Consider the following 41,052-nt stretch of genomic DNA (forward strand, 5'->3'; position numbering starts at 1 on the left):
CACGGAAGGGGGAGCATCAAAGCCCCTCCAAATAAAAAATATTATTCCGCTTCCCTCTCCTTGTAGGAGAGGGCTAGGGAGAGGTTCGGGGAGGGGGAAAGGGGAGGGGTCAGACCCCTCAGTTAATGACCAGCAGTATCCCTACAAGAGGGGGGAGGACAGAGAATGTTTCACTTTTTTTGCACGGGAGAAGGGGAACCGGACTCTCTTGCTCCCCTCTTGCTCCCCTCTTGCTCCCCTCTTGCTCCCCTCTCCCAAGCTTGGGAGAGGGGCTGGGGGTGAGGGCTGGCGTGGGAGAGGGGGCTGTAGCTTAAATTGACACAGATGAGGACTCATCTACCCTAATTAATTGACCAACCGCTCTATTAAAAATACTCTTAAAAAGAGAGGCAAACTATGTTTATAAATCAGGTATCGCATTTACTCAAAACCAACCCCTCAGCCATCAAAAGAATTAGCCGATGGATAGCCGCCATTGCTCTATTCACACCCTTTAGCAGTCCATGGGTGCAAGCTCAATCAATTACAGCAGAAACCGACGGAACTGCGACAACGATTACCATTGATGGCAATCAATTTAATATAGAAGGCAACACGCTTTCGGAAGATGGAGCAAATTTATTCCATAGTTTCCAGGACTTTGGATTAGATGCGGGTCAGATTGCCAACTTTTTATCCAATCCTGACATTCGCAATATTTTCGGGCGGGTGATGGGCGGTAATGCTTCCATTATTAATGGTCTAATTCAAGTAACTGGCGGCAATTCTAATTTATTTCTGATGAATCCGGCGGGGATTGTGTTTGGCGCAAATGCTCAATTGAATGTCCCAGCAGATTTTACAGCAACGACAGCCACAGGGATTGGTTTTGGCGAGGGGAATTGGTTTAATGCCTTTGGTGGGAATGAGTATCAGGATTTAGTCGGAAATCCCAGTGGTTTTGCCTTTGATTTAGCGCAACCGGGAAGCGTGATTAATGCGGGGAATTTGGCGGTAACAGAAGGGCATAATTTAACCTTACTGGGAGGTACTGTTATCAGCACCGGGGAATTAGCTGCACCAGGAGGAAATATTACAGTTGCGGCGGTTTCGGGGGAAAGTTTGGTCAGGATTAGTCAACCGGGACAATTATTAAGTTTGGAAATAGAACCGCCACGGGATAGTGAGGGGATGTTGCTTCCGGTTGCGCCATTTGATTTGGCAACCTTGCTGACGGGAAGTGGTGAAACGGGGGAGACAGGGTTAACAGTTTCCGAGGAAACAGTACAGGTAACCGATACAGAATTCAGCGTCGGAAATGGAGACGCGATCGCAAACAGTATAACAGCCCAAACCGCAACATTATCGGCGTCTAACAATTTAATGTTAGTCCCCGTAGGGGCGCACCGACGTGCGCCCTTTTTGGTAACAACAGGAGATTTAACTCTTTTAGGGAAAAATACGCTGTTTGCGAGGGATAGTGTGGCGCATCCGTTTATCGCCCAAGCTGGCGGAAATTTGTATATTCAGGGGAATCAAGGGATTGACATTTGGGCGCTGAATCATCAAGAAACGCCGTTTGTCAGTGGCGGAAATCTCAGCTTAGTCAGTAATGGGATTATTTCCGGAGATGCTCATTTTGCCAGTGGCGGAAGTTTGGCGATGCTGAATTTATCGGGGGAACCAGGTAATTTTGTCAGTTTGTATGATCCGATTATTAAAAGTAATGGAGATGTAACCATTGGAAAGTACATCGGTGCATCTCTAAAGATAGAAGCAGTAGGGAATATTACAACTGGAATAATCGAAATCGATAATCCGGAAACAGGGGCAGCCGTAGCAGGTGATCCTGATGCAGATATTCTGACAAGTGGGAGAGCATTAATCCTGCGAGCTGGTGTTACTATTCCTCCGGGTAATATTCAAGAACCGGGAAATATAGATGATACTTATTCATCACCAGCTTCACCAGATGGTAGTATCACCGTAGGAGAGATCACTTCAAACTACGATAATCTAGAGCCACTCACAGTAATTTTAGAAGCAAAAGGTAACATTGATACCCAAAGGATAGACGCTGGAGGAGATATTAATATTACTAGCTGGAATGGAGCAATTACAAGCAACGGACAGGATATAGAAGCTTCTCTAGGATCGCTCAATTCAGAAGATGTCGATTACACAGGGAGCATTGATATTTCTGCTGCCGGAGACATCGCCATACAACGTCTATCTACATCTTATATTTCTACTTCAAGCGACGCTAGTGATGCTGACTCGATTACGGTGACTTCCACGAATGGCAATATAATCGCTGATGAAATAACAGCCGTCTCTTTATCGCATTTTAACAGTTCAAGTAATGGCGGTGCGATTGAAATTCGTGCTGACAACGGTAGTATTACTATCAACGATAGGCTTTGGTCTTATTCTAGTGCAGCATCCAAGGGCGGCTCTGGCAATGCTGGTAACGGCGGTGAAATTAGATTGACAGCCAGAAATGACATAACTATGCCATCTACATCGGTAGGTATACAAGCCCAATCGGATAGTAACTCTGGCAGTGCTGGTAATGGTGGCAGCATTAGTATCACTAGCAATGAGGGCAATATCAAAATTTTTACAACAGCTCCCAACTATATTGGCTTACAAACCCGATCTGATTTTCAGGGTTCTGGGACTTCTGGAAATGGAGGCAACATTCAAATCATTGCGCCACAAGGTAATATTGAGATAGATCGCATCAATTCCAGTTCGAGTCAAAAGGGTGGCTCAATTACTATCATAAGTGGTGGTATTATAAATATCAAGAATGGTGCTTTAAATGCTGCGGGTGGCAGTAATGGGGGCAATATCAGTTTCATGGCTCCTGGTAATATTTTCACGGGTGAAATTACTTCCTTCTCAAGTGGCTTTAATGGAAATAGCGGAAATATTACAATTACTAGCAGCAATGGAAATATCGATACCAGTGCGGGTTCACTAATTACTTCTGCTGCTCAGGGAACTGGTGGAAATATAATCCTTGATGCTGCTGGCAGTATTACTGTAGATGCAGTCAACGCTTTATCTTTCTCAAACACAGGTGGCACAGGTGGCAAAATCAATCTCACTGCCCCTAACACTATTGCACTTAGCGGAGATATCGAAACTAATGCAAACAACATTATCTTTGATGGTTCAGTAACGCTAATTGACAATGCTTCTGTGAGCATTTCTGACATCGGCAACGTCATCTTTAAAGACACCATTGATGGGACTCAAAATCTCAGCCTCGACACCGATATCGGTATTGTTTTGTTTGAAGATGTCGTCGGCGGTTCCATACCGCTAAACAATTTGAATGTTGAAAGTGAAATCAAGACCAATAATTTAGCAGGTGTAGATATCACCACAGTCAATAATCTTGAAACCGAGAACATCATCTCACCCAGAGGTATTACTCTTACCAGTACCAACGGAGACATCTCTACTGATATTCTTAACTCCTCTGCCTTTGGCAATGGTGGCAATATTACACTTGATGCTCGTGAGAATATTACCGTCAGCCAAATTAATGCTCAAAGTTTCGGAAATGGCACAGGAGGAAATGTTGATATTACAGCGAGCAACTTCTTCCGGGCGACTGACTCTTTCTTAGACCAGAATGGTATAGATGCCAGTATTTCTACTGCTGGAGTTGTAGATGGTGGTACTATTATTCTGCGCCACGCGGGAGAAGGCATCACTCCATTTATTGTTGGCAATGCGGATACTAATGGTACTGAAGGCGCGATAACCAGGGGAAATGCCACACCTGAGAATACAATGTTGCCAACTCAAGCCTATTATTCCACTCATAAACAGGATGCAGATCAGATTCAAATTATATCCATTCCTAAATCACCGCCACCCTCACCTGATCTCAATCCTATAACTGCTCCTCGCACTCCCAGTCCAAATCCCAATTCTGGTTCAAATCCTGGTTCTGAAACAAATCCCAATTCTGGTTCACAGACTAATCCACTAGAATCGCTTGCCCTTTTAGTTGGAGATATTTTAGGAGCTGAAACTAAAATCAATCAAGATCCGGTAACCGGAGATTATAGTTTCAATTGGACAATTCCACAAAACCCAGCCCATACTCTATCCCTAAATGTCAACAATTCTCTCCCCATACTACAACAACAAGATGATATTGTTGCCGAAATTGACCAACTCTTTGAAGACCAATATGAAGACTACTTCGGCGAAAATATCACCGATAAAGAAATCACCGCCGAAAACCTGCGCGAAACCCTAAAAACCATCGAAAGTCAAACCGGACAACGAGCCGTGGTTATCTATGTTCGCGCCTTTCCCGACCAACTGCAACTCGTTTTAGTCACCCCTGACACCCCACCCATCCCCAAAACCATCCCCAATATCAACCGCCAACAACTAGAGCAAGAATTAAAGAAATTCAACCACGCGATTAACAATAACACCAGCCATGCCTACTTACCCACCGCTCAAACCCTCTACAAATGGCTAATTGCTCCCCTAGAAAATGAAATCGAAAACCTAGAAATCGATACCCTTATCTTCTCCATGGATGCCGGATTACGCCTAATTCCCCTCGCCGCCCTCCATGACGGACAACAGTTTCTAGTTGAAAACTATAGTATCGGGTTTGTTCCCAGCTTCAGCCTCACCGATACCAGTTATCAAACCCTAAAAGACGCTCAAGTTTTAGCAATGGGAAGGGACGACTTTTCCAATTCCACCCAAGACGATTTACCCTCTGTTCCCCTAGAACTATCCACCATTGTCGGCAACTTATGGACAGGTGACTCCTTCCAAAACCAAGACTTTACCCTGGATAACCTCCGCACTCAACGCCGCCAAAACCCCTACAGCATCGTTCACCTCGCCACCCACGCCGACTTTCCCCCAGACGGCGGGAAAGGTGCTTACATCCAACTGTGGAACCAGAAACTCGGATTAGAGGAACTCAGACTCGTCGAATGGTACGCCCCGCCCACCGTCGAACTCTTAACCCTCAGCGCCTGTAAAACCGCTGTCGGCGATGAAAATGCCGAGATGGGATTTGCAGGTTTAGCCGTACAAGCCGGGGTCAAATCCGCCCTCGCCAGTCTCTGGAAAGTCAATGATGCTGGCACATTAGCCCTAATGACAGGATTTTATTCCCAACTGAGCAAAGACGAAATTACCATCAAAGCCAAAGCCCTGCAACAAGCCCAAATTGCCATGCTGCGGGGAGAGGTGCGGATTGAATCGGGTCAACTGGTGGGAACAGATATAACCGTCAGCCTACCGCAACAGTTAAAAAACCTGAATGATTCTCAACTATCCCATCCCTATTATTGGGCAGGATTCACCATGGTTGGTATTCCTTGGTAATTTCCACGATTTTTTAGCTCCCTCAAATCGTACCCATGTATATTTAAGATTTTCTGGGTCTTCCGCAGCTATTACAGCACAAAAGTGAAATTTACCGATTATTGACCCTGAGTGTTGATATAATCGCTACTCGAACCACTACCAGGGTTGAGGTAAAAAAATCATGTCAGACTGGCAGGAAATTACAGGTGGCGTCACAGCACCTAGAGGATATCGTGCATCTGGAATAGTAGCTGGACTTAAGCCTTCAGGACTGCCAGATTTAGCATTGATTGTATCGGATATTGAGGCGATCGCAGCCGGAGTCTTTACCCAGAATCAGGTTTGTGCTGCACCTGTTACCTATTGTCGCCAGCGTTTGCAAAAAAAAGCCAGCGCCCGTGCTATTTTAGTCAACGCTGGTCAAGCGAATGCGGCAACCGGGGAAGCCGGGTGGCAAGATGCTTTGGACTCGGCGAAGGCATTGGCACAAGCCTTGAATATTGCTCCAGAGTCTATTTTATTAGGCTCCACGGGTGTGATTGGACAGCGTATTCGCATGGATGCCCTCCTCGCCGGAATTCCTCAATTGGTGGAAGGCTTATCAGAACTGGGTTCCAATGCTGCTTCCCAAGCGATTATTACGACAGATTTGGTGACAAAATCCATTGCCTTGGAAACCACGATTGACGATCGCCCGGTACGAATTGGCGGAATTGCCAAGGGTTCAGGGATGATTCACCCGAATATGGCAACACTGCTGGCGTTTGTTACCTGTGATGCGGTAGTTGCTACACCGTTATGGCAAAAAATGTTAAGTCGGGCGGCGGATAAAAGCTTTAATCAAATTACTGTCGATGGCGATACCAGTACCAACGATACCCTGATTGCCTTGGCGAATGGTCAATCCCGCACCTCAGCGATTACAGAAATGGGACCCCATGCTGAAAAGCTAGAGGCGATGCTGACGGCGGTATGCCAACATTTAGCCAAGGCGATCGCACGAGATGGCGAAGGGGCGACGTGTTTGATGGAAGTACACGTCACAGGCGCACCCAATGATCAAGCCGCGCGCCAAATTGCCCGAACGATTGCGGGTTCATCCCTAGTGAAATCTGCCATATTTGGTCGTGATCCCAACTGGGGAAGAATAGCGGGCGCTGCGGGGCGTGCAGGTGCCCCCTTTTCCCAAGAAGCCTTGCGGATTCAGATGGGGGATTTTGTGCTAATGGATAAGGGTCAACCTTTACCCTTTGACCGAGATGCGGCGAGTGCTTATTTGAAAAATGCCGCGACTGGGGCGTATTTGAAAGAGGATACCGTTTTAATTTCGGTCAGTATTGGCAATGAACCAGGTACGGGTAAGGCGTGGGGCTGTGATTTGAGTTATGACTATGTGAAAATTAATGCCGAGTATACGACGTGAGGGCGATGGTTCGGTTCAGGGGGTGATGGTTCGGTTCAGGGGGTGATGGTTCGGTTCAGGGGGCGATGGTTCGGTTCAGGGGGTGATGGTTCGGTTCAGGGGGTGATGGTTCGGTTCAGGGGGCGATTGAAATCGCGGCTACACAAACGAAGTCCGCCTTCGCGGACTAGGTTATATATCAGGTCCCGACCAAAGGACGGGTTCAAGAAATATGAGGTCTAATTTTACCCAGTTGTATCTTCATTGTGTTTGGGCAACTTGGGATAGATTGCCTTTGCTTACAAGCGATATCCAGGAGGCAGTTTATGCAGCAATTATTGGGGAATGCCAACAGCTAAAATGTACAGTTATTGCTTTGGGCGGTATTGAAGATCATGTACATCTATTAATCAGTTTTCTCCCTACTATAGCGGTTTCCGACTTGATAAAACAAGTTAAAGGAAGTTCTTCTCATTTAGTTACCCATGAAATCAAGCCAGGGGAATTCTTCAAATGGCAAGGCAGCTACGGCGCATTCACTGTTAGCCATAATAATCTTGACCAGGTAGCTAATTACATCAGAAATCAGCCGATTCATCATCGACATAAATCAATAATTCCTACTTGGGAATTAATGGCTAACTGATTAATTCAATTATTCATAGTGTTTATAAATCGTGTTTATATGTAAAAACCTGCTTCTAAGCTGTTATTCATTTAAACCTTAATGTCAGAAACTGCAAAACCCTTGTAATGCGAGCATCTTGCTCGCTACCCATTCCCAATTTAAATGCGTGACAGCTTATTGGTTTCCAATAAAGTACAAGTTGTAAGTCCGCGAAGGCGGACTTTGTTTGTGTAGCTGCGAATTCCATTCGCCCAGCTTGTGTAATTGTTTCTCGACGCCCTTCACTGGGAAGCCAATTGGACAGAAGCCCCCACTGACATTTTCCGCCAACGGGTGGAACAATCTCTTAAGCGCGATCGCTCTACCACCACCCCTCAATTATCATGCTCAAGAAAATCGGCATCATTCATTGGGGTCAGGTCAGGGCGGGTTTTGCACAAACGTTATTATCCATAGCCTGCGCGAAAGTCCCTAAACCCGCCCCTACAAACCCTGCTTTTACTGCTCACTTTTTTGCCTGAATCACCTGCAAACTTCCCCCCGCATGGAGACGCTGTTCACAGGATGCAAACCCTGTCTGCTTCAGCAATCTCACCAAATCCGTCTCCAATAATTGCCACGCCGTTTCCGTTTCAAATAACCAGAGAAACAGGGCGACTCCCGGCATAAATAAGACATTCGTCGGCTTGTGAAAATCCACCAGCGCGAACACACCACCGGGTTTGATCACCCGATACACTTCTCGAAGAATTTGCTGCAACACTGACGGCGGCATCTCATGGAGTGCTACACTGGTATGCACCAGGTCAAACTGATTCTCCGAAAACGGCATATTCTCGGCAAAGGCTTCTACATACTTTGCTTGAGGCACGTTCTTTTCGGCGCGTTGCAGCGATAAGGGTGAAACATCCAGTCCTGTGACATTCTGGGAATACTCCACCAGAAAGCGGGTAGCCTGACCCCCGCCACAGCAAAGGTCTAACACTTGGGTTTCTGAGTCAATTGTTAAGCCGTGCAAAGGCAGATGGTGGAATCGCCGTTCTCCACCCACACTGGTGGCGGCTAATCGAGAAATCGTGTCATATAGCCACTGATACTGATAACTCAACGGTCTTAATACGGTTGCCATAGTTCTGCTAGGATCAAGAATCTAGATTTTTTCCGGAAAACTCAGACCATTACCAGCATATATTGTTAAAATCAGTAACAAATATGAAATATTTGGAATGCCGTGGTTGCTATGGGTCGTGTTGGGGTATTATTACTTAATTTAGGTGGACCGGATAATTTAGAGGATGTCCGCCCCTTTCTTTTTAATCTATTTGCCGATCCCGAAATTATTCGCCTGCCATTTTCGTGGATGCAAAAGCCCCTTGCTTGGTTCATCTCGACAATGCGGGCAAAGAAGTCGCAAGAGAATTACCGCCAAATTGGTGGAGGTTCACCGCTGCGGCACATTACTGAAGCCCAAGCCCAAGCTTTACAGGAGACGTTAAAGCAGCAGGGGCAAGAGGCGAATATCTATGTGGGTATGCGTTACTGGCATCCCTTCACCGAGGAAGCGATCGCCCATGTTAAACGCGATCGCATTGAACACCTGGTCATTTTACCCCTATACCCCCAATTTTCCATCAGTACCAGTGGTTCCAGTTTCCGGCTTCTGGAACAACTTTGGCAGGACGATGCTAAACTCAACCAACTGGAATACACGGTCATTCCCTCTTGGTATCAAGAACCGGGCTACCTGCAAGCCATGGCAGACTTAATTGATCAGGAACTGCAACGGTTTGATCATCCTGACGCTGTTCATATTTTCTTCAGCGCCCATGGTGTTCCCAGTAGCTATGTCACAGAAGCTGGAGACCCCTACCAACAAGAGATTGAGCATTGCACAGATCTAATTATGCAGACGCTCAATCGCCCCAACCCTCATACCCTGGCGTATCAAAGTCGGGTAGGTCCTGTGGAGTGGCTGCAACCCTACACTGAAGATGCACTGAAAGAGTTAGGGAATCAAGGAGTCGAAGACTTGCTGGTTGTCCCGATTAGCTTTGTATCTGAACATATTGAAACGTTACAAGAAGTTGATATTGAATATCGGGAAATCGCAGAAGAAGCTGGAATTGACAACTTCCAGCGAGTTCCAGCACTCAATACCCATCCCGTTTTTATTGAATCCCTCGCCACCTTAGTCGTAGATGCCTTAAACACGCCGCCACGAACATTTGCCGAAGTTGTGCGCCCCAGCAAAAAAGTTAAAATGTATCCCCAAGAACGTTGGGAATGGGGTATGACAACGGCGGCTGAAGTCTGGAATGGTCGTTTGGCGATGATTGGCTTTCTAGCTTTAGTTTTGGAGTTAATTAGTGGTCAAGGACCACTTCATTTTGTGGGATTGTTATAAAACAGAGGTAAATGTTTTTACCTTGTCTCCCCCCTTCCTCCTTCCCGGCGAACCTTCTGCCTTGTCTTCACCAACGTGTAAGTATTCAACCAGACATGATATGAGTTTTGGTGGAAAAAAGGGATAAAATACTTCAATCAGCCGTCAGGACTAACTGGCGGCTGACAAACTATTCCTGTGGTTTTTGCGAATACACCACATGACATCCCGATTGGAATGTCTATTTGGATGAAAAGGTATTGAGAAATTGCTTAGCGGACTCGCCGCTTACGTCGTCTAGCTACTGCTTTGCGCTTTTTCTTTTCAATCGGCGTCTCAAAGTGGCGCAAGCGCTTCATATCTGCAAAAATTCCTGCTTTGGACACTTGCCGCTTAAATCGGCGCAGCGCTGACTCAATTCCTTCATTTTCGCCTACAACCACTTGGGTCATACTATATCCTCCTTCTAGCGTACAATAAGTAATGGATGATAATAATCATCCAACTCGATCTCTAACAAAATTAGCGTATTTAGACCAGCAGCGATACTGATCAATCGTGACTGTGCTTAGACTACACTCCCTGGACTAAACAGTAATTCAAAAGTAACTGAGACGGCTTCACTCATGAAAGTAGAGCAAACACCTAAACAGTTTTGACCATTACTAGCGTTGATTGAGTGACGCTCTAACGCTTCTCGCTTCGGGTAAGCCTAAGCTTCTGAATCCCTTAAATGGGCGCTCAGAGATGCTTTCAAGGTACTCGTAGTCTTTCCCTTTACGGCTTGTATAGTGAGGTCTGCGCTCACTCTTCCCCACTTGTACGGGGAACAGCTAGTGTGGCTTAACCGCTTCTAAAAACCTAGACAAACCTACCCATCAGTAATTCTGCCTTGGTATAAGTCCACGGTGTAACTTTTGGTCGATAACCCTACCGATACATCTCTATTTTACGTTTGGTTTTGCATTACTTTATCTGCCCATCAATGGCATCGTTGGACACATTTATCTGAAATATTTTAACGACTGTTGCCATAGTAGCGATTAATTCCCATGGGAACAAGCCTGTCCCCTTATCCGGTGAGACAGGACTGAACTTGGCTTGCCATCATGCCCAGATTACAACTTCGCGATCGCAGTGTCAATCAACGTCACCCCCTGTTTCACCGTTTCAATGCGACTTAGCTGATCTCGCAAGTCGCTGGCTCCCACAAAACCCTTAGTATACCACGCCAAATGTTTTCTGGCTTGCTGAACGCCGCGATCGCCTTTATACTCCCATAAAGCCTGTAAGTGTTCCTTGGCACAGATTAACCGTTCTACCGGAGTCGGTGGTGCTAACCGTTTCGCCGTTTTCAGAAAATGGTCAATTTCTCCCACCAAAAACGGATACCCCAATGTTCCTCGCGAACACATCACCCCATCCGCCCCCGTCTGTTCCAAGCATTTCACGGCTGACTCTACTGAAAAAATATCGCCATTGGCAATAACTGGAATCGACAGAACCTGCTTCACCTTACCAATCCACTCCCACTTTGCCTCACCCTTATACCCCTGGGCGCGGGTACGGGCGTGCAACGTTAGCATTTGCGCCCCCGCATCCTCCATCCGCTTGGCAAAATCGAGGATATTAATCTCGTCATCACTCCAACCAATCCGCGTCTTCACCGTAACCGGAACAGACACCGCCTCCACCACCGCCCGGACAATCGCCACCGCCGTTTCCGGTTCTCGCAGTAACGACGAACCCCCTCCCTTTTTGGTAATTTTATTCACCGGACATCCCATATTAATATCCACTGTATCCGCGCCTTCCGCTACAGCTTTCTGGGCGGCTTCTCCCAGAAAATCGGGGCGACAGTCAAATAACTGGATACTAATCGGCTTTTCATTAGGATCAACATCCATGATTTTGGATAAACCCTTGACATGATGCAATCCGGCTGCATGAACCATCTCCGTATACATCATCGACTCTGGCGCATAGCGGCGCACCAAACGACGGAATACCAAATCCGTAACACCAGACAGAGGAGACTGGAGAACCCGACTCTTAACTTCAAACGAACCAATTTTCAGAGGAGTCGCTAATCGCTGTTGTAATTGGGGAGACAAAAGAATCATTGTTCATCAAGATAAATTAGGTTATTTATGTTTCGATAACTACAGAAAAAATTCACATTTTTAGTATAAGAATAACACTCTTAATGTGTTGACAGGATGCGTAACTTATTCAAGTCAACACCTTGATGGCTCATGAAAGCTGAACAACCATTACGGATTAAGGCTTTTAAGTTGTATAATGAAAGAACTAGATTAAATAAAATTTCATTGACTTAAGCTGGATTCGTAGTAGGCTCTTTATTGCCAGAAACCTCAAAGGTTTTGGTTTAGATGCAGGTGAAATTGCTAACTTTTTGGCAAATTTGAACCTCAACAATATTTTCAGACGAGTGATGGGGGAAATCCCGCACTGATTAATGGTGCGTTTACTTTAGTTAGTAGGAAGTCCTTGGTAAGGGAGTTTTGAGCATGTAGGGGCGGGTTTCATTATTATCGTTTCTTACCTAACCCAGATGTAACTAAACCCGCCCCGACTAAGTGTAGTTGGGAATCTAGCGCCAGCAATCACTCCATCGTACCCGTAAACACTCGCTGCGCCGGTCCAGTCATGTAAATTCGTTGATCAACCTCTGACCATTCAATCTCCAAACAGCCACCAGGAAGTTCCACGGTGCAGGTGCGATCGCATTTTCCCGTCAATACCCCCGCGACTACCGAAGCACAAGCCCCCGTACCACAAGCTAAAGTAGCTCCAGCCCCCCGTTCCCAGACTCGCATTTTGATATAATCTGGGCGCACCACTTGAATAAATTCAGTATTGGTGCGTTTGGGGAAGGCTGAATGATGCTCGAATTGAGGTCCAATAAGTTCTAGGGGAATAGCACTCACGTCTTCTACAAACGTAATACAGTGAGGATTGCCCATGCTCACACAAGTGACCTGCCAACTCTTCCCGCCCACCTCTAAGGGAACATTAATCACCTTTTGCTCTCCTTGAATTAAGGTTGTCGGGATTTGAGAGGTTAAAAGCTGAGGCATACCCATATTCACCCTAACTTTGCCGTCTCCTTCCAGTTTCGGCGTAATCACCCCCGCTAAGGTATGAATCTGATACTCCCTTGAATCGGTGACTCCCTGCAAATCGGCGAGAAACTGCGCCAAACAGCGAATCCCATTGCCACACATTTCCGGTTCCGAGCCATCGGCGTTAAAAATCCGCATACTATAGTCAGTACCCTCTTGTCCAGGTAGGGCAAAAATCACCCCATCAGCACCGATGCCAAAGTTGCGATCGCACCATTGCACGGCTTGCTCTGAAGTGATTAGCGGGTCTGGCTTTGACCGATTATCAATCAGAATGAAGTCATTCCCCAAACCGTGGTACTTTGTAAATTCAAATTCCATTATTGTCTCCCGCTTAACCATCTAATTATGAGTGAATTGGCCACCAATCTACCCAGTGTTCGTCAACTACAAAGCTTGATTCGAGAAGCCCAAGAGGTTGAACTGAAACTCATCACCAATGAAATCTTTACAGGCAGAGTGCGCTGGCAAGACACATCCTGCTTATGTATTTTAGATGAACAGGAGCAGCCGATTATTATTTGGTATCATGCGATCGCCTATATTAAACCCAAAGGAGGCGGTGGCATGAATCGATCCTTACAAGTACGCCAAGAGTCTGCCGTGGCGAGTTCTGAAACAGCAGAGAGTTATGAAACAGTAGAAAGTTCAGAAACAGAGGAGAGTGCCGAAAATCCCTTTGAATTTGCCTAATTTGTCATTGGTCATTCGTCATTGGTCATTCGTCATTCATCCTGACTTTTCACGGTATGTGGCGTCTCTGTAGGGGCGGGTTTCACGACTATCTTTTCGGTTGCAACCAGATGTAACTAAACCCGCCCCGACTCAGGTGTCATTTGTCATTTGTCATTTGTCATTTGTCAGAGTTTGATGAAGCGGAACATCGGTGATACTACTATCAGGCAGGGGCGTTAACCACTCCTGTAATTGATTTAGGGGATAACTTCCGCCACACAATAGCAGGTGATCTTGCGCTCGAATTTCGGCATTCCCATCGGGAAAAGGGATAAACTTCCCTTCTCGACGGATTGCCTGCACCTGAATCCCATATTGACGCCGCCAATGGAGTTGGGACAGGTTTTTCCCGTGGGCTGGACTCTCTTGGGGTACCAACACCCATTGACAGGGACTGCTGGTGGCAGGATTTGTCATTTCCCCCTCTGCCAATTTCTTAAAGGCAGAGAGTTCATCGGGTTCACCCACCGCTAAAAGGCGATCGCCTTCTTCCAAACTCACCCCAGCATCGGGATAATCGATTTCCTCACCTTCAGTCCGCTGAATTGCCACCAAGCTAACCCCGGTTAAGCGGCGAATATCGGCTTGTTCTAACGTCATACCCGTCAGTGGAGAATCCTCTGGCAAATCATACCACTTACTATTCATCATCTCAGCCGCCGTCCGCAAATCGCGGGCAATCTGAGATTGGGGTTGTTGCGGGCGCAAATCCAGGTAATGGGAACTGCGAATTTTTTCCATTTCCTGCTGAATCACCCAATTGGGGACGCCAATTCCTGACATCAAATGCGTCGCTAACTCCAAAGATGCCTCAAACTCCGGTTGCACCACCTCTCGCGCCCCCAGTTGGTACAGCAGTTCGATCTCCCGATCCTTATTCGCCCGCACGACGATATCTAAATTGGGGTTTAATTCTAGCGATCGCTTTAAACATAACCGACTACTCATGGCATCAGCCAAGACAATCACCATGGATTTTGCCCGTTCTACCCCAGCTTTATCCAAAACGTGTAAACTCGCCGCATTGCCGTAAACATAGGGAATTCCCGCGTCACGTAATTGCCCAATTACCTGCTCTGACTGCTCAACCACTACGATAGGATAATCATGCTCTCGCATCAGTCGCACTAAATTGCTACCGCTGCTTCCATACCCACAAATCACCACATGGTCTTTTAGCTGTTGGCTATTAAGTGATACGGCTTTCGGAGTTTCCATCGGTTCAAAATACCGTTGTAAGGGCGGAAAATTCTCTAACCAGTTCAATGCCAAGGGTGTTAATCGTAAGAGAAACGGTGTCACAATTAACGTCACTGCCGTTGTTCCTAAAATCAATAGATACACCGGGCGAGGCACTAATCCCAATGTTTGTCCTTCACTGGCTAACACAAACGAGAATTCCCCAATTTGAGCTAACCCCAGACCTGCCAGAATTGCTGTTTTTAAGGGATAGCCAAATAGTTTGACAATTGGTGTTATAATTAAAGCTTTACCCACCGAAACCAGCAAAACCAATCCCAAAATCAATTCCAGGTTAGTCCATAGAAAAATAGGATCGATTAGCATCCCAATCGCGGCAAAAAAGAGGGCAGCAAAGACATCGCGCAAGGGTTCCACATAAGTTAGGGTTTGATCGGCATATTCCACCTCGGAAATCATTAACCCCGCCACAAACGCCCCCATTTCAATCGAAAGTCCTAACTGTTCTGTCAGCAGGGCAATTCCCATACATAAACCCACAACCCCGAGTAAAAATACCTCTCGGCTTTCAGTACGGGCAAGCAATCGTAATAACGACGGAATCAACCATATTCCTACAGCAATGGCACCCGCCGCAAATAGACCAATTTTCAATAGGGCAAGTCCCACGGCTATACCAATCACGTCAGTGGGTTGGTCTAAAGCCGGGAGTACTGCTAACATTAACCCCAATGCCAAGTCTTGCACCACCAAAATCCCCAGCATGACTTGCCCGTGGGAGGTTTCGGTTTCGTTGCGTTCCATCAGGCATTTGAGAACCACCGCCGTGGATGACAACGACAAAATTCCTCCCAAAAACACACCTTGGGCGGGAGACGTGACCCAACCCATGCCCAGAGAGACTAATGTGGTGACTAAGATAGTCAGGACGATCTGGAGTCCACCACCACCTAAGGCAATCTTTTGTACTTTTTTCAGTTCCGCCAGGGAAAATTCTACCCCTAGGGCAAAGAGCAAAAATGCCACACCAAACTGAGCCAGGGTTTCAATTTGGATCACCTCTTTAATTAGACCCAAACCCGCCGGACCGACAATCATCCCCCCGACGATATAGCCCAAGAGCGGGGGTTGACGGCATAAGGATGCCAAGAGTCCGCCAGCCGCTGCTGACGCCAGAACAGATACGAAGTCAATAATCAGTCGGAAGTCTTCTTGCACCGGTGCGTTATAAAAATTAAAGTGCTATATCCTTCTAGGATACAAATTTTCTTAAGATTTCCAACATTTTGTTAACTCCGGCAACATTCTGTGATAGCACACCTGGCTTGGAGTCAACGGGCGGATCGAGCCATTCCTCGTCACTCGGCGACCTTCCCCCTATTTAGGTTTTTGGTGATAGCTCTGTGAGATCCTCCCCCCGTAAATCGAAGATTACACAGGGGGCTTCCCAAGAATCACTTCTTACTCACCGTTCGCTCAAATAATTTTATTTTGTTGGGTTTCCTGCGTCAATCCAAGCGACAACCTAAACTTAAGGAGACAACCCGATAAATTGATATCCACCGCCACCCACCAATAATTCTCAGATAGAATCGATGTAGGGTGGGTTAGGCGAAATTAAATCCAGAAAACAACCATTTAATGGGATATCCGCCGTAACCCACCAATAATGAAAACCTTACACCATTAAAACCTTTAATTTTGTTGGGTTTCCTGCGTCAATTCAATCGACAACCTAAATTTAAGGAAACAAGCCAATAAATTGATATCCACCGCCACCCACCAATAATTCTCAGATAGAATCGATGTAGATGTAGGGTGGGTTAGGCGGAATTAAATCCAGAAAAAAACCATTTAATGGGATATCCGCCGTAACCCACCAATAATGAAAACCTTACACCATTAAAACCTTTAATTTTGTTGGGTTTCCTGCGTCAAACCAACCGACAACCTAAACTTAAGGAAACAAGCCAATAAATTGATATCCACCGCCACCCACCAATAATTCTCAGATAGCATCAATGTAGGGTGGGTTAGGCGGAATTAAATCCAGGAAACAACCCGATAATTTGATATCCGCCGTAACCCACCAATAATGCACACCTTACACCATTAAAACCTTTAATTTTGTTGGGTTTCCTGCGTCAACCCAACCAACAACCTAAACTTAAGGAAACAAACCAATAAATTGATATCCACCGCCACCCACCAATAATTCTCAGATAGAATCGATGTAGGGTGGGTTAGGCGGAATTAAATCCAGGAAATAACCCAATAAATTGATATCCGCCGTAACCCACCAATAATGAACACCTTACACCATTAAAGCTTGGCGAATAGAAGGGAGCAGCTACACAAACAAAGTCCGCCTACGCGGACTTTTATTAAACTTGGATAAGTAGACATTCTTTATCCAGCCCCAACCCTATCCTTTTAATCATCAAGTTGAGCTTGAATCCCTTTAATTCGAGACTCTAACCTATCGCGCTGTTCCCTTTCTGGGCGAGTAATCGACACCAACGCTAATCCTTGTTGTAACAACACCCTCGCCCGGTAAAAATTACCATCAGCCACTTCTAATTCCGCTAAATCCAAACAGGCGCGAAGATTAATATTCTGGTTCAGGGAGTTTTCAAAACAAGTGCGGGCTTCTGTCGGGTTCTGCATCGCATCTCGGTAAAAGCAGCCAAATTCATACCAGAAGTGACCATTTTTCTGATTGTCAAACTTAATCGCTTGCTGGAAATGTTTGATGGCTTTTTGGTAAACCTTCCGCCCTTTGCTACTATAATTGTGACCTTGGGCTTGATAGCACCGCGCCATGTACCAGTGAGCAACGCCATGTTTAGGGTTTTTCGTCAGGATAGGTTGGAGATAATCCATGGCTGTGTAGGGATCTGGGGGTTGGCGTAGTAGCAAGAGAAGGGCATAGTTTCATGAGGCGAAGTTAATTTCTTTCTGGATATCATCGCCATACTTCCTGATTCGGAATTTAGCATTTTTAATAATTCTCTGATAAATTTCCTCGGCTTTATCTAACTCGCCATAGTCTCGAAAGAAGTTCGCCGCATAGATCAAGTTTTGCCACTGCGATGTATGGAGTCGAGACTGGCTGATAAAATCGGCTAATCGATAACAGGTTTCATAATCTAAATTATCTTGGAAGTAGCCAAAAATAATGCAGATAATAGTTGTATTGTCCGGGTACTGCTGCAAGGCAAGATTGACAGCTTCTTGAATTATTTGAGGTTGAGCATGGTGATATAGGACAGGTAAAAATGTAGTCCACAAAGATTGGTCTATTTTTGCTTGCTGACTAATCCATTGCCACTGCTGGATGATAATAGGTTCAATCTCGATGATGTCTTTGCCAGCCTTTCCAACTACAGCTAAGTAAGTTCTGCGAACTTCATGATCATCAGGAGTAGGGTGGGTTAGGCGGAATTAAATCCAGGAAATAGCCATTTAATGGGATATCCGCCGTAACCCACCAACAATGCACCCCTTACACCATTAAAGCCTTTAATTTTGTTGGGTTTCCTGCGTCACTCCAACCGACAACTTAAGGAAACCTCCCTATAATTTGATATCCACTGTAACCCACTAATAAGGTACATCTTGCACCGTTAAAGCTGTAGAAAAATTAAAATTGTGCTAATTTGTTCAAAAAAAAATAATTATTTCAATAAATTAATAAGGGAGTATATAAGTAAACCGAAATAGGGCAAACCCATAACAAGCGGGATGTATTTTTCTACGTTAGTCAAACGCAAATATTTTTGAATATTACTTTGGTCTTTATTTAACATTTCTGCTTCTGTGGCATAACAAGAAAAAGGTAAATATTTTTCCATCTCATGAATAACTTTAAACTTAGCTGAATTAAGCTGCTTATAGGAACGGATGTTAATATGCCACAAAAAACACAAGACAAGTCCCAAAATGGCTACGGCTAACAGAACCATATTTTGAGAGCCTGCGAAGAGACTTTTGTTAAAGCCAATAGAAATAAAAGCCAACCACCCCGACAGCAAGGAAATGTAAAAGCTATTCGTTTGACCTCTTCTGGCACTGATCCGGTCAGCCATTTCTACATACAGTTTGTATTGGTCTAATAGATGTGCCTGAAAGTTATCGCCGTAACTTTCTTTAGCTGCATCCGATAAGCAAGGTTGAGTTGTTTGCTGTGAGTCAATCATTTCGGAAAAATTATGTGGATTAGCTTCAGATAATCGGTCAGTATTTTAATCTTTACTGCACTTCTTTACTTTTCAGAAGTTCCTCTGCTTTCCTTCTACTTAATTCTTCACCTTTTGTTTGTAGAGAAGCCATAACTTTTTCATCAAAGGACTGAATCAAGTCATTTATATCTTCATACCGACACGTATCAAGCAATGAACGGTGGTTTACCCGCAGATCTGGTAGGGTAATTGGTTCATTTGATCCTTTCTCTAATAAAGGAAGTACTGGAACTGCAACTGAACATACAATATGAGGTAGCTCTTGAAGAACAATCTTGGGATCAGTGACGTCAGCGACTACAAATTTAGCCATGTGCGCTAGAGTAGATACAGTTTCAATAAAGGTGTGGCTTACTGGCTTTTCAAAATTAAAGATAACAGGTACATGTTCCTTGAAGTCTTGCTTTGCTAAAATTCACCTTTCTGAGCCATGCACCGCCCAAGTTTGCGTTGGTAAGATTTGCACCTGTGAGATTTGCCTTAAGTAAATCCGCTCTGTGCAGTTGTGCGCCTGTAAGATTTGCCCCACAGAGCTTCACTTCACCTAGATTTGCACCCCATAGCTTAGCATCACATAGAGTTGCTTCACTAAGGTCAGCTTTATCAAGATTTGCATTCATTAGATTTGCCCTGCTAAAGTTAGCACGGCTGAGATTAGCTTGTTGGAGTATTGCCCCATCAAGTTTTGCCTCGTTGAAGTTTATACCTCTGAGATCGAGTTCCAAAAGCTTTGCAGAACTGAGAGTTGCTTTGTTAAATTTCGCGCCCTTAAGGTTTGCTTCATGGAGATCTGCATCATAGAGATTGCTGCCGCTCAAATCTGTATTCTCAAAATTTACTCCTTGCAGATCAATTCCCTGTAAATTAACTCCACTGAGATCTCTATTACTTAGATCTGCACCTCGTAGGTTTATTACATTGAAATGCAATAGTTTTTTAGGATTCTCTTCTCTCCATTTATTCCAAACATTAGCTCCTTGATTGAGTAAATCGATTATTGATTGTTTATTGTTCATATAATTCTCTCTATTCAGTTTTTTCTAACCTGCTTGTCAGTCAACCCACCCTCAGCCTGATCATTTTCGGTCAATTCCACCAGAGAGGGAATCGTACAAGTAACAAACAATCTCGGCGGATCAGTTTGAGGGCGAACAGTCAGAGGTTTCTTCGTGGAATTTTGCCTCTCTAAGGTTCCATCAGCGACATCCAGCAACGCCGCCAATATACGCTTGGCATTCTCCTGAACGATTCGACCTTTACTATACTCTGTCATGCGTTGAACCCAGAGAGTTCTGTAAAACTTGATAACAACTTCAGGAAAACCGGAGGTGTTTTCCCTAACCGGAAGTGATAGAACTCCAAACCTAGTCTTTATTCTAAAGCCTTTACCCCAAGCCTGTTGCTTGCGGCTATCAACCGGACGATTTCATCGAACTGTAGCGTTCAAGGTTCGGTTATGGGTTCAACCAAAAATTGTCGATGGATTCAACAATTAATCCAGGGATTCAAACACTTGAATTCCCACCAATGGCTAATGATCATCATCAAGTTTCTGATTCCCTTCTTGATTGGATTGTTTTATCCCAATCTGGCGTTATTGATTGAAGTGTTAATTCTAATTGGGGAACTGTGGGATAGCTTAAGGCAGTAGCGCGGCACAGCTTATTTGGTAGATTAGCTTGGGTTCGTAGTGAGGGCTTTAGCCCTAGATTCTGTTGGGTTGAGCGAAGTCGAAACCCAACCTACAACCTAAGCTGTTCGGCATTTATAGCGCTACGCATTGAGGTTAGGACAATAAGAAAAGGCAACAGGCAACAGGCAACAGGCAACAGGCAACAGATACAGCAGTTTGCTCTGCTATGCGGTACATTGTCGATCCCCCTAAATCCCCGTGCAATAAAAGCGAAGCATCCTCTGGTTTCCCCCATGGAACAAAAAGCGAAGCAACATCTGGTCTCCCCCTTTTGAAGGGGGACGGAAGGGGGATCAAATAGGGGGACTTTGATTTAGTGTACTTTATTACAGCGCTTTGCGCTGTAAATGTCCTAACGTATCCCCGTAGTGCTATAAACCTTAATGTCAATAATGGCGAAATCCTTGTAGTGCGAGCATCTTGCTCGCTACATTGAGCATCTTGCTCGCTACATTGAGCATCTTGCTCGCTACCCATGCCCAATTTAAATGCATGACAGCTTAGTAGCGCGGCACAGTTTATTTGATGAATTAAGTGGGTGGACACAATTAAAACTCTACTTTTGCCCGACTACTGATCTATCAATATCAATTTACCCCACTGCCAAAGGATTTAACCAGCGAATAATCTCTAATTTCAATCGATTTAAATCTCGATAAACCCCTTGCTTCATCCACTGACCGATCGCATCGAATGGCGTGAAGGAATCTCCCGTTTTCCAATTGACATCTTGTCCCAACGGTGTTAAATGATTTCCCGGTAGCCTTTGTAGCACAACCATATTCGGAAATCGCTGTTGCAGCACAGGGGATAGGATTGCCGTTTGGTCAATCTCATCATTGATAAATTTAATCAGTAAATTACGACGGATGGCGTATTGCTGGGCAATCAGATCATTAGTTTGTTGGGGTGAGGGGGTAAATTCAACGTCAAAGGCTGGCTTGATATTCAACTGCTTGAGAAACGTCAACTGATCCAGCATATTGAACTGTTCCAGAAACGGAATCGCCTGTTTCGCTGGGTAGTTGTTGAAGGAAATCAAAATATTACCCGCCCGTTCCACGGAAAACAAACTGCCAATCAGCAGATGCAGTTTGCACCCCATGCTATGTCCCACACCGTAGATCGGTAAATACTGTTTCCTGAGTAGTCTTGTGGCTTTGAGGCGATCGAGGGTCGTCTCAAAACGGTTGAGGACTTCGCGGGCGATCGCAACGTGATCTAAGGTATTGAGAAACGGCGTCGCCACAACCAAGTAACCCTGACGCCCTAATTGCTCAAGTAGCCAACGGTAGGTGACTTGGGGTGCAGCCGCAATAAACGCCCCACCCAAAAAATGCACGATGCCAACGGGACGAGACGGAATTAAAACCCAGCTACCAGATAGTTCTTGCCAGTCCATAGAAAGAGAGGGAAGTTCTTATATTTTTATATTGTGACGTACTCCCGGCTAGGTGGCGCTGCATATACCATGTCCGACTGAATACCTATACCTCGTTGCGTTCTAACGTGTCATTGGACAGCGTTGCCAAGAATCTCAGCGATATCATTGAGTTTGATTTATATATTTAATGAGAAATTGCTATCGGATAATGATTCCATAATTGGATCAGGTCTGTACACTGTTAGATAAGCTTTTTGTCCCTGATTAGACATATCCCTTAGCAATCATGATTAAATCCAAACTGGTTTTCACAAGCCTCCTGTCTACCGTAACCGTTACAGGTAGCCTATTCCTGGCAACGATTAGCCCCACTCAAGCCTTCCCTTGTTCGTTTGGCAAAAAGGGTGTTTCCCAAAGTGCTTCTGGAGAATCTCCTAGTCTCGTTGGCGATAAAATCAACTTCTACAAAAAATTCGGCATTGCTGGTGTTGGTATCGCCGCCGTAGCCGGAGGGTTAGTCGCTGTGAAAAAACTCAAAGCCGATCATAACCAACCTACTGAAGCGATTATCACAGAGACACCCTCATCAGAAGTCTTTGAACCCTATAACTTTGCTATCCCTGTTCTTCCAGAAGCGTTAGCCGCTTCAACTCCTGAAGCCGAGGAGTCTGAGCAGGATCTGACCTCCGTAAGCTAATTCAACTGGCTGAATGCCAGCTAAGGTGGGCAAGCGATAGACTGATTAACTCGGTTCATTAGCCTTGCTCACCCTACAGTTTCCTTAGAGTTATGACTCACCTCCCAGATAGATATGACTCATTAATCACACTAGAGAAATAATGCAAAATTTGCGCGAGTTGATACCCTAGAGGTGTTGATCAACTCCAAGGAAAATAAATATGGCACAAGCGAAAGTGGGTGATACCGTCAAAATTCACTACACAGGTAAACTAAAGGACGGTACAGTCTTTGATTCTTCCCTGAGTCGCGAACCGATAGAATTCACCATTGATGCTGGACAGGTCATTCCAGGTTTCGAGCAAGCCGTTATGGGTATGACGCCTGGGGATTCCAAAACCGAAATGATTCCCATGGATAAAGCGTATGGTCCCCATCGAGACGAAATGGTACTGGAGGTGACACGAGACAAAATGCCCCCAGACTTGAATCCCGAAATCGGTCAGCAATTACAAATTCAACAACCCAACGGGCGAGTTATTCCAGTGGTGATTACCGATGTCACCGACTCGAATGTGAGATTAGATGCCAACCACCCTCTAGCAGGACAAGACTTAACGTTTGAGATTCAGTTAGTGGACATTGCTTGATCCAGCCAGGATTGTCTCAAAGAAGAGAGGGAGGAGAGAGTGTCTTGGAAATCTATCAGCACAACTCATGTTGGCACTCTCTCTTTCTGGGAGTGGATGAGTCACTTTTTCCATCAACATCCGCTAAGAATCCGACATTCCCCCCACACTAAAACTCGTCATTTCAAAGATTGCCCCACGTCGCTGCAAATCAAGCTGGCTGGCTTCAGATAGTCCCTCATTCTCTCCCAATCGAGCTTTCTCTACCTCGGTAATCGTCAGATCAACTCCCGTGAGATTAGTATTACTCAGATTGTTATAGCTTAAGTTCGCCCGATTCAAAGTAACCTGAGTCAGATTAGCACCCTGAAAATTCCGTTCCTTGGCTAGATAACGCCGCAGGAGTTCGTTAGTATCCATAATGTTTGGGGAAAACTGGAGTTGTACTATCAATTTCCCAAGGATTTCCCTAAGCATTGTGATGGGTGCTACCCCTCACCCCAACTAGAGCAAAATGTGATATGAGTTACTCAATCAGGCAAAAATTCATCAAATCTTTACACGCTTTTCATCATAGCTAAACATAAAAAGCCGTTCGGGGGTGCAAACTAGGTAAGTAAGGGAGCTTAAACGTATTCCAACGTGGTCGTTATTCTCCTGTTTAGTGTTTAGGTTGTTTGGGAATCCCCTAGCGGTGTCTTCGAGGCTCAGCTAGGGGTTTTTTTTGGGGGGGTTTTTTTTCGGGGTTTTTTTTTCGACTGGGAATACCGCAAGTAGAGCCTTATGCATTGAGTTCCGTTAATATTTATCAAGGATGCAAGTCATCCTGTTTCTCGAAGAAAGTCACTCAGGTTGTGCCTCTTCTACTCCGAGCAGGAGAGAGGTTTGGAGAGATGTTTTCCAGATCCCGTGAAAAGTAACCTTATACTCTTCTGCTTTTGGTCAGAATCCGCCCAACCCAACATTTTGTTTCGTTCATGAATGGTAACTCAATCCCAAACGACAAACCCGGGTGGTCACTCGATGAACGTGATCCCCAAACCATCCAATCTTTCATGCCCTTATGGGGATGGTTTTACCACTACTACTTTCGGGTGAAAACCGATGGCTGGCATCACATTCGGGATCAGGATAACGCCTTATTTGTGGGGTCTCACAATGGCGGACTCGTCGCACCGGATATGATCATGGTCATGTATGACTGGTTTCGGCGTTTTGGTACCGAACGTCCGGTTTATGGTCTGATGCACCCCAATGGCTGGAAAATTGACCCAAACACGGCACGACTAGCGGCTAAGACGGGGGCAATCAGGACTCATCCCAAAATGGCGATCGCGGCTTTGCGTCGAGGTGCTAGTGTCCTCGTCTACCCTGGGGGGGCACAGGATGTCTTTCGTCCCCATACCATGCGGAATAAAATCCATTTGGCGGGGCGTCAAGGGTTTATTAAGCTGGCACTACGGGAAGGTGTGCCGATTATACCCGTTATTTCTCACGGCGCTCATGATACGTTGATTGTCTTAGCTGATTTTTATGACCAGGTTCGACAATTGCACGATTGGGGATTGTTCCCTTGGTTATTTGGTCTTGATCCGGAAGTGTTTCCCATCTACTTAGGTTTACCCTGGGGATTAGCGATTGGACCTTTACCCAATATTCCCTTACCTGTCCAAATTTACACTCGTATTTGTGCGCCGATTGTCTTTGAATGGTATGGTCGGGATGCAGCTAGCGATCGCGAATATGTCAATGCTTGCTATGAAAAAGTCTGTACTCAGATGCAATGGGAACTGGACTGTTTAATTAAGGTGGCTAATAAGTAGGTGGACACAATTTAAAGTTCAAGGTGGAGAACTCACTGCCCGAAAAGAAGCAAGCTACGTCTTATGTCATTCGTTTATGTAAGGGTTTGAGGACTATTTACAAAAGTTCATACAATGCAGTTTTCTTTTGTCCGACCACTTAGAACTTGATCCAGCTAATGAGAATGGCAGCGATTTTTTGAAAAAGGGGATAATGTGAGAATTGACATGGTATTGAGTTGAGGATAGTACCTTGAGTAATTCTAGCGATCAGTCTCCATCCGTCTCTCGTCAGGATTTGGATTACTGGTTAGAGCGTCAGACCGAATACCAACGGACTCTTAATGTCATCGAATCAAGAGGAGAAAACAGTGAAAGTGTGTGGAAACTGAGAGGTAAGCTCGAAGCTGTAGGAGAAACGATCACTTACCTACAACGGAAGCTCAATAAAGTCTAGAGCATTGGTTTATTAATCGCAGTTGGTGGGCAAAACAGCCGGGGAATTCTCCTGGGCAAAAAACCCAGTGATACTATCACTGGGTTAACAAGGGCTGCTGTAATAACTGAAGAAGATGTCGTTAGCTAGTATAGTATTGACTCAACGTTAAGTCTTGTTTATTCGCAGATTAAAATTCAAAATTAAAAAACTTCAAAAGTCAGTCATCAAAAATTACTGATTATAACAATTAACATGATATGACTGGATCTGTCACTATTACAGAAAAAACCCCCGCTATCCATAATAAAGATGTCAGCGAGGGAAGATGTCACGAAATTTAGCGGAGACAAATTTGAGGTCGTTCCAGACGCGCTATCATACCATGCTGTCTGGAACTGAGTTATTTAACGAACTACGCCCTGTTGAGAAGCAACTTCCATGGGCTTCATCAGGTAGAGTCTCAGCAACTGCCAGCCATTAGAGGCATAGTAGGGCAGCTTCTTGAAAAATTGCACGAACTTTGGACTTTTGGAGTTAACAATTTCCGTTAACTTTTCGTTATTGCCAATACAGACTTCTAGACGTTCGTAGAACTTAGGATGTTCCACATCTAAAATCACCGGAAATACCCGTCCAGCCGTTTCGTTGGTCTTCTTAATCACATGCTTATCATACTCGCGGGCATCTAAACCAATCGACTGATAGAAACCAGACCGTTGGATGTCATTTAGATACATTGTCGCAAATACTGAGAGCAAGAAGAAGCGAGACCATAACTTCGCCTGCCAATCATTTAACATTTGCGGCTGGGCTTTCATGATCGCATCAAAGAAATCCCCATGACGATTTTCGTCCTGACACCAGTTTTCAAAGAACCGGAAGATGGGGTAAATCCGGTCTTCAGGATGGGCTTCAAGATGGCGATAAATGGTGATATACCGCCAGTAGCCAATTTTCTCCGACAAATAGGTGGCGTAGAAGATAAACTTCGGCTGGAAGAAGGTGTACTTCTTATTCTTGGTCAAAAATCCCAAATCCAATGCCAGATTGAAATCTGACATCGCCTTGTTCAGAAAACCAGCATGACGTGCTTCATCACGAGACATGAGCGTGAAACACTCTGCCAGCACCGGACTTTTGTCTTTGATCCGACGACCCAATTCCTTATAAAGTAAAAATCCAGAGAATTCTGCTGTACAGGAACGCTCCAGAAATTCCACAAACAAGCGGCGGGTTTCACCGTCGATATGCTCCCAAGACTGCTCAAACTCAGCGTCCCGGACGAAGTGGTGGCGATTGTAGTCCGCACGGAACTCTTCTAGGATCGCCAATAGCTCATCCTCATTCGGCGAGATGTCCATCTGCGCCATCGCTTCAAAGTCTGTCGTGTAGAACCGAGGCGTCAGTATGGTGTCCTTCGCCGGGGATTTAACGCCAGGTCTGATTTCTTCAAAGCTAGGTTTTTTAAGGGTATCTACCATAGTTGGTTGTACTCGTTATCTCTTACTTACGATTTTGGACTTGAGAATATGGCAATTGGGGGGTGACTCGACCCGCGCCGATTTTTTAGAGCTGCATATTGAGTCTACCAAGGTCTTGGGTGAGTGCAAAATCCAGTTAAGGTTAAAATTTGTAAATTTGCTTAACCTTTCTTCATGTTTGCTAGGGAACAGGTAAGGTAGAGACGTTGCATGCAACGTCTGGAACAACAGTTCGGCTTTTGTAAAAAGGGACATGACTATCGCCATGCCCCTAATTAATTAGATCAAAGACAGTTTAGTACCGAAGCACTAACCACTAAGCCTATTCAGCTTCAACGCGACCGTAAAAAATTCCCCGAATCAAGACTTCTTCAGGTTCTTCTTCGGCACCTAAGTCAGTATCAGCCGTCTGTTCGCTCTCAAAGGTACCAGCAATTTCTCCCGTGAAGCTATCAACCTTAGAAACCTGTAGAGACATCTCACCGGATCGGGTCTCTACGCGCTTAACGTTAGCGCGAACGAATTCCTCTTCATCCGCTTTGGAAGGCAGCGCGATCGCATTATCATAGCCAGATGCTACACCACGACCTTTGGGATCGAGGAACACAGCACCTCGATAAGACGGAACCTTAAATTCCCCTTCAAAGTCAGTAGACGTATTCACGCTTGTCATGTTTGGCTGACTTGTGGCAACCAAACTTTTAATTGTGAACATGAAGGGAACTTGTTCGCCTCCAGGTAGCTGTACTGTAATCGCTTGAAAGTCAATGCCATCCTCTTCAGTAAAGATAAGGCTGCCATTTTCTCCAGGATTCAAGGAACCTTCAACTTGATCTAGGCTAGAGGTAGCCCGGGTCAATAACTTACCTGGGATATATTCTGCCTCTCTACGCTTATTTGTCGGTTCTTCCTTGACAAAGAAGCTGGTTGGCTGTAAACAAAGCTCGACAATTCGATAGGAATTATCAGACTCAATGGGAATAGAACCACGAGTTGTTTCTGAGAGCTGGGGACATAAATTCGCTAAGCCCGTATTTCTAATCTGGTCGTAGGTCAATTGATCAGGACTAGTCGCTGTTGCAGCATCCGAACAAGCCGTTAATACCCCCAGACACAATGCCAAAAAGGCAACAATCAATGCGCGATACCTCATGGTCAACCTCAATCGTCAATCTCTAAAACAAGAAAAATTTTTTTATGGTGATTAGTTAGTGAATCAGGCTGTGGTTTATATAAATAAAACCGCAACTATCCTTACCATATCAACGAAAGTCACCCTAAATTCACTCCACCTTAAATGAAATGCGGCAAAGGCGCGGACGAGGAGAACCCGGAGGTTCAGCGTCCGATAGCGAAGCAGGTGGGCAACGCCCGACAAAATTACCGCACTGGGATTACTCCCATGGTCAACAGGCTTTGAAGAGCCTACACCTGATCCGGCGATTAGGTGTGCGGTCGTTGACACCATGGTATAGTTTTGGTCACACGCTGGTTATCGGTGATCGCTTAGTAGATCGAACGGTGGCTTACTCAAGCCTTGTTCCCTACATGATGCCGAAGGCGTGAACCTTAGCTTTTCTCGCTTCATTGTACACGGGAAGCGACACTTTTACGCTTTCAATCAAGCGGGTGGCAAGAAACAACGAAGATTGACAGGGGTAGGATGAATTTTAGTGATGAGTTAGATGCTCAGGATCTACAGGTCAAATTACAAGCTCTAAGGACGGAGATTTGGGCGTTAGCCGATAGCCATAAAGGGGATACATTAACACTGCTGGCTCTGCTGCGGACGCTGGAAGAGGCGCACCGCGAGATCCGAGATGGTCTATTTCAAGACTCGTTACCCGACAATCGACAAACCCTGTATGCGCTGCTCAAAGATATTGAAGAATTAGGGGGTTGGCCTTATGTGGCGCGGATGAAGCTGCGATCGCTGCTGACAAATTTCCCGGAAGCGGCAATCTCTGAGATTCAACAACCCTAACGCGAGCCAACAAGACAGTTGGGGCAACAGGTGCTAAGATCCAGCCGTCAGTCTTAGCACTTTATCTTAATTATTCTTATTTTTGAGCAGGGACTATGAATGAAATTAAGTTTGGCACAGACGGCTGGCGAGGTGTGATCGCCGCCGATTTTACTATGAAGCGTGTGGCGTTAGTCGCGACAGCCGCCACTCAAATCCTGGCTGATATTTATGGCAAAACCAGCGGTAGCCGTACTGTGGTTGTTGGTTATGATCGGCGCTTTATGGCGGAAACCTTTGCCAAAAAGACGGCGGAGGTTGTCCAATCCCTGGGATTTGATGTGTTGCTTTCTGAAAGCTACGCGCCCACCCCGGCATTTAGCTGGGCAGCAAATAACCAGAATGCTCTAGGGGCTTTGGTTCTAACGGCTAGCCATAACCCAGCCAGTTATCTGGGATTAAAAGTGAAGGGGGCATTTGGGGGATCAGTTCCGCCAGAAATTACCCAAAAAATTGAAGCTCAACTCGCTCAACCCTCAGCTTTAGCGTCAACGCCAGGTAAAATCCAATTCTTTGATCCTTGGTCAAGTTATTGTGAGGCACTGGGATCAAAAGTAAATTTGGCTAGCATTCAGAACTTGATTAGCCAAGGTAAATTGACTGTCTTTGCCGATGTCATGCATGGCGCAGCCGCAGGGGGCTTGAGCAAAATTTTAAATGTACCGATTCAGGAACTCAATAGCTCCCGTGATCCCTTATTTGGTGGCGGTGCGCCGGAACCTTTGCCCCGTTATCTGTCTCAACTCTTTCGCCACATCCGTACCCACCGACGGCAAACTGAGGGTGCGTTACGGGTAGGATTGGTCTTTGACGGAGATAGCGATCGCATCGCGGCAGTCGATGGACAAGGTAATTTCCTCAGTTCTCAAATTCTAATCCCTATTCTGATTGAACATTTAGCATCCCGACGGCAAGAGACAGGGGAAGTGGTAAAAACGATTAGTGGTTCGGATTTAATTCCCCAAATTGCCCAGCTTTATCAATTGCCCCTCCACGAAACCCCGATTGGGTACAAATATATTGCCGATCGCATGGTATCTACTCAAGTCTTGCTGGGTGGTGAAGAATCCGGCGGTATTGGGTATGGGACACATATCCCAGAACGCGATGCCTTACTTTCTGCCCTATATCTGTTGGAAGCGATCGCGGAATCAGGGATGGATTTAAGCCAACTTTACCAACACTTACAAGAACAAACAGGTTATACCTCAGTATATGACCGCATTGATTTACATTTAGCCGGAATGGAAGAGCGATCGCGCCTACTCAACCAACTGCAAACCCAACCCCCCACTGAGATTAATGGTCAAGCCGTTGTTGATTGTCTAACCATTGATGGGTATAAATTCCGCTTAGCTGATGGTAGCTGGTTACTGATTCGATTCAGTGGTACTGAACCCGTCTTACGCCTTTACTGTGAAGCTTCGACTCCAGAACAAGTTCGTCAAACCCTCAGTTGGGCAAAAGATTGGGCAAATCAAAATCAGGGATGAGGAAGCAGAGGGAGATAGGGAAGATGGGGGTGATGGGGGGTGATGGGGGTGATGGGGAAATTGTGTAGGGGCGGGTTTTACCACTAACGTTTCGTTTTCACCCTGATATAACTAAACCCGCCCCTACCTAACCGTTCAATTATCACAAAAAACATGAGACGAATGACAAATGACCAATGACAAATAACAAATGACCAACCTAATTGTTGCCACAGGAAATCCAGGTAAATTACGCGAGATGCAGGCATATCTGGGTGATTTGCCTTGGGAATTGCAGCTTAAACCACCGGAAATCGAGATTGAGGAAACAGGCGATACCTTTGCCGCGAATGCTCGTCTCAAGGCGGTAGGTGTCGCCCAAGCCACAGGTCAATGGTCGATCGCGGATGATTCTGGCTTGCAAGTAGATGCTTTGGACGGAGCGCCGGGTATTTATTCAGCACGCTACGGGAAAACCGATGCTGAACGGATTCAGCGTTTGCTGTATGAATTGGGGGATACATCCAATCGAGGGGCGCAGTTTGTTTGTGCGATCGCGATCGCTCGTCCTCATGGCACAATCGCAACAGAAGTGGAGGGCGTGTGCCGAGGTGAAATTTTAAAGGCTCCCTTGGGTACAGGAGGCTTTGGCTACGATCCGATTTTTTATCTGCCAGAACAGGAATTAACCTTTGCCCAAATGAGTCGTAAACTAAAGCAATGCTACAGTCATCGTGGCAAAGCCTTAGAATTACTGCTTTCCCAATTCAACCAACTCTTATGAATTTATGAGTTGTGAACAAATTAATCTATAATTAATATGTTTTCCCAATACCTTAATTATTAAATTTTGTTACAAATAAAAATGGTGATTGTGTTACATGAATCGATGTGTGAAACAATGCCTATATAACATCAACTGACTGGAGTTAAAAAAATCTCCCTAAGTATGATGTTTTTGACTTGGCTGGTTTAATCTGGAGTTCCCCAAGCGAAACAACGAAAATAACCTCACTGTGCAGCCTTTCGCGATTGTTAACGCGACCTGCATAGGTTTTTCAGGGTATTGCAAAGTTCGTCAGGTACATACAGTATTTTTCCCTTGATCTTCAACAGTGTTTCTGAAGAGATTGAACTCTCTTCACCTCGGAACAATTGAGCGTATAGTAGTAAAAAAAAATATGCCGCAACATCACGGGATGAGCCCGTTTCAACAACTCCTTGAGGCTTCAGCTCAGAAAGGTACACATCAAGGATTTTTTGGCAGACTCTTACCGAAAGGTCAAGTCGTCGAACGCAAAGATGTTGAAGACGCCTTGCTAAAACTTGCCAACAGCATGGACGAAGGGGACAATGAAGATCCTTCAGGAGATAGTGATATTCCCGATGGCTACGTCTTCTTGGGTCAATTTATCGACCATGACATCACCTTTGATACTACCTCCGGTCTTAACAAAGTGTTTGGTGATGTTGAGTCAATCCCGAATATCCGCACCCCTATATTTGACTTAGATTCTGTCTATGGTGATGGACCGGAAGCCATCCCCTTTCTTTATCAACGTAAACACCCAGAGTTCTTTCTGATTGGCAGTGACAACAATCCCGATAATGATCTGCCGCGTAATCGTGAAGGACGGGCATTAATTCCTGAATCCCGCAATGATGAAAACGGCATCATCTCTCAGTTACAGTTGCTGTTCATGAAATTCCACAACGCGGTGTTGGAGGGAATCGAAAATGAAGATATCGAAATCTTTGAACCTGTCCAACATAAAGATGTGGAATTCGAGAAAGCTAAACGGGCGGTGCAACGGCATTATCAGTGGATTGTTCGCCATGATTTCTTGCCCCGAATCATTGTCAAAGAGGTTCTCGATCAAGCTGTACAGGATGTTTTAGACAGTGACAATTACAAGTCTGATCCAATCTGGTGTGATGCACCAACCATTCCTGTAGAATTTGCTGGCGCCGCCTATCGGTTTGGTCACACGTTGACTCGTTCCCACTACCACATTAATGCCAATCGTTTAAATGTAGACCTGTTCGAGAACTTCAAAGATAAACCCGGTAATGCCTTATCGGTGTTTAATCCCGTCGCTCCTGAAAATATAGTGGATTGGCGTTTCTTCTTTGAGGTGGATAGCTCAATTGAACCCCAGAATGCGCGGAAGATTGATACCTGGATGGCGCATGAATTCTATGATCTGCCCTTTGTACCCAAAGCGGCAAAAGATCGGGGTGAAAATTCCCTGGCATTTCGGAATCTGTTACGGGGGGCGGTGTCCTATAGTCTACCCAGTGGTGAAGAAGTCGCCAAGGCGTTTGGGGTGAATCCGATTCCCCTGCACCAGAAGGTGAAAGACGCCGGACTCACGGAAACACCGTTTTGGTTTTACTGTTTAGCCGAGGCGGAAGCTCATGGCGGTAAACTGGGACCGGTGGGCGGTCGGATTGTGGCGATGACATTGCTACGGATTCTCAAGGAAGACCCCGAATCTTATGTGAATGCACCCAAACCCTGGAAGCCTTATTTAGGTGAGGGGGATAACTTCACCATGGCGGACTTGGTTAAGTTTGTGCAGAAACATGAACCGAAGAAAGAGGCGATCAAATTTGGCGAAGAGTTCTACCTGAAAAGCCAAGATGGGCGGTATCTAATCAGCGCTGATCACTCTGGTTATTACTTCCCTCGGCTGGACGCCAGTGGTCAGGTGAAGCTGAAACTGGGAAATGGCAACGGAGAACTGACCCATAACGCGATCGTGCAAATCCTATCAACTGAAACGGGATTGGCTCAAGGTAACATCTTGGGAGCTTTTCGCGATCGGCACAATTGCTACTACTGGTCTCTCTACAATCAGCAAATGCAAGGATGGCAGATTACTAAAGTAGATGGTGGTGATGCCAAGATTCGCTATGGGGATAAGGTCTATCTGACCAACCTCTACTGGACGAATCAACGATTGACGCGGGACACCAAATACCCTGGCTATTTTACGACCGTGGAAAACGCTCAAGAGTGGTGGGTCTTGGAAAAGGCAGAAGCATCAACCGGTAGCGGCGGTGCTTATACCTAATTGAGGCAAATGTCAACTTAAAAACTTGAAAAAAATCTCGTTTAAACCTGATGACGGCTACAAAACAATCTACTTTATCGCTGTTTAGATTAGTCGTCATCATGAGTTGACTTTTTTGCCCAAAGGTAGCCAAAACATCCTATACTAACTAAATCTGAACATAAATAAGGATGAGTTGGCTACCTCAAATTACCGACTCAAATTGGTACAGTTTTTTAGTCTAAATCATTCATGAAGAAAAAGAAAATCCTAGCCTTCCTATCGGTTTTTATGCTGGGGTTGTTGGCATTAATTGTCAATCCAACTCCAGCACGAGCGCAAGCAGCGCCCAGTGTGAAAATTGCCGATTCAATTAGTGAGTTTTCTGGAACTCAAGGAAAAGAGAATTGGTTCTACGGCTATGTTGGTGATCAACTGTACGTTCCCTACTTTGAGGAAATGTCCGCTTACACGGGTGGCAGTTGGCAAGTTGATCCCAATACCAAGCTATCCCCAGAATCCGCTAAACCCAGTAAAGCGGGTAGCAAAAAATGGCCCATTCGCCGCTGGAAAAGCGAAGTCGATGGTGAAATCACCATTAGCGGTCAACTAGCAAAAGCCGAACTCGGTGGTGATGGCATCAAAGGTTATATCTTCGTCGATGGTGAGCGCATTTGGTCACAAAAGATTGAAGGGAATGACAGTCAGGGCGTAAATTTCAATATCAAGGCTACTGTCAAGAAAGGCTCTGATGTCGATTTTGTCGTCGGTCCGAGAAAAGACGCTGATCTGGATGGGACTAAATTCATTGCTACGATTTACGGTCAAGCTAATGATCCCAGAGCTGAAGTCGGTGCATGGGAAACTGTTCCCTTACCCCCGAACCAAGACGATTGGATGCAAGCTGTCCATACAGCGGTTCTGCCCAATGGGAAAGTCCTGATTGCTAACGGTAGTAGTAATCGGAATACCCTGATCAAAAACGGTGATAAAGTTGAGTTTAGTGATGGGGTTGATTCGACGGATTATGATGTCGTCAACAATACGTCTCTATTTGATCCGGAAACGGGAACCTATCAACGCATCGATTCGCCTCCCGCTGTCCAAAATGGTCAAAGCAATGATCTCTTCTGTTCTGGTCATGTCCATCTATTAGATGGAAATGTCTTGTTTGTCAGTGGCACAAATCGCTACTATCCCGGCGAAAACTTTGAAGGCTCGAAACAAACCAACATCTACAACTGGAAAGAAAACAAATGGACAACCGCTGGTTTGTTCAATGAGGGACGTTGGTATCCCAGTTTAGTCCCCCTAGCCGATGGCAAAATTGTCATTTTCTCTGGACTGAAATTTGGTAAACCGGGTCAGATTGCTCACACGATTGAAATCTATGACCCCAAAACCAAGAAACTGAGTTACATCGACCTCGACTACATTGAAGACAGTCCCTTTAATGTCAAAGTCGAATACGAAGACAAGTACGAGTACAACGGCAAACAAATTACCAAGAAAATCGATGCTTACGATAGTATCGATGTTTATCCCCGTATCTTTCCCACTGCCGATGGTCGGTTAATGATTACGGGTGATGGTGCAGGGAAATTCCCCTTAGAAATTCACGCCAGTAACAAGAGTTATTTGATGTCCGTCATTGATGACGGTAATGGCAAATTGGATGTCAAATTTGACGTAGCAGCTGACCGCAAGGAACTGTCTAAGGTGTATGGAAGTGGACTCCTTGACCCCTATTACCAAGGTGATGTGCTACTGGTAGGCGGTTTGGTAGACACGAATAGCATTGCCTACGGCTGGCCCCAATTCCCGGACTTGAATGAGTCACTCAAGGCAAAAGGTGCGCGGATTTCCACCAGCTTGGAACGTTGGATTTCCCCGGAAAATTCAGGTGAAACCTATGGGAAATGGGAAGCTATAGACAACTTTTTGGATCAACCCCGCGCCATGAATATGGCGGTGATTCTACCCACAAAAGAAGTCTTGGTGATTAATGGGGGTGAATATGCCGAATATGATCCCATTTATGAACCGGTGCTGATGACACCCGATGAGAATGCACCAGGGGGCTATACGACGAAATCCATGAGTCCAGCTCAGCTTCCCCGGCTTTATCATAATGGGGCGCTCTTGTTACCCGATGCTCGTGTTTTAAGCATTGGTGGTAATCCCCGTCGGGCGGCACGGACAAAAGATGGAAAGGTTCGGGTTGATGATTTACCTGATGCCGATGACTACTACGTCCTAGCCAAACTCAGCGATAAACCCAATCAACCCAAGGGTTCAGGAAAAGTTAATTCTGAGGCTGAGTATGACAGCTTCCTGAAAAACTATTACGCTGACCCGAAAAATAGTTACTTCGCAGAAGAAGACCCCTTACCCTTTGTTCCGGCAGAGATTTGGCAAGCCGAAATCTTCAGCCCTCCCTATCTGTTTAAACCCGGGGCGCGTCCAGAAATTACCCAGGCACCTGCCACTTTAAACTATGGTGAATCTGGCAGCATCACCGTCAAAGATGCCACTCAAGATGGCTCACTGGTTCTGGTGAAATTGGGAACAGTGACCCACAGTTTAGATTACGGACAACTGTTAGCACCAGCAACGATTAATAACGTTGCTCTTGGTACACCGTCGGCGATTAGTTTCACCGCACCGGAAAACGCGAATCTTTACCCTCCAGGCTATTACATGATGTTCTATGTCAATGACATCGGTAAGCCGTCTAAAGCCACAATGGTGAAGCTAGAAGCGTAAATTCATTTCATCTGTAATTCTGCACTGTTGCCGTTGCCAATAACGGCAGCAGTGTCATTCCCACCTTAAAATCAGGAGTATATCCATGGCACTAACTGACCAAGATTTAAGCACAGTTCATGAGTATGGCATTGACCCAGCCGACGAGAAGTACAAAACCTTACTCACCGACTTACAAGGCAATATTCTTAAAGGACATGGACGAGAACATAGTGTCCATCTCTTCTTAAAATTTAAACCCGATCAAGTCGATGCCGCCAAGAAATGGATTCAAGAGTTTACCCGCAAATATGTGACCTCGGCGAAGCAACAGGCTGATGAAGCTGAACTTTACCGCAAGTACAAAGCCAAGGGAAGTCTCTTTGCCAACTTCTTTTTATCTCGGTTTGGTTATGAATATCTAGAAGTTAAACCCTTCCGCACGCCCAAGGATCAACCGTTTCGCTTTGGCATGAAAAACGATGCAGTGAGGAACTTGATGGGTGATCCGGTTGTAGAAGAATGGGAACCGGGATATCAGGATGAAATTCATGCCTTAGTCTTGATGGCAGATGATGATGTGGTGGATTTACTCCAAGAAGTCAACCGCATGTCCCAAAAGCTGCTCAAGATAGCAGATATTGTCAATCGGGAAGATGGGTTTGTTCTCAGAAACGAGAAAAATCAACCCATTGAACATTTTGGTTATGTGGATGGGGTGAGTCAGCCCCTATTTTTGAAACGGGATATTCTCAAAGATAAATATAACAACTGTGAATTTGAAAAATGGGATTCCCGGGCGTCACTGAGTTTGGTTTTAGCCAAAGATCCCAATGGGACAACAGAGGATAGCTACGGCAGTTATTTAGTCTACCGGAAACTAGAACAAAATGTCAGAGCGTTCCATGAAGAAGTGCGCCAACTAGCAGAAAAGTTAGGGGTGGATAATGATTTAGCCGGTGCGATGACCGTTGGTCGGTTTAAAGATGGCACACCCGTCACCCGTTCTTCCATACCTGCCTCATCCGATACCAATAGTTTTGGCTTTGACGATGATACCCAAGGCACAAAATGTCCCTTCCATTCTCACGTTCGCAAAACGAATCCCCGTGGAGATACGGGACGAGTCGGGTCTTCGGTCAATTACGAGCAAGCCTTAGAAACAGAACGAGGTCATCGGATTGCCCGTCGCGGGATTAGTTATGGGGAAAATGACATTACCCGCGAATCATCATCGGGTTCAGGATTGCTGTTTTTATGCTTCCAGGGGAATATTGAAAATCAGTTCAATTTCATGCAAGCGTCTTGGGCAAATCAGAATAATTTTGTCAATGTGAATACCGGTCCTGATCCGATTATTGGTCAACAGGCTGGAACTCATAAATGGCCCACGGGTTGGGGAGAATCAACAACCACAGAATGTAAGTTTAAGCTGTGGGTGCACATGAAGGGCGGGGAATACTTTTTTGCCCCCAGCCTGAGTTTCTTGAAAACCTTGAGTCCCGTTGGTGAAGAACTCACCCCAGAAACACTGGATACCTATTCGACCATGTGTTTTGATGGTAAAAATGATTATCTTGTCATCTCAGAGGCTGCCAGTTTGCGGGTGCAGAACTACACAGTCGAAGTTTGGCTTAAACCCGGTGATCCGAAGGAAGCTTGGCAGGGTGTTATTGGCAAACCGGGTCGCAATTTTAATATCTGGTTAAATAATGCCGGATATGTTCACCACCGTTTCCATACTCCAGCCGGCTGGAATGCAGGAGCGCCAAATACGCCCAATGGTTCGATTCAATGGAATCAATGGTATCACTTAGCAATTACCAATGATGGCACAACAGCCAAAACCTACATTAATGGAGAACTGAAGGCAGAAGGACCAACGGGAGGAAATCTGATCGTTAATCATACTCCCCTTTATATCGGTCGTAGCTTAGATGGAGACAGTAGTCGTTATTTTTACGGTAACATGGCTGAAGCTCGCCTCTGGAATTACGCCCGTTCTGAAGCGGAAATCAAGGAAAAGATGAACCAGCGTTTAACCGGATATGAGTCTGGTTTAGAGGGATATTGGCTATTAGATGAACGCTACGGCAATATCGTCCCTGACTGTACTCCTAATGCCAACTCGGGTATTTACTATAGTTGAGGGTAAGGTGATGCGGGGAGGCTCAACCTCCCCAAGAGTCTTGCTTGGGAGTATGTCAGGGAAAGCACATACAGCAGTTCACGATGTCATGAAGTACAATAGCAGCCATGAAAAAACGAATTTCTGAGATGTTGTACCTTATTGCAGGGGAAACCGCTATAATGTTTACGCTAAACTGCTTGCGTTGGGTTAAGGAACGAAACCCAACCTAAAACTAACTTTTTACGGGAAGTCTATCAACCTGCGTAGAGACGCGCCATGGCGCGTCTGGGCGGGTTTAGTCACATCTTGGTCAAACCGAAAAGATAGTAGTAAAACCCGCCCCTACACAATTTCCCAATCTCTCACTCAAAACTTACTTCCCTTCGTTGCGTCACATACCGTGAAAACTAAGAACCTACAAAGGTGATCAGCTCCCGTCTTCCCTTCTCTATTGACTTAGTAGAACTGTAAATTGGCTAGACGTTTCATCATACACTTGTTGTAAATTTTAGTTGTCTTTGTTGCGATGAATTTAAGCCACCCTTCAAAACTGTGTTCTTTAGAAAAACTCATTCATGGGTTGAGTATTCCGGCGACCAAAAATTTATCCTATTATGACCAACTGATTCAGTCTCTTGATATACCCATAGATAGTATAGACCCTTACTGTACCTGGAACGAGCGGTCTTATACTCGCAATTTAGTCCACAGCACAGACTTATATGAACTGCTGATTCTATGTTGGCAGAAGGGACAAACTAGCCCAATTCATGATCACCAAGAGCAAGATTGTTGGATCTATGTCGTAGAAGGCACAATTGAAGAAACTCTCTATCAGCCAACGCTTCATGATGATCAACGTTTCAGCTTAGGTGAAACTGATAGAATAATTTATCACAAAGGAGATAAATCCCGTCTGATGAATTCTATGCTGGCGTGGCATTCGATTAAACCTCTGAGTCAGCAAGCCATTACATTGCATCTCTACTCGCTACCGATCAAGAAATGTCATCTATACAATCTGCAAACAGGTCAATTGAGTGAACGGAAGCTCAATTATTCTTGAAGTTCTTACTAATTGAAGCCTAACTCACTTGTTAAATTGGCGTTTTTGCCAATTCAATCTATGTCCTTATCCACCCATTATTGCTCATGACAACTACCAACCAACCAAAAACCTTAACCAAATACTTTTTTGACCCTTTTGTTATCAAAATCAACTTAAGCGGAGAGGCTTGGAAACCAACGCCTCATGGATATGCTTTAGCCAATGGCATGGTTCGAGTTCCCCATATATTTTGTGGCAAATCCGTTATTGAAATTGGCGCAGGTTCGGGAATTCATGCAATTCTGGCGCTCAAACTTGGTGCGAGGAGTATTGATATTACAGACATTAGTGAGGACGTGAACAATGTTGCAAAGCAAAATGCCCAAGAGAATAATGTGAGCTATCGTCATGCTTGGGTTAAGGATTGGATGCATTTTGACCCTATACCAGAGCGTTACGAACTGGTGTTGTGTAATCCTCCTTTTTGTAAAGCTGGCACTCCTGACCGCCGTTGGTTTATTACAGAAATGATTACACAAAGCCGGAAATTTATGAATCCGGGCGGATATTTAATCTTTTGTCAAAGTAGTATGGCAAACTTCCCGAAAACTGAAGCAGAATTAGAGGAAGCTGGGTTTATACATGAAGTCGTCTACAAAACGCGAGGACTCTTTCGAGACTACTATTTTACTGAACATGGATTCATTGAAGAAAGTCGTCAAGTTCCTAATGGGTTTGAAATCATTGATGATGAATATATCGAAACCCTACAGGTTTATTTGGCAACTTTAAAAGCTTGATTGGTTCACTAAGTAGTCGGACAAAAGAAAACAACACGCTCACGCTTGTTTTGGAAACAAGCCTCAAACCCTTACAAAGGATGTAGCTTGCTTCTCGCTCTCGCGAGTTCTCCACCGTTCACGTTAATTAAGCCTTATTGACACCATTATTGACAGATGAAGACCAGAACCCAAGGGATACAGCGCAAAGCGCTGTAATAAAGTACAGTAGATCAAAGTCCCCCTTCAGATCCCCCTCTTCCCTTCAAAAGGGGGAAGCCAGCGGATGCGGGAGCTTTTTTTCCATGGGGGATGCGAGAGGGATCGACAATGTACCGCATAGCAGAGCAAACTGTTGTAAAGGGGGTGAAAAAAGCGGATTGGATTTCAGCCAATGAATTAAGTTGAGGGCGACCCGATTCAATTGAGTGAACGGGTATTGTTAATTAGGGCTTGCTGCACAACCTAGAAATCCTGAGCCATCAATACTTTGAGGCTTATGGGCAGTGGATAAAGTGCAAGGAAATGGGGTAGCATCCTTCATAAGTATGGCATCACCTTGCTCAGGGAAAATGTACCCTTGCTCCCCCAGCTCCCCCAGCTTCCCCAGCTTC

The 41,052-nt window shown here is 45.3% G+C and carries 34 protein-coding genes; 19 read left to right on the plus strand and 15 right to left on the minus strand.

The genetic code is table 11. From position 1 onward, the window contains the following. The first annotated feature begins 396 nt into the window (after positions 1–396). The 3 genes from RIB93_RS06350 (at position 397) to tnpA (ending at position 7,391) form a co-directional block, all read left to right on the plus strand. Entirely contained in the window at positions 397–5,361 is a 4,965-nt protein-coding gene (locus tag RIB93_RS06350) for a CHAT domain-containing protein (protein ID WP_446371364.1), read from the plus strand. A 163-nt stretch (positions 5,362–5,524) separates the two neighbouring features. Beyond that, complete coding sequence (gene argJ, locus RIB93_RS06355) at positions 5,525–6,766, plus strand: bifunctional ornithine acetyltransferase/N-acetylglutamate synthase (RefSeq protein ID WP_446371366.1); 1,242 nt, start codon at positions 5,525–5,527, stop codon at positions 6,764–6,766. Between the two features lie 211 nt (positions 6,767–6,977). Further along, positions 6,978–7,391: an IS200/IS605 family transposase gene (gene tnpA, locus RIB93_RS06360; protein WP_446371368.1), complete on the plus strand. Its 414-nt coding sequence runs from the start codon at positions 6,978–6,980 to the stop codon at positions 7,389–7,391. Between the two features lie 487 nt (positions 7,392–7,878). Here the strand turns inward: tnpA and RIB93_RS06365 are convergent, their stop codons facing one another. Then, complete coding sequence (locus RIB93_RS06365) at positions 7,879–8,502, minus strand: class I SAM-dependent methyltransferase (RefSeq protein WP_446371370.1); 624 nt, start codon at positions 8,500–8,502, stop codon at positions 7,879–7,881. A 111-nt stretch (positions 8,503–8,613) separates the two neighbouring features. On the opposite strand from RIB93_RS06365, the gene hemH reads away from it, so the two are divergent. Beyond that, positions 8,614–9,777, plus strand: coding sequence for a ferrochelatase (gene hemH / locus RIB93_RS06370; protein WP_446371372.1), 1,164 nt, complete (start codon positions 8,614–8,616; stop codon positions 9,775–9,777). Between the two features lie 251 nt (positions 9,778–10,028). Here the strand turns inward: hemH and rpsU are convergent, their stop codons facing one another. The 3 genes from rpsU to dapF all read right to left on the minus strand — a co-directional run bounded on the left by rpsU (position 10,029) and on the right by dapF (position 13,223). Beyond that, entirely contained in the window at positions 10,029–10,208 is a 180-nt protein-coding gene (gene rpsU, locus RIB93_RS06375; RefSeq protein ID WP_006098158.1) for a 30S ribosomal protein S21, read from the minus strand. A 666-nt stretch (positions 10,209–10,874) separates the two neighbouring features. Beyond that, on the minus strand, positions 10,875–11,879 hold the full coding sequence (gene dusB / locus RIB93_RS06380) for a tRNA dihydrouridine synthase DusB (RefSeq protein WP_446371374.1): 1,005 nt from the start codon (positions 11,877–11,879) through the stop codon (positions 10,875–10,877). A 504-nt stretch (positions 11,880–12,383) separates the two neighbouring features. Further along, positions 12,384–13,223, minus strand: coding sequence for a diaminopimelate epimerase (dapF, locus tag RIB93_RS06385; RefSeq protein WP_446371376.1), 840 nt, complete (start codon positions 13,221–13,223; stop codon positions 12,384–12,386). Between the two features lie 27 nt (positions 13,224–13,250). Between dapF and RIB93_RS06390 the strand changes: the two genes are divergently transcribed. Beyond that, entirely contained in the window at positions 13,251–13,595 is a 345-nt protein-coding gene (locus RIB93_RS06390) for an Hfq-related RNA-binding protein (RefSeq protein ID WP_446371378.1), read from the plus strand. A 153-nt stretch (positions 13,596–13,748) separates the two neighbouring features. Here RIB93_RS06390 and RIB93_RS06395 read toward each other — a convergent pair whose 3' ends face one another. From RIB93_RS06395 to RIB93_RS06425, 7 genes are all read right to left on the minus strand, one after another. Next, complete coding sequence (locus tag RIB93_RS06395) at positions 13,749–16,055, minus strand: cation:proton antiporter domain-containing protein (protein WP_446371380.1); 2,307 nt, start codon at positions 16,053–16,055, stop codon at positions 13,749–13,751. Positions 16,056–17,270: 1,215 nt separating this feature from the next. Then, entirely contained in the window at positions 17,271–17,756 is a 486-nt protein-coding gene (locus RIB93_RS06400; protein WP_446371382.1) for a tetratricopeptide repeat protein, read from the minus strand. Between the two features lie 15 nt (positions 17,757–17,771). Then, positions 17,772–18,128 carry a hypothetical protein gene (locus RIB93_RS06405; protein ID WP_446371384.1) on the minus strand — a complete coding sequence of 119 codons (357 nt, stop codon included), beginning with the start codon at positions 18,126–18,128 and terminating at the stop codon, positions 17,772–17,774. Positions 18,129–18,514: 386 nt separating this feature from the next. Next, positions 18,515–19,036, minus strand: coding sequence for a RipA family octameric membrane protein (locus RIB93_RS06410; RefSeq protein WP_446371386.1), 522 nt, complete (start codon positions 19,034–19,036; stop codon positions 18,515–18,517). Positions 19,037–19,088: 52 nt separating this feature from the next. Next, the gene (locus RIB93_RS06415) at positions 19,089–19,391 is read right to left on the minus strand and encodes a hypothetical protein (protein WP_446371388.1); all 303 of its coding nucleotides are present in this window, start codon (positions 19,389–19,391) and stop codon (positions 19,089–19,091) included. A gap of 55 nt (positions 19,392–19,446) precedes the next feature. Beyond that, complete coding sequence (locus RIB93_RS06420) at positions 19,447–20,094, minus strand: pentapeptide repeat-containing protein (RefSeq protein ID WP_446371390.1); 648 nt, start codon at positions 20,092–20,094, stop codon at positions 19,447–19,449. 14 nt (positions 20,095–20,108) lie between these two features. Further along, complete coding sequence (locus RIB93_RS06425) at positions 20,109–20,351, minus strand: hypothetical protein (RefSeq protein WP_446371392.1); 243 nt, start codon at positions 20,349–20,351, stop codon at positions 20,109–20,111. Positions 20,352–20,534: 183 nt separating this feature from the next. Here RIB93_RS06425 and RIB93_RS06430 point away from each other — a divergent pair, with 183 nt between their 5' ends. Beyond that, positions 20,535–20,729, plus strand: a complete 195-nt coding sequence (locus RIB93_RS06430) for a hypothetical protein (RefSeq protein ID WP_446371394.1) — start codon at positions 20,535–20,537, stop codon at positions 20,727–20,729. A gap of 634 nt (positions 20,730–21,363) precedes the next feature. Here RIB93_RS06430 and RIB93_RS06435 read toward each other — a convergent pair. Then, positions 21,364–22,173: a DUF1350 family protein gene (locus RIB93_RS06435; RefSeq protein WP_446371396.1), complete on the minus strand. Its 810-nt coding sequence runs from the start codon at positions 22,171–22,173 to the stop codon at positions 21,364–21,366. 268 nt (positions 22,174–22,441) lie between these two features. Here RIB93_RS06435 and RIB93_RS06440 point away from each other — a divergent pair, with 268 nt between their 5' ends. After that, positions 22,442–22,852, plus strand: a complete 411-nt coding sequence (locus RIB93_RS06440) for a hypothetical protein (protein WP_446371398.1) — start codon at positions 22,442–22,444, stop codon at positions 22,850–22,852. Positions 22,853–23,054: 202 nt separating this feature from the next. Next, positions 23,055–23,483, plus strand: coding sequence for an FKBP-type peptidyl-prolyl cis-trans isomerase (locus tag RIB93_RS06445; RefSeq protein ID WP_446371400.1), 429 nt, complete (start codon positions 23,055–23,057; stop codon positions 23,481–23,483). Positions 23,484–23,606: 123 nt separating this feature from the next. On the opposite strand, the gene RIB93_RS06450 is transcribed toward RIB93_RS06445, so the two are convergent. Further along, positions 23,607–23,882 (minus strand): pentapeptide repeat-containing protein, encoded by a 276-nt coding sequence (locus tag RIB93_RS06450; protein ID WP_446371402.1) that lies wholly within the window; start codon positions 23,880–23,882, stop codon positions 23,607–23,609. A 557-nt stretch (positions 23,883–24,439) separates the two neighbouring features. Here RIB93_RS06450 and RIB93_RS06455 point away from each other — a divergent pair. Next, positions 24,440–25,285, plus strand: a complete 846-nt coding sequence (locus RIB93_RS06455) for a lysophospholipid acyltransferase family protein (RefSeq protein WP_446371404.1) — start codon at positions 24,440–24,442, stop codon at positions 25,283–25,285. Between the two features lie 232 nt (positions 25,286–25,517). Then, on the plus strand, positions 25,518–25,721 hold the full coding sequence (locus RIB93_RS06460; protein WP_006097876.1) for a hypothetical protein: 204 nt from the start codon (positions 25,518–25,520) through the stop codon (positions 25,719–25,721). Between the two features lie 386 nt (positions 25,722–26,107). Here the strand turns inward: RIB93_RS06460 and acsF are convergent, their stop codons facing one another. Continuing rightward, on the minus strand, positions 26,108–27,184 hold the full coding sequence (gene acsF / locus RIB93_RS06465) for a magnesium-protoporphyrin IX monomethyl ester (oxidative) cyclase (RefSeq protein WP_446371406.1): 1,077 nt from the start codon (positions 27,182–27,184) through the stop codon (positions 26,108–26,110). Positions 27,185–27,506: 322 nt separating this feature from the next. Beyond that, the gene (gene psbO / locus RIB93_RS06470) at positions 27,507–28,337 is read right to left on the minus strand and encodes a photosystem II manganese-stabilizing polypeptide (RefSeq protein ID WP_446371408.1); all 831 of its coding nucleotides are present in this window, start codon (positions 28,335–28,337) and stop codon (positions 27,507–27,509) included. Positions 28,338–28,486: 149 nt separating this feature from the next. Between psbO and RIB93_RS06475 the strand changes: the two genes are divergently transcribed. From RIB93_RS06475 to RIB93_RS06515, 9 genes are all read left to right on the plus strand, one after another. Continuing rightward, complete coding sequence (locus tag RIB93_RS06475; RefSeq protein WP_446371410.1) at positions 28,487–28,750, plus strand: hypothetical protein; 264 nt, start codon at positions 28,487–28,489, stop codon at positions 28,748–28,750. 97 nt (positions 28,751–28,847) lie between these two features. Further along, entirely contained in the window at positions 28,848–29,168 is a 321-nt protein-coding gene (locus tag RIB93_RS06480) for a hypothetical protein (RefSeq protein ID WP_446371412.1), read from the plus strand. Between the two features lie 95 nt (positions 29,169–29,263). After that, positions 29,264–30,700, plus strand: coding sequence for a phosphoglucomutase/phosphomannomutase family protein (locus RIB93_RS06485; RefSeq protein ID WP_446371414.1), 1,437 nt, complete (start codon positions 29,264–29,266; stop codon positions 30,698–30,700). Positions 30,701–30,890: 190 nt separating this feature from the next. Then, a complete protein-coding gene (gene rdgB, locus RIB93_RS06490; RefSeq protein ID WP_446371416.1) occupies positions 30,891–31,463 on the plus strand; it encodes an RdgB/HAM1 family non-canonical purine NTP pyrophosphatase in 573 nt (190 codons plus the stop codon). Between the two features lie 415 nt (positions 31,464–31,878). Continuing rightward, on the plus strand, positions 31,879–33,756 hold the full coding sequence (locus RIB93_RS06495; protein WP_446371418.1) for a peroxidase family protein: 1,878 nt from the start codon (positions 31,879–31,881) through the stop codon (positions 33,754–33,756). Positions 33,757–33,987: 231 nt separating this feature from the next. Next, positions 33,988–36,501, plus strand: a complete 2,514-nt coding sequence (locus RIB93_RS06500; RefSeq protein ID WP_446371420.1) for a galactose oxidase-like domain-containing protein — start codon at positions 33,988–33,990, stop codon at positions 36,499–36,501. 85 nt (positions 36,502–36,586) lie between these two features. Beyond that, positions 36,587–38,629 (plus strand): Dyp-type peroxidase, encoded by a 2,043-nt coding sequence (locus RIB93_RS06505; protein ID WP_446371422.1) that lies wholly within the window; start codon positions 36,587–36,589, stop codon positions 38,627–38,629. Between the two features lie 508 nt (positions 38,630–39,137). Next, positions 39,138–39,677 carry a cysteine dioxygenase gene (locus RIB93_RS06510; RefSeq protein WP_446371424.1) on the plus strand — a complete coding sequence of 180 codons (540 nt, stop codon included), beginning with the start codon at positions 39,138–39,140 and terminating at the stop codon, positions 39,675–39,677. 86 nt (positions 39,678–39,763) lie between these two features. After that, positions 39,764–40,459 carry a methyltransferase gene (locus RIB93_RS06515; RefSeq protein ID WP_446371426.1) on the plus strand — a complete coding sequence of 232 codons (696 nt, stop codon included), beginning with the start codon at positions 39,764–39,766 and terminating at the stop codon, positions 40,457–40,459. Positions 40,460–41,052 lie beyond the last annotated feature (593 nt).

It is taken from the genome of Coleofasciculus sp. D1-CHI-01 (genome assembly GCF_040218875.1).
Taxonomy (GTDB): Bacteria; Cyanobacteriota; Cyanobacteriia; order Cyanobacteriales; family Coleofasciculaceae; genus Coleofasciculus.

Excerpts from the sequence above, each read along its gene's own strand:
- RIB93_RS06350 (WP_446371364.1), top strand. The coding sequence starts at position 397 with ATGTTTATAAATCAGGTATCGCATTTACTCAAAACCAACCCCTCAGCC.
- argJ (WP_446371366.1), top strand. The coding sequence starts at position 5,525 with ATGTCAGACTGGCAGGAAATTACAGGTGGCGTCACAGCACCTAGAGGA.
- tnpA (WP_446371368.1), top strand. The coding sequence starts at position 6,978 with ATGAGGTCTAATTTTACCCAGTTGTATCTTCATTGTGTTTGGGCAACT.
- RIB93_RS06365 (WP_446371370.1), bottom strand. The coding sequence starts at position 8,502 with ATGGCAACCGTATTAAGACCGTTGAGTTATCAGTATCAGTGGCTATAT.
- hemH (WP_446371372.1), top strand. The coding sequence starts at position 8,614 with ATGGGTCGTGTTGGGGTATTATTACTTAATTTAGGTGGACCGGATAAT.
- rpsU (WP_006098158.1), bottom strand. The coding sequence starts at position 10,208 with ATGACCCAAGTGGTTGTAGGCGAAAATGAAGGAATTGAGTCAGCGCTG.
- dusB (WP_446371374.1), bottom strand. The coding sequence starts at position 11,879 with ATGATTCTTTTGTCTCCCCAATTACAACAGCGATTAGCGACTCCTCTG.
- dapF (WP_446371376.1), bottom strand. The coding sequence starts at position 13,223 with ATGGAATTTGAATTTACAAAGTACCACGGTTTGGGGAATGACTTCATT.
- RIB93_RS06390 (WP_446371378.1), top strand. The coding sequence starts at position 13,251 with ATGAGTGAATTGGCCACCAATCTACCCAGTGTTCGTCAACTACAAAGC.
- RIB93_RS06410 (WP_446371386.1), bottom strand. The coding sequence starts at position 19,036 with ATGATTGACTCACAGCAAACAACTCAACCTTGCTTATCGGATGCAGCT.
- RIB93_RS06415 (WP_446371388.1), bottom strand. The coding sequence starts at position 19,391 with ATGGCTAAATTTGTAGTCGCTGACGTCACTGATCCCAAGATTGTTCTT.
- RIB93_RS06420 (WP_446371390.1), bottom strand. The coding sequence starts at position 20,094 with ATGAACAATAAACAATCAATAATCGATTTACTCAATCAAGGAGCTAAT.
- RIB93_RS06425 (WP_446371392.1), bottom strand. The coding sequence starts at position 20,351 with ATGACAGAGTATAGTAAAGGTCGAATCGTTCAGGAGAATGCCAAGCGT.
- RIB93_RS06430 (WP_446371394.1), top strand. The coding sequence starts at position 20,535 with ATGGGTTCAACCAAAAATTGTCGATGGATTCAACAATTAATCCAGGGA.
- RIB93_RS06435 (WP_446371396.1), bottom strand. The coding sequence starts at position 22,173 with ATGGACTGGCAAGAACTATCTGGTAGCTGGGTTTTAATTCCGTCTCGT.
- RIB93_RS06440 (WP_446371398.1), top strand. The coding sequence starts at position 22,442 with ATGATTAAATCCAAACTGGTTTTCACAAGCCTCCTGTCTACCGTAACC.
- RIB93_RS06445 (WP_446371400.1), top strand. The coding sequence starts at position 23,055 with ATGGCACAAGCGAAAGTGGGTGATACCGTCAAAATTCACTACACAGGT.
- RIB93_RS06450 (WP_446371402.1), bottom strand. The coding sequence starts at position 23,882 with ATGGATACTAACGAACTCCTGCGGCGTTATCTAGCCAAGGAACGGAAT.
- RIB93_RS06455 (WP_446371404.1), top strand. The coding sequence starts at position 24,440 with ATGAATGGTAACTCAATCCCAAACGACAAACCCGGGTGGTCACTCGAT.
- acsF (WP_446371406.1), bottom strand. The coding sequence starts at position 27,184 with ATGGTAGATACCCTTAAAAAACCTAGCTTTGAAGAAATCAGACCTGGC.
- psbO (WP_446371408.1), bottom strand. The coding sequence starts at position 28,337 with ATGAGGTATCGCGCATTGATTGTTGCCTTTTTGGCATTGTGTCTGGGG.
- RIB93_RS06475 (WP_446371410.1), top strand. The coding sequence starts at position 28,487 with ATGCGGCAAAGGCGCGGACGAGGAGAACCCGGAGGTTCAGCGTCCGAT.
- RIB93_RS06480 (WP_446371412.1), top strand. The coding sequence starts at position 28,848 with ATGAATTTTAGTGATGAGTTAGATGCTCAGGATCTACAGGTCAAATTA.
- RIB93_RS06485 (WP_446371414.1), top strand. The coding sequence starts at position 29,264 with ATGAATGAAATTAAGTTTGGCACAGACGGCTGGCGAGGTGTGATCGCC.
- rdgB (WP_446371416.1), top strand. The coding sequence starts at position 30,891 with ATGACCAACCTAATTGTTGCCACAGGAAATCCAGGTAAATTACGCGAG.
- RIB93_RS06495 (WP_446371418.1), top strand. The coding sequence starts at position 31,879 with ATGAGCCCGTTTCAACAACTCCTTGAGGCTTCAGCTCAGAAAGGTACA.
- RIB93_RS06500 (WP_446371420.1), top strand. The coding sequence starts at position 33,988 with ATGAAGAAAAAGAAAATCCTAGCCTTCCTATCGGTTTTTATGCTGGGG.
- RIB93_RS06505 (WP_446371422.1), top strand. The coding sequence starts at position 36,587 with ATGGCACTAACTGACCAAGATTTAAGCACAGTTCATGAGTATGGCATT.
- RIB93_RS06510 (WP_446371424.1), top strand. The coding sequence starts at position 39,138 with ATGAATTTAAGCCACCCTTCAAAACTGTGTTCTTTAGAAAAACTCATT.
- RIB93_RS06515 (WP_446371426.1), top strand. The coding sequence starts at position 39,764 with ATGACAACTACCAACCAACCAAAAACCTTAACCAAATACTTTTTTGAC.